The organism is Vibrio phycocola, from assembly GCF_053850235.1.
In genome coordinates this window covers 115,344-173,014 of the sequence record NZ_JBSQDJ010000005.1, presented here as the reverse complement: position 1 = coordinate 173,014, position 57,671 = coordinate 115,344, and the positions used below count along the sequence as shown (strand labels likewise).

The window sequence follows — 57,671 nt, the reverse complement described above, 5'->3', positions numbered from 1 at the left end:
CCATCGCGGTCGATTATGGATTGGAATACAACGCCACCTCAGTGCAGATGATTCAAAAGGTGTACAACAAAGCGAACGTTTGGCTGAGGTATTAAACTTGCCTATTTGCGCATGTGGTGGTGTCTTAATGCACAATGCGGCTCGTTTGCCATTGCAGCATGTATTAACCGCAATCGACCGTCACAGCTCTGTTGAACAGATTCAAGCACACTTGTTGACCAATACTGAACGCGTGTTGCGTAGCAAAGAGAAATTAGCCAAGTTATTTCAGCCCGAATGGTTAGCGCAAAGTATCGACATTGCCAACCAATGTCAGTTTAATCTCGACAGCTTGCGCTATGAATACCCTAACGAACTGGTGCCGAAAAATTGCTCCCCAATCGCTTACCTACGACAGTTGGTTGAACAAGGGAAGCACCGTCGCTTCCCCAAAGGGGTTCCTCCAACGATAGAACACATTATCGAAAAAGAGTTAGTTCTGATTGAAGAGCTCAATTACCCGTTTTATTTTTTGACCATTCACGACATCGTTATGTTTGCTAAACGGCAAGGCATTTTATACCAAGGCCGAGGTTCTGCCGCCAATTCCGTCGTTTGTTACTGTTTGGAAATTACCTCAGTCGATCCTCGCCAAATTTCGGTATTGTTTGAGCGATTCATCAGTAAAGAACGCAATGAACCCCCTGATATTGATGTCGACTTTGAACACGAACGTCGAGAAGAAGTGATTCAATATCTCTACCAAAAATACGGCCGGGAGCGTGCAGCCCTGGCCGCTACCGTAATTTCGTATCGCTTTAAAAGTGCGGTGCGCGATGTAGGGAAAGCGCTCGGAATCCATGAGACTCAACTCGACTATTTTATCCACAATGTTAACCGACGTGACCGGGCGCTCGGCTGGCAGGCGCAAATTGTTGAACTTGGGTTAGAACCGGACTCATTAAAAGGCCAGCAGTTTATCGATCTAGTGAATGAACTGATCGGCTTTCCACGCCATTTATCGCAACATGTCGGAGGCTTTGTGATTTCAGCAGGGCCATTATATGAGTTGGTCGCGGTAGAAAATGCCGCCATGAATGAGCGAACAGTAATCCAATGGGACAAGGACGACTTAGAAACTTTAGGACTATTGAAAGTCGATGTGCTCGCACTGGGTATGCTATCGGCCATTCGAAAATGCTTCGGTTTAGTTCAGCACTTCCACCAACGATCCCTCTCAATCGCTCAGATCACTGCGTTACCCGATGATCCCAAGGTTTACCAAATGATAAGCCAAGCTGATACTGTGGGCGTCTTTCAGATCGAATCACGTGCACAAATGAATATGCTACCAAGGCTCCGGCCACGTTGTTATTACGACCTTGTGATTCAAATTGCCATCGTCCGCCCCGGCCCAATTCAAGGTGATATGGTTCATCCCTTTCTCAAAAGACGAAATGGTATCGAAGCAATCGACTACCCTTCAGAAGAAGTTAAAACGGTACTCGAACGCACAATGGGAGTACCTATTTTCCAAGAACAAGTTATTAAATTAGCGATGGTGGCAGCAGGGTTCAGCGGCGGTGAAGCTGACCAGTTACGTCGGGCAATGGCTTCGTGGAAAAAGAGTGGCGAATTAATGAAGTTCCGCAATAAATTAATCAGTGGAATGGAAAAACGGGGTTATCACCTAGAGTTTGCCGAGAAATTATTTGATCAAATTTGTGGTTTTGGCGAATACGGTTTTCCAGAAAGTCACTCCGCTTCTTTTGCGGTGCTTGCCTATTGTTCTGCTTGGTTGAAACATTACTATCCGGAGTGCTTTTACACTGCACTACTGAACAGTCTGCCGATGGGGTTTTATAGCTCTTCTCAATTGGTACAAGACGCCCAACGTCATGGGATTACCGTTCTTCCAGTTAGCATTAATCACTCTGACTATGATCATCAAGTGGTGCCGTTAGGCGAGCAACTCGCAATGCGTTTAGGGTTTCGACAAATAAAAGGATTAGGACATTACACTGCCCTCACCATTGTCGAACATCGTCCCAATTCCGGCTTTCATTCCACTGTTGAGCTCAAGCAACTTGGACTGAATCGGCGTGAAATGGAATTGCTTGCCTCTGCCAATGCACTTGCAACCCTAAAGGCCTCATCAAGAAATATGACGTCCAGCAACAGACAAGATGAGCAGCATCGTTATCAAACTCGTTGGAATATGATGGACTCGATTCAAGAACTGCCATTATTTGCCGCATTAGACGATACGTCTCCAACCCAACTCTCCCCACCGAGTGATATGGCAACATTATTAGAAGATTACGCCGCCCTTGGATTATCACTCGATCACCACCCTATTCTGCTGTTAGACCATGCTCAGTTACTGGGACGTTTTAGCCGAATGACAGACTTAGCCCATAAATCGGATAAATCGCTGGTCACCGTTGCAGGAGTCGTCACAGGAAGGCAATCTCCCGGCAGTGCCGCAGGTATTACGTTCTTTACTCTTGAAGACGACACCGGAAACATTAATGTGATCGTATGGCAAGCAACTGCTCGAGCACAGAAACGGGCGTATTTGAACTCAAAGATTCTTAAGGTCAAAGGAATATTGGAAAAAGAAGGCGATGTCATGCATGTCATTGCCGGTAAGCTTATCGATTTAACCGATAAACTCGCGTCACTTTCTAGCCGTTCGCGGGATTTTCATTAAGCTTAATCTGCTCATAAAAATAAAAACGACCAGATAGAATCTGACCGTTTATTTGTTTAGACAACATCAGGGATGATATTGGAAGTGCGCCTAATGTTGTGCTTCCAATACTTGACGTAATCGCTCTTGAGCCACATCGACTAATACATCAGGTTGGAACTTGGAAATAAAACGATTACAACCTACTTTTTCCGCCATGGCATTATTGAAACTACCACTCAGAGAGGTATTCAACGTAATATATAGATCCTTCATTCGAGCATCACTACGTACTTCATGAGTGAGTTTATAACCATCCATCTCAGGCATTTCTGCATCGGTTATCATCAGAAGTAACTCTTTCGTAACATCAATTCCTTCATCCGCCCATGACTGCAATAAATTCAACGCTTCTAAACCATCACAGCATTCGATAATCTCAATACCTAGCTGAGACAACGTACCTTTAACTTGATTACGTGCGGTACTTGAATCGTCCACAACAAGCACTTTGCGACCCTGCATATTATTGGTCACCAATTCGTGGTCAAGCACTTCCTCTGAGATTGATATATCGTAATCTATAATTTCAGCGAGCACTTTTTCAACATCAATAATTTCGACGATATGGCTTCGTTCGTCATCTTCAACTCGAGTGATTGCCGTGAGGTAATTTGCTCTACCTGCGGTTTTAGGAGGTGGCTGAATCTCTGTCCAAGCGGTATTGATAATATTACGAACCTGCCCAACCAAGAACCCTTGAGTCGAACGATTATATTCGGTAATAATTAAATTCTGTTCAGTAAAATCATGATTAGAGTTATCAGGAAACCCGATCGCTCGACGTAAATCAATCACCGGCACTGGCTCACCACGAATGGAAGCAACACCAGTAATATTGTGATGGGCGCCTGGCATTTTGGTTAACGTGGGCAATTTAATCACTTCTTTAACTTTAAACACGTTGATCGCAAATACTTGCATGCTATTTAAACTAAAAAGTAATAGCTCAAGACGGTTCTCGCCTACAAGATTTGTGCGCTGATCAACCGTATTCAATACTCCTGACATACGAATCCCGCCTAGCACTTTAATCGATAATATAAACTCTGGACCATAGATAGGAATAAATCTAGTTAGAAAGGAAAAAAAGAGTCAGTGTCATTCAAAGAGTGAGAAGACAGTACGTACCAATTACTCGTCGAGAATTCGTATTAACAATAAACCATCATATAAAGCTTGTTTTATCAATGCCGCTCCTGGCATCGTCGATTCATGATAAAACCGAGACTCTACCACCTTTAGAGAATCTTGATAGGCGGGATAACACTGCGCTGAAAGTGATTCCATCATTTTAGGGTATAGCACGTCTTTAGTTTGGTTAATAACACCGCCAATTAAGACTTTATCGGGGTTAAACAGATTCACAAGAATTGACACGGCTTGCCCCAAATGACTACCAAGTTTTTCGATCAAGTCAACCGCGAGAGCATCTCCTTCGACAGCGGCAAAACATATATCTTCAATTCGAATATCTTGAATTTCCGCCAGAGATGATGACTCCCCATGAGAGATCCTTACGTAAGCTTGTTCCAACAAGGCAGTAGAACTTGCTACAGTGTCTAAACATCCTCGGTTACCGCAACTGCACAATTCACCCTGAGGGTTAATTTGAATATGCCCTAAGTCACCGATATTCCCTAATTTACCTTGAAGTACTCGCTCATCAACAATAATCCCAGCATTTAAGCCATTATGAATCGACACCAAAATAGCATTATCACTTTCTTGAGCATGACCAAATAACTTCTCAGCCAATACCCAAGCATGAGTGTCATTCGCCATAAAAACAGGCAATCCAGTGGTCTTATATATTTCAGCTCCAAGATTAAGGTTAACCACATTGTAATACGGCATGTTCACAACCACGCCTTTTTGCGAATTAACTAAACCAGGAATCGTGACTGCAATGCTAGTTACTCGTTGAATTTCCGAGTGATACGTTTGGAAGAATTCTTCAATTTCATGCAATAAACGATCAAGTAAATCCTGCTGGTCACGTTCGTGAATATCAATTTTACAATCAATCAGAACATCACCGCCGAGCTCATGTAAAGCCAACGCTAAATAGCCTCGGCCTAATCGCACCGACAAAAACTGCCAACCCAAATTTTTGGTTTGCAAACCGACAGCCGGACGCCCACGGCTCAAGGATTCTTGAACAGTGGTTTCATGAATAAGTTGTGCACCAATCAGCTCACGAGTAATTTTTGTAATACTCGCAGGTGCTAACTCACTCAATTTCGATAAATCGATTCGAGAGATAGGCCCCAGTTGATCGATAAGTTTATATACTCGCCCCGCATTGATCTGCTTAATATGATCAATGTGGCCAGGTTGGGCCATGAACATGATGTGCTCCGACAAAAAGACAGCGGTGTAATTTTTTTACTTTGTAAAGTAATTGGGAAGAGCTTTGATACCCGAGCGTGACAGGCATCACGCATAATAAGTCAAGTTTGTGCTGTGACTCAAACCAAGGCAACAAATTAACATCCATTAATGCTCAATTCACCGTACAAATCACGAACAGTATCGTGAATTTGCGAACGAAAAAAGAATTCTTGCATATACTTATAAAACTTAACACAAACAATTTAAACAAATGAGATCTTATGAGCATGATGCAGAGAAAAACTAAAATCGTTACGACTCTAGGACCATCAACTGATAAAGGTGATAATTTAGAGCAGGTTATTAAAGCTGGTGCCAACGTTGTTCGCTTTAACTTTTCCCACGGCACAGCGGATGATCATCGAGAGCGTGCAGTTAAAGTCAGAACAATCGCTGAAAAACTCGGCGTACACATCGCTATTCTCGGTGATTTACAAGGCCCTAAGATTCGCGTCGCAAAATTCAAAGACGACAGTATTAAACTGAATGTGGGTGACCATTTTATTTTAGACTCTGAATGCCCGACACAAGAAGGGGATCAAACTCGAGTCGGCTTAGATTATAAAGAGCTGCCAGAAGATGTATCGAGTGGAGACATTTTGCTACTCGATGATGGTCGAGTCCAATTAAAAGTATTCAAAGTAGAAGGCAGTCAAATTCATACCCATGTCACGATTGGTGGAAAGCTCTCGAACAATAAAGGAATCAACAAGAAAGGGGGTGGATTATCAGCTCAAGCCTTAACAGAAAAAGATAAGGAAGATATAAAACTCGCCGCAGAACTCAATGTAGAATATCTTGCTGTCTCTTTTCCTCGTAATGGAGCAGACATGGAATACGCCCGAGAACTTGCTCGCGAAGCGGGTTTAGATGCCTCAATGGTCGCCAAAGTTGAACGTGCCGAAACAGTCGCAAATGATGAACATATCGACGATATTATTATGGCATCCGATGTCATCATGGTTGCTCGTGGTGATCTCGGCGTCGAAATTGGCGATCCAGAATTAGTCGGAGTACAGAAAAAACTCATACGCCGCTCTAAAGAGCTAAATCGTGTTGTTATTACCGCCACTCAAATGATGGAATCAATGATAGATGCACCGATGCCGACACGGGCGGAAGTTATGGATGTCGCAAACGCGGTCATCGATGGCACTGACGCGGTCATGTTATCTGGCGAAACAGCTGCGGGTAAATACCCTGTTGAAACAGTAAATTCGATGGCCGAAGTTTGTGTTGGTGCAGAAAAAGTGATGCACGTTGAAGACCAAACCTACCGACTGAAAAGCTCATTTGTCACCGCAGAAGAGACTGTTGCTATTTCAAGTATTTATGCGGCAAACCACATGGAAGGTATTAAAGCGCTCGTCACCATGACTGAATCAGGTCGCACTGTTTTAATGACCTCAAGAATGAATACTGAACTGCCAATTTACGCCTTATCTGATAATGAGAAAACACTTCGCCGCTGTGCTCTATACCGGGGAGTGACACCCTATAAATTTACCAGTGTCCAAACAACGAGCTTTGAAACATCACTTGAGGCGATAAACCACTTAAAAGAGAAAGGAACCGTTGAGTTCGGTGACATCATCGTTCTGACTCAAGGAGATATGGTTGGAGTTGTAGGGTCCACCAACTGCATGAGGGTATTACCGGTTTTCTAAACTTAGATTGCAGTATAAGCGTTATCAAGATAGGGGAAACAAAGCCCCTATCTTGATAACGCTTGATTGCTTTTGAGTTGCGAGGATTTCAGCTTAACTGACTTGCTTTTGTACCGCTTGGCATATTCGAGCAATACCTTCCATTACAGTGTGTTTGGAATGCGCTAAATTCACTCGAATAAACCCATTATTCTCCGAGACAAACATCTCCCCGCCTTCAACAATCATCCCCGCTTCCTCAATAAAGAACTGAGTCAGATTCTGATCACTATCAAAATAGTTCGACAAGTCGATCCAAGCTAAGTAGGTCGCCTCTGGAATAGAAAACTGAGCAAGAGGCAACTGTTTCTCTAACTCAGTTTTAACGTAATCGAAGTTAGCGTCTAGATAGTGAGTAAGTTGCTCTAACCAAGCGCCACCAGAAGTATAAGCAGCCTCAGCGCCACTTAAACTCAGTGGATTCAACATATCGATATGATCGTCGAGCCATACCGTTCGCATCGCTTCATTTGGAATAATGATATTCGACATCATTAGTCCCGCGAGGTTGAACGTCTTACTTGGTGCCATACAAGTGATGATCTGATCCGAGTTTGGGTAAAGCCTAGCGAGCGGAGTATAACAGGTATAATTTCGTGTAAGATCACAGTGGATATCATCAGATAAAATTAATACATTATATTCAAAGCAGATCTCAGCAAACTGTTTTAATTCATCCTCTGACCAAGCTCTACCTGTCGGGTTGTGAGGATTGCAGAGAATACAAAGAGTCACCTTACTGTCAGCACATTTCTCTCTAAGATCATCGAAATCAAATGTATAATACCCATCAGTATTAATAAGATCAGACGTGACATATTCACGATTATGGTGTTGTGCAGCGTGTTGGAAAAAACCATAAGACGGCGTGGTAAAGAGAACTTTCTCATCCGGCTTAGTAAATAACCTCACCAAATCAAAAAGTGCAGGTACCACACCATGCAATGTAACAATATGCTGTTGATTAATTTCCCAGTTATAACGACCTTTTACCCATTGAATAAACGCTTGAAAATAAGCGTCATCAAATAATTTGGTATACCCGAGAATGCCATGTTCAAGTCGTTGTTTAATCGCATCCAGAATCTCTGGAGCCACAGAGAAATTCATATCTGCCACCCACATCGGGATTAAATTATCGATGTCAATTTCAGCAGAAAGCTCTGTGGAATCACCAAACAAATATTTACGATATCCATCATTATTTAGAGCATTGGTGCCCTTTCTATCAATCACTTTATCAAAGTTATATTTCATCCTGCTCACTCAATGATTATTTAAGGTTTATCACCTAATTATGAACTTAGGCGACTATAGCATATGGAAAATTCCAAAAGAATAAATATGACCTACCCCTAAGTTTTTAATTTTTTTCCATGGTAAGAACTTCTCTATATCACGCTATCAGACTTGTCTTTTATGGGCATAACGGCGTTAAATTGTGCAAGGTACCAACATTTATCCCTTATCACTCTCAATCGCCAAGTACGACTCAAATTCATACATAACTTCTCTACTACCGTTTTTAAGTTAAAAATGCCAACCAAACTTTTTAAGCTAGAGTATTTCACTAAATCATGCTCATCTCATTAATCACACACTCAAGGTACTAGATCGCTAGTATATTTAACCATCGCAACAAGAACACACAATCACTTTAACCTTAATGTACAAATTGTATAACATTTAACACTATTAAATTGACAATGAGTCGATTTACTCTCTATTGCCTTTATATCGATAAAACTATAATCTCACGCCCAAGTATCGCAGCACGGACTTCAAACCAGTGCATATAAAAAGATACAAACACACACCTGCGGTTGAAAAAATCAAATAACTCATCATCTCTTCTGAAGAAAAATCGATGTTTCATCATCGAAATTTCCTAGTTGAGTTTCAATCGAAATAAAGGTGTAACGAACGAATTTTATAGGAGTACAAGATGAAACGAGAACAATGGGGATCGCGTGCCGGCTTTATTTTAGCTGCCGTAGGTTCCGCAGTAGGATTGGGAAACATATGGCGCTTCCCATATATGGCATATGAAAATGGCGGCGGCGCGTTTTTTATTCCTTATCTTTTTGCCATGATCACCGCTGGTATTCCATTTATGATCCTCGAATTCAGCATGGGTCAAAAATATCGCGGGTCTGCCCCTAAAACATTAGCGAAAATTCACGCTAAGTTTGAATGGCTTGGTTGGTTCCAAGTTGGTGTCGCAGCCACAATCGCCGTGTATTACGTCGCAGTTATTGGCTGGGCAATTTCTTATCTTGGGATGTCATTTGACCAAGGTTGGGGAGAAGACACCAATGGCTTCTTCTTTGGTGACTATTTAGGTCTTGGTGACAATTCACCAACGAATCTAGGTGGCATTCAGTGGAAAATCGCCCTTGCTATGACCATTGCGTGGGCAATTACCTATGCTGCCATCGCGCGTGGTGTGAAAGCGGGAATTGAACTTGCCTCAAAAATATTAATGCCAGTTCTCTTTCTCATGGTGCTCTTTTTAATCGCACGAATGATTATGCTTCCTGGTGCTCTTGACGGTGTGAACTATATGTTCAAACCTGATTTCAGCAAAATCTGGGACGTAAAAGTATGGGCTGCAGCTTATGGACAAATCTTCTTTACGTTAAGTATTGGCTTCTCCATCATGCTCGCGTATTCAAGCTACCTTCCTGAAAAATCCGATATTACCAATAATGCCTTTATGACGGTATTGATTAACTGTGGATTCTCAATTCTTGCCGGTATCATGATTTTCTCTGTATTGGGTTACATGGCCATGGAGCAAGCGAAACCTATCACTGAGGTGGTTTCGGCTGGTGTTGGTTTAGCATTTGTTACCCTACCTGCAGCGATCAACTTACTTCCTGCACCTTACATCTTGGGCCCATTACTGTTTTTGGCTCTTGTTGTTGCTGGTCTTAGCTCGCAAATTTCTATCCTAGAAGCCGTGACCTCTGCAGTCATGGACAAAATGGAATGGAGCCGTACTAAAGCTGCGAACATTGTATTGGGAACGGGCTTTGTTATATCGATGGCATTTGCAACCAATGGCGGCTTATTGCTACTCGACTTAGTCGATCATTTCGCAAACAACGTTGGCATTATGGCAGGTTGTTTCATTGAAATTGTAATGATGACGTGGTTGTTTAAGATTTCTAACGTACGCGAATACGTCAACAAGATTTCCGATTTCTCGATCGGTGTGTGGTTTGATCTATGTCTGCGTTTTATCACTCCTGCAATTTTGGCCATTATTTTGGTCACAAAACTCAATCACATACTCACCGAGGGCTATGGTGGCTACGACTTAACATTAGGTTGGGTATTAATGGCTGGTATTTTAGTGTTCTCTATCGCAATCAATGTTATGAGTAAAAAGGAAAAATAATCATGGAAGCAAGTGCAATTTTTATGATGGTACTCGGTCTAGGCATCACTTGGGGTGGCGCTGCCATCTGTATGAAGCGAGCAATGGACAAGCAGTAATTGATATTTAAACTGTGAAATAGAAAAGCCGGACTTTAAACTGCCCTTCAATAGTTGGATCTAATTATTGAGGGGCATTTCATTTCAGGCTGATTATTGAGGTAAATATAATAAAGTATGATCATTTCATGATTATTAGAGAATAGTATCTATGCACGAGAAAATCGTAAATATCACTTTTACTCCTCGACACAAATGGATGGCCCAGTTACATTTATTCTCGATATTATTATCGCCTAGCTTAAGCAGATCAAACATTCTTGGCGAGTATTTATTTTAAGCTTCAATCTCACAAAAATTATCATTCTATTTTGATTATATTTTTCTTTTGCAAGAGATTAAATATAGGCCACCCAACAATACCAAGTATTATAAAATCCAAGATAGAAACCATATTGAGAAATGAAATAAATACAGCACTTAAAGGGGCATCATTTATGACATAGAAACTATATAAGTCTAAAATTGTAGTCCAAATTCCAGTTAATGTTCCTAATACTATACATATAGACATGTAAATCTTAAATCTAACCATTATCTATTTCCTAAATAACGCCAACTGTTTTCGGCAAGCCTACCATTTTCTATACGTGAGTATTCAACTAACTGATGTTGATCATTGTATGAAAAACACTCTTCAATGATACCGGCAATTGCAGTGCAATATAACTATCCTTTTCCAGACCATACTATAAAGGGTGGCATTATTTTCCCTCTACTGAACCCAATCTTCATAAGTTAAGCCATTAACACGGCTAAACTCTCTCACGTTGTTTGTTACCAGAGTACAGCCTGTTGCAATAGCGTGTCCTGCAATCGCAGCATCGTTATTGCCTATGCTCGATTTCCTATGGATAAATATCAAACGAAAGAGTGATATTTAACTTAGCAAGTTGTTGTATAAGAGTGGAATCAAATACATCACCAGAATTTCCATTTATAAACCATCCAATAAAGTATTCTACGTCCCCACCCGTTGAAACAATCTCATCAAAAAATTCGGCATTACTTTTCAAATGCTTGTTCGCTTTAAGTAAAAACTCGGGAAGTCGCTCATCATCTTCATGTGGTAATCTGAAAGTGCAATAAGTTTCATCATAGATCCCATCAAGTTTTGCTCCCGTTGGAGTTCGTCTTTCCTTTCCTGCACACCACATTCGACTTGGAGTTAGACCTAGCTCTTCACAAATCCGTTCTGGTTCTATATACGGATGCCTAACCCTAAGTGAAACTTTATATCGATACGAATTCATTATTATCCTCATCTGCCTTACGGTAAATATATTTCAAGTGGACCATGGTTTATATTATCTATTGGCTTTGTTCCAGCAGGGCAATTCTTTGGTCTTGATTCTTTCGATTTCTTACCTTTTCTCGGAGAGCGTTTATTAAATTGACAAGCTCCTGTGTTTGCACAAAATCCAGCTTGATTTTTAAAGCTATTGTTACTACTTCTACCACTATTAGAGTGTGAAGGTAAAGCAGGTGGGATTATTCGCAGTAGTGTACCAAATCGCCCATCCGGATCCACATACCCCATTGGATCGCCATTTACATAAGCATAGAGGTTAATTCCGCCCTCTTCTTGAAGTGGGTCACGGTTGAGCCAACGGCCTAGATGAGGAACGTAGAAACGATAACCAAAGTAAACCAACCCGGAGGCAAAGTTACTGCGCTTGGTGGAAAAACCAAACGGTTGCAGTGAGAATTCATCACCACTGGCCGTGCCGTAAAGTGAAAATTGATGGCTTTCTACTTTTTGACCACTTTGATTATAGACCGCATTCACATGACCAAGGTGGTTGGTCACGTAGGTGTATTTATCGCTCCCTGAGCTGCGCAGCAGTAAACCACCCACACCGCCGGGCATGTCTAAACGCCAACTGTTTTCGGCAACCACCGCCTCAGAGCCATCGAGCTCTTGCAGCGACAACCCTAAACGGACAAACTTCTTCTCAGCGGCAAGCTCTCCATTTTCTAAACGTGAGTATTCAACTAACTGATGTTGATAATTGTAATAAAAACTCCGACCAAACTTAGCACGAGATTAAAGAGCAATCAGACTTTATTGTAACTGATAAAACGTTATTCTCTTCCAACAAATTGTGAGCGGATAATATAGTTTGATCATTTTTGATGTGTATAGACCAAAGAAGTGAAAATAAATACTGATCTATTGTTTTATCTCTGTTAACGGTGAAATAGGCTGAGTTATAATTTCACTCAAAACAGCTAAGCCGCATAATTCATGTGATGGTTTTGTAAAAACCCTAGCTCTCAATATACTGAATAGACACTGACTTGATAGAAAATGGACTGCTATAGTCATTACATTTTTCTTCAAGTGTTTCTAACTCCGAATAAAGAAATTGCACACACCAGATCTTGCATAATTCAATAACAATTCTATTTATAACAAGCCCTAACCGCCGGTGAAGCCAAAATAAAAAGTGTTACTAAGAAAATAATCACCATAAATATGTAGCCTAATACTCCCATTTCATTTTCAAAATAAACATCAACAAAATAATATAGTATAAAAAATGTACTCTGATACACTCCCAGATATATACCAATTAAGAAGGCTGTCATGAAAAGCACATTAACGATACCATATAGTTCCCCAAAGTTAGATTGACATATCGATACTACAGATAAAAACACAAACAAAGGCAATATATCGCACTTCCTAACTCGTCCAAATACATCTCTAAAGCTATTAAAGGAAAACATTTATGGTCACCAATGAAGCAATAAAACTAATGACTGATAAATAAAATACATATCGTAAATGTCTCAAATAAACTAAATATTTATTTAGATATTTTAACTCTATGTCATTTGAGAAAATTATTCTATGGATGTGTCCTTCTTTTCCATTCCAATCAATAACCCAATAGGACAAAATCTTCGGTATAATAATACCGATTAATAGCATACAAAAAGCAGATACTACGAATATTAAATCTATATACTTTATCATTACTATAACTTCCCAACTTGACGAAAACCAATCCCCATTCCTATACCAACCCCGCGACCAAAGAGGTTTCTCCCCAAAGTTACGTCTGGTGGATTTAGCTTTTTTCCAACCGAATCGAAAGCTAGAGTAGGTCCATAACCATCAATGTCATAACCACCATGTCCATATGTCCCAAAGCCAGTATTTGAACATGGGGTAGGCGCTGGTCCTTGACCATCAGGATCCCAACCCAACCCGCCTCCGAATCCAACCCCTAAGCCGATATCGTAGGACCATTGGCCTTTATCATTATATCCAATTTTTACATACCCTCCTATACCAGTTATAGGATGATAACCTTCAACACTAAAGGTATCACGTCCATCCGGATCCATATACCCCATTGGGTCGCCATTCACATAAGCATAGAGGTTAATTCCGCCTTCTTCCTGATTGTGGATCACGATTAAGCCAACGGCCTAAATGGGGAACGTAGAAACGATAACCAAAGTAAACCAACCCAGAGGCAAAGTCACTGCGCTTGGTGGAAAAACCGAACGGTTTCAGTGAAAATTCATCACTACTGGCCGTGCCGTAAAGTGAAAATTGATGGCTTTCTACTTTTTGACCACTTTGATTATAGACCGCATTCACATGGCCAAGGTGGTTGGTGACGTAGGTGTATTTTTCGTTCCCTGAGCTGCGCAGCAATAAACCACCCACTCCGCCGGGCATGTCTAAACGCCAACTATTTTCAGACACAACCACCTCAGAGCCATCGAGCTCTTGCAGCTCTAATAACCCTAAACGGACAAATTTCTTCTCAGCGGCAAGCTCACCATTTTCTAAACGTGAGTATTCGACTAACTGATGTTGATAATTGTATGAAAAAACCTCCCACTAAACTTAGCAAGAGGTTAAAAACAATCAGACTTTATTATAACTGATCAAACTTTCACTACTAGAAACCTGTTTTCCATGAAGGCTTATTATAATCTGTAATACTCTCGCACCGTAGATTTAAAAAATAGATACCATATCAAACCCAACACAAAAGTTATATCAAAAATTATTAATGAAATATTCAATGGAAAAGAATACTTAACTACCGTAGTACTTGTTGAAAGTAATATATACAGGTGACGAGAATAGCGATACTTAAGTAAAATGAGAATCCCACAAATAGGTAACATAACTCCACTTAACAAGTACCATAATAATTTTCCATTCTCTACAGTCGTCTGCATTATTTCGTTGGCATTAGCATTTATAGAATGTTCAGGGAATAAAGCAGGGTATACAAACACAATACAAGCTAAAGAATGTAATACTATTAATTTTAATACTAAAGGCATACAGATAAATGGCCTAACAATTACGTTGAGTACACTTTTCAACCAGACTCCTGCTACTATCCATTTTTCTAATATAAATTCACTTAATATCATCATATAGTTTTCTGCGTTTTCAATTACGTTTAAAATATTACCACTCGTTTAAATTTTTATTTTTTTAAAGATAATCCACAGAAAAACAACTTAGGTTTTCTACAAAAAATCTTATTCTCTGTAAAAGTTTCTTCTTTCCTAGAGCTCTAAATATCATATTCTAACCCTATTGAAACTACCGTAATAAAAATAAAAAATGATGTGAATAATGTGTACCTAACCAGTCTTTGTACTTTAACTCCTGTTTCTGTTAACAGTTCTTTTCCACCAAATACAATTAGAAAGCTGTTCCAATGATAAGAAGCCTGCGTATTTTTCTTCTTGAAGGAGCAAATTATAATTACGCCTAATGTGAGGCATAGACCAAAAATTGTAAAAGAACTAAGTACTATAATCACGTACAAATCGCGTAATGTCATATTAAAAAACCCACCTAAAAAACAATCCCAATAGTGACTCTACCATGCCCCAGTTCTTTAGAAATTAATTCTCTGAGTATCCACATTTTCCATTATCAGCAAAATCAGATCCAAAACCAAATCGAGTGCCTATCCCCCCACAAATATGCATCCAACGATAAACCTGTAAAAGGATTATAACCAACCGTTACCCCGGATCCATATACCCCATTGGATCGCCATTCACATAAGCATAGAGGTTAATCCCACTCTCTTCCTGAAGTGGGTCGCGGTTGAGCCAAGGGCCAAAATGGGGGAACGTAGAAATAATAACCAAGGTATCTTCTATGAGAATTGGGAACTATTCACGAATATCGATAGTGTTTGTAACGTTTTAAGATCGGTGGGATAAATCGGCTTGCTTGTGTCTGACATAAAAATACCTCCTGATGTATTTTGCATACATTAGGAGGTCATATTTTTTATAAGATTAGAAAGACTGAATTAAGCCAGTTTTTCCATCTGTCCTTTGATAATTTCGGAGTGAGTACCGAATACCGCTTGGAAGTTATCCCCTTTAGCAAAGACACCCGCAGCACCTAACGCTTTAAGTTTATCTGTATCAACTTTTTCACCGTCGTTAACAGTAACGCGTAGACGGGTAATACATGCATCCAAATCTTTGATGTTTGCTTTACCGCCAAATGCCGTTGTAATGTTTAGAGCCAGTTCATCGCTGCTTGAATCTACTTCTACTTTAGACTCAGATTCATCTTCACGACCTGGCGTTTTCAAGTCGAACATTTTGATCAAAGCAGTGAATACGAAGAAATAGATAACCGCGTATATCAAGCCAATAACCGGTAGCATCCAACCGTTTGTAGAGTTACCAAATAGTAATGTGAAATCGAACAAACCATGGCTGAATGTCGTGCCATGTTTAATACCCAGCATAATCATTACTACAAATGCAGAACCTGCTAGCAGCGCATGCACAACATAAAGTAACGGTGCCACAAACAAGAACGCAAATTCGATTGGTTCGGTAATTCCTGTTAAGAATGAAGTCAACGCCGCAGAACCCAAGATAGAAGCGACAACTTTTTGCTTATCACTCTTCGCAGTGACATACATAGCAAGACATGCTGCAGGAAGGCCAAACATCTTGAACATATAACCACCAGCTAAGTTACCCGCGGTTGGGTCACCTGCAAGATAACGAGGGATTTCACCGGTAACAACTTCACCAGCTGCAGTCGTGAATGAACCCACTTCATAGAAGAATGGTGCATTCCAAATATGGTGTAAACCAAACGGAATTAATGAACGCTCAACAATACCGTAAATACCGAATGCCACTTCTGGAGACTGGTAAGCCGCCCAATGTGAGAATGCCGCAATTCCAGCACCAATCGGTTGCCAAACGATAGCAAGAATCGCAGCAACCACACACGCAGCCAGCGATGTAATGATAGGAACAAAACGTTTACCACCAAAGAATCCTAGATAGGTAGGAAGCTTAATGGTGTGATAGCGGTTAAACAGCTCAGCTGCAACCAAGCCCATGATAACCCCACCAAACACCCCAGTGTCCGTACCTTCGGCAACAACGCCCAATACGCGGCTCATAGTTAAGTAACCAAGAGCAGCGGCTAAGGCAGCAACACCATCATTTTTTGTGAAGCCTAAAGCAACACCAATGGCAAACAATAAGGCCATGTTAGCAAATACACCCAGACCAGCCTCAGTCATAATTTGCGCAACAATTTCCGGTAGGAATTTGGCGACTTCAGAGTTACCACCGATACCCAGAAGGATACCAGCTGCGGGCATACATGCGACAGGAAGCATTAAACTGCGCCCCATTTTCTGCATCGTACTAAAAATGTTCATAATTATCTCCGTTAATTCTTAACTCTATTGATATATTAATCAATAGAAAATTAAATACAGAACTCTTCGCTCATGTTGAAATAAACACAATTGAGAATATCTTTTTTACTTAGTTATTATTTAAAAGTGTGTCTTTAAAATTTACTTGGTTATTAGCATTGAGGGCTATCAATTTGGCTCTCGTTTACTGCTGCAGGTATCATACTGTGGTGAGAAAAGGCTTTTAGAGTACTCCATCACGCCGAACGTAACATAACGTAACATAGCGCAATAGACGTGCAATACCATGGTAAACTAGCGTTAGAACTCAGGAAATTTACAAAATGAGTTAAATGGTGAGTACGATTAATGTGGGGTAACCATGATTGTGAATAAACGCATTCTTGTCGTAGACGATGATCAAGAGATTCGTGAACTACTGGATGAGTATCTGACCAAAGCAGGTTATACCGTATCGCTCGCATCTGAAGGTGAAGAGATGAAAAAAAGGCTTATCGAAGACGGTGAGCCAGATTTAATATTACTCGATATCATGATGCCCGGTGACGACGGCTTTACACTTTGCCAGTACATTCGTCGTGAATCCAATGTGCCGATTATGATGCTCACGGCTGTGTCCGATGAAACTGACCAAATTGTAGGGTTAGAAATTGGTGCCGATGATTACGTCGCAAAACCCTTTAGCCCCAGACAGCTTACAGCGCGAATCAAAGCGTTACTCAGACGAACTCAAGTAGTTGAAACACCAACCCAAAAACCACAAGTCTATTTCTTTTCCCATTTTAAACTTAATGCGAAAATTCACGCCTTGATCGATCTCGATACAGGAGACGAGTCAGAATTATCAGGAAAAGATCTGACGCTTTTAATGCTGTTTCTAGATAACCCAAATCAGATATTAGACCGAGATACGATTTCCCAAAGCATGAAAGGCCGAGATGCGCTCCCAACAGAACGGGGGATTGATGTGCAATTAAGCCGACTTCGCCATCGACTCGGCGACAATGGGAAAAATCCGAAACTGATTAAAACCATGCGTGGAGATGGCTATATTCTTGCGACGGATGTCACCTATGCAAACTGATATTCATCAACAAAAGAAAACGATACGCTCTCGGTTAGAACCACTTGTTCCACGCTCTCTCGTATCTAGAATGCTCTGGCTTACATTACTCTCTGTCTTTATTGCTCAATTAATCGCGACAACGATCTGGTATACCCAATCTAAGCAAAAAGAGATGGAAGGTTTAAGGTCGACCGCGACCAGTATTGCCAACAACTTCGCCTCCACTGCCAACTTTTTTCAGTCACTACCACATGAATATCGCCATATTATTCTCGATCAATTAAGAACCATGGGTGGGACTCGATTTTTTGTCTCTTTCAATACCGAAGAAATTTTAATTAATTCTATTGAAACCAATGAGATGCGAGAAAGTGTAATACAGGTTTTTCGGGAAGTATTAACGGATAAATCTCCTGGATATGACAATATAATGATCCATTTTTCTGATCCAGATAACCTTCACGTACTAAGTAACGATCTGTTACTTTCTGATCTGCCTAAATCATGGGCACATTACACTTTGAGTCTTAAGCCACTTAAACCACCGATTTTAGTGGTTCAAATTGAACTCGCCCCAGAACAATGGCTTTACATTGCCGCACTCCTGCCATCTCCCTACTCGATGTTAGACGATACGATCATTTCAACCGAACAGCTGTTTTTTATCGGTTTTATCACTGCTCTTTTGCTGATATTTACCTATCTTATGGTGCGCATGCAAATTCGGCCACTGAGGAAACTGGCGAGCGCAGCAGACTCGCTAAGTATGGATATCGATCAAGATATTCTCCCAGAAGAAGGCGCTTCCGAGTTGGTTACCGCCACAAGAGCGTTTAATCGAATGCAACTAAGGCTTCAGTGTTACATCACTGATAGAGAGAAGCTTTTTAGTGCTATCTCTCATGATCTTAAAACGCCGATTACTAGACTACGTATCCGATCAGAACTAATTGAAGATGAGCAACGTGGCGTCAAATTCAGTAAAGATTTAGACGAATTAGAGATAATGGTTAAAGGTGCTCTCCAAGCGGTTAGAGATACCGACATTCATGAAAATATTGAATTCGTCAATATAATGAAAGTACTGCAAGGTATCGCTGAACAATACAATGAAAATAGCCAGCGTGTTTATATTCACCCTGCAGTACTGTTTCCCGTATCTTGCAAACCACTCGCGATAAAGCGATGCCTATCTAACCTGATTAACAACGGAGTAAAATATGGCAATCAGGTTACGATTTCCTTCAAAGACTCCCCAGATACACTGGAAATCGTAATTTGCGATGAAGGCCCTGGAATACCAGAAGATATGATGGCGGAAGTCTTTAAACCCTATGTTCGTATTGCCACTGACAAAGAGGGGCATGGCCTTGGAATGGGTATATCAAAAAGCATCGTTCGTGCTCATGGTGGTGAGTTAACAATCAGAAATCGAGATAAAGTCGGCTTACAAGTTAGAGTTAGTTTGCCAAGAACCTCGGCCAATTAAAATGAATCCGATCCAAATAACAGGTCACACTATGATCCAAAAGATAGTCCCGCTACTCAGCGTTATTGTATTTAGCCATTCAGCTCATGCTTCTGAGTTGGAAGTATTGCATTGGTGGACATCGAGCGGTGAAGCGCAATCAGCACAATTGCTTAAAGAAAGTGTAGAAACTAAAGGACATCATTGGAAAGACTTCGCGATAGCCGGCGGTGGTGGTAAGAGTGCAATGTTGGTGCTTAAGGCTCGAGCGGTTTCAGGCAATCCTCCGAGCGCCGCTCAAATAAAAGGCCACGATATTCAAGAGTGGGCTCAGTTGGGGTTTCTCGCCGAATTGGATAGTGTTGCAACAGCAGGCAATTGGAATCAAATTTTACCGCCAGTTGTCGCAGATACCATGAAATATAAAGGCCATTACGTCGCAGCACCAATCAACATCCACCGCTCTAATTGGCTATGGGTTAATTCTAAAATACTGCAAGAAGTTGGCGTCGACGTACCTGTGACATTAGATGAGTTCTTTAGCGTAGCAGATAAGATCAAAGCCGCTGGCTACATTCCTCTCGCACATGGTGGGCAAGCTTGGCAAGACGCAACTCTGTTTGAGACTGTCGCCCTCGCCATTTTAGGAGCCGATGAATACAAACAGGCGTTCGTTGCACTCAACAACGACACTTTATCGAGTGACAATATGGTTGATGTATTGCGCCAATTTAAAAAGATGCGTCAGTACATTGATTCTGGCTCCGCAAGTAGACAATGGAATGAAGCAACAGAAATGGTCATCGAAGGTACTGCAGCAATGCAGATCATGGGAGACTGGGCCAAAGGCGAATTTACCGCGGCTGGAAAGCGACCAAACGTAGACTACCGTTGCGTCCCTTCTCCTGGAACAGCAGGTATGTTTAGCTACAATATTGATAGTTTCGTTTTCTTTAAATCAGCCTCAGCAGAGTCTAAGCCGGCGCAGTTTGATCTGGCGAGCAGTATGCTATCTAAAGACTTCCAGAAAGCATTTAACCTAGCCAAGGGATCACTTCCAACTCGGAACGACCTACCAGTGGATGATTTCGACCAATGTGCCCAGTTATCCCACGCAGCGTTTGTTAATGCTTCACAACACCAAGGCTTGCTTCCAAGTTTATCTCAAGGAATGTCGAGTACGAGTTATGTTCAGGATGCCATTAACGAAGTGGTTTCGGATTACTTCAATGATGATGACGAATCGGCTGAATCGGCTGCACAGCGACTTGCTAGAGTAATTAAAGCGGCGAAATAAATTCTCCGCTCTTTATATATCCATTGAATTGTTATCACTAGAAGGAGGAGTTAAGCACTACCTTTGAGAAACAATGATTCGAAATTATGTGTGGTCGTCTGTGCAATTTCAGAGAGAGACATCTCTTTCAGTTGTGCAATATAGCTTGCTACTTCAATCACATAAGCGGGCTGGTTCTCTTTGCCACGATGAGGGACTGGCGCAAGGTAAGGTGAATCAGTCTCGATAAGTAATCGATCTAATGGCAGTTGCTTCACCACCTCTTTCAGCTCTGTTGCCTGACGAAACGTTACAATACCGGAAATTGAAATATAAAAACCGAGCTCCATCGCGGCTTGAGCAAAGGCTAAATCTTCAGTAAAACAGTGAATCACACCACCACACTTTTCAGCACCACCTTCGCGTAATATATGTAACGTATCTTCGCGTGCATTACGCGTGTGGATGATGAGGGGTTTATCGAGCGCATTCGCCACTTCAACATGCTGGGCAAACCTTAATTGCTGCTTTTCTGCTGTCTCCGGTTGATAGTGATAATCTAATCCCGTTTCACCAATCGCAACCACTTTCTCGTGACGTGCATACTGATAAAAAGTATCGAGGTCAAATTCGCTTTCAACATCTAAAGGGTGCACACCACAAGACGCATGAACTTGAGAAAAGGGTTCGATCATTTCCAACATTTTCGGAAATGCCGCTAAAGTCACACCAACAGACAATAATTGACTCACATTCACATCTGCAGCTTTTTTAACAACATCGGCCACATCTAAATGAAGATCTTCATAATTCAATTTATCTAAATGACAATGAGAATCGACGAACATAGTTATCCTTTAAATTCTAGAAGCCAGTTAATCACCAGCAATTCGGTATTGAGTCCAGTAAACTTCTGAGTTTTTTGTAACAGCAAAGTGAGGGATTGAGTTTGTTGGTAGAGTATCGGGTACGTGCATAGCTGACTAACGTTAGCGCTATGCGGTATTGCATCCATCTGCTCGACGGAAAAATGATACTTTTGCGCATCGGTCAGTAAGTACCAAAGCCAAGTTAAATGTACATCACTCTCCTTCGCAATCATCTTGCCTAAATCGAGAACTTCACTATCTGGTTGTGTGAGAAATTGAAGAAATTGAGTCACCAATATTTCAAAGGCCTTATCTTGTTTCTCCACCATAAAGTCAACTACAGACAGCGGTGCATAGCCGTTTAACTTAACAATGTAAGGCGGGATCGGCGACTCAGTTTGCGTTGATGCCCAGAATGCGACCTGCTCTTGATTCGGTTCTGGAATTGCGATTTGCTGACAGCGACTGACGATTGTTGGGAGCAATTGCGATAAACTGTGCGTCAGTAAGATAAAGCAGCAATTATTGGCAGGCTCTTCAAGTGTTTTGAGTAACGCATTCGCTGCAGATTCATTCATTAAATGGGCAGATGTGATAGCAATCACTCGATAACCACCTAATTGTGATGATTCTTGAGCCAGACGATTCACTCGACGAATTTGCTCAACATTAATGGATTTCGCCCCATTTTCAGGCCCAACTTGATGAAAATCCGGATGGTTGTCTGCAGCAAAGAGGTCGCAATCGTGACAATAACCACATGGCCGATGCTCGCTCCGACATAAGACACTAGCAGCCATTTGTTTTACAAACGCTTTCATCCCCATCCCAGGTTTTGCAACAAGCAAAGTGGCAGAAGGAACCTTGCGACTCTCTATAGATTGAGCCCATAATTCATAGCTTGTCTCTAACCAAGGATATAATGACATAAGCTATCCTATAGACTCGTATACCAATTGGTTAAAGCAGCAGCAATATCTCTCTGCACGGCTTCAATATTTTGGTCTGCATTAACAATCACGATGGATTCATCAGCATTTGCCAAAGCTAAGTAGCGATCACGAGTCCGTTGGAAAAAACTCAAATCCATTTTTTCTATACGATCGAGTTCACCACGACCTCGAGCTCGTTCCAATCCTACTTTAGGGTCAATATCGAGATACAAGGTAAAATCGGGTTTGAACTCGCCTAACGTAACTTGTTTCAATTGGGTCAATGTATCTGAACTTATCTCCCGACCACCACCCTGGTATGCCTGTGAAGAAAGGTCATGACGATCGCCAACTACCCATTTCCGATTCTCTAATGCTGGTTTGATAACATTCTCAACCAACTGAACTCGAGCTGCATACATCAACAATAATTCAGTTGTATCTTGCAGTTCTTCGTTGTCGTGATCTTGCTTAACCAACTCTCGGAGCTTTTCAGCAAGCCCGGTACCACCAGGTTCACGAGTCTGGACTAGCTCCTCAACACCAAATTGGTGAAGCGTACTTACAATAGTTTGGATCGCAGTACTCTTCCCTGCCCCTTCTAACCCTTCGATGACGACAAACTTTGCGTTCATTTATTTGCTCTTAATTGTTTTAGGTAAGCCCGAACCGCTTTGTTATGCTGAGAAAGTGATTTTGAAAACACATGTCCCCCTTTCCCACTAGCAACAAAATAGTAATAGCGTGTTGATGAAGGGTTTAAAGCGGCACTAATCGAATCTGCGCCAACCATGGCGATAGGAGTCGGCGGCAATCCTGATATAACATACGTGTTGTAAGGTGTCGGTTTGGTTAAATCGCGTTTACGAATATTTCCGTCATACTCATCACCCATACCGTAAATAACCGTTGGGTCAGTTTGGAGGCGCATGCCACGATTTAAACGATTAATAAAGACCGATGCAATGTCGGGACGCTCTTGAGGAAGTGACGTCTCTTTTTCAATAATAGAGGCCAAAGTCAACGCTTCGTAATCATTCGTTAACGGAAGTTTTTCATCACGACCTTGCCAAGCTGTATCCAAGACCTGACGAAGGTTAGAATGTGCTCGCTTTAACACATCTAAATCACTCATTCCTTTGGTATAGTGATAAGTTTCCGCAAGGAATAACCCTTCGAGTTTACTCTTTTCTATTCCAAGTTGTTGTGCAATTTTTTCTTCTGGTAGCGAGTCGATAGTTTGAACCAAATGAGGAGCATTGTTTAAAATTTCGCGCCATTCATCAAATCGGCTACCTTCAACAAAAGTAATGGCAAATTGATGCTCTTTTCCTTTAATAAAATGATTCAACACCTGCTCTAACGTGCTGTTTTCAACAATCTGAAACGTACCAGCCTTGATAGAGACTAAATCTGGACGCAAACGATGAAGGTAAGGCATAAAGAACGTTGGGGTGATCCAATCTTTCTTCACAAAATCATTGAGTAATCGGTTAAGCGAAGTCCCACTTTCGATAGTAACAAACTCTTGCCCTTCAATTTTTAATGGCTGCTCAACAAACTGCGAAACCTGTTTCAGTGTGTATTGATAGCCAGCAAATACGGCTATTAACGCAATCAAAATAACTATAATTAACTTTTTAAACACTCAATACTCGCTTTTGTAATTCACTGGTAAGTTCATTCGACGCCATAGGTACATCACCGATGGCTTTTATTGGTGCCATACCTAATAAACTATTTGTCATAAAAATTGAATCAGCCGACATCAGATCACTTAGTTTATAACAACTAACTTCAACTGTCGTGCCCATCGCTTTCGCATGTTCAATAACCACTCGTCTCATTACGCCAGCCACGCCAGCTTGATGTAAATCCGGCGTACACAATACATCTTGTTTAAACCAAAATAGATTTGCTATTGTGGTTTCAATGACATGATCATTTAAATCCAGTACGACACCATCGACAAAACCATTAGCTTCCAATTCTTGTTTTAGCAAAATTTGCTCAAGGCGATTATTGTGCTTAAAACCTGCCAATCGCGGATTTAATCCAAGTCGTTGCTCGCACAAACCCAATGTGATGCCTTTTTGTTGCCATTGATCATAGTGCTGCGGATAGGGAAACGTGTTAATGGTTACCGTTGGTGAATCTAGGCCCAACGCACTATATCCTCTTCCTCCAGTACCACGACTAATATGAATTTTGATCCCACTACGAACGCCCACACAGCTTGATAGTACTTCGTCTAGCCATTTTTCAACATTCGACCAATGAGAGAACGGGATACCAAGCGCATCAAGGCTCTGTTCCAAACGCTGGCGATGATATGGCCAATGCTCAATACAGCCAGAACGGACTGCCATAGTCGTAAAACAGCCATCTCCATATTGAAATGAGCGATCAAAAACAGAAATCTGCTCCTGAATTTCACCATCAATCCATACCATTTTCGTCTTCCCTTAAATAACAAAACGGCTCAATGCTATGCATCAAGCCGTTTAAACTCAAGTCAATAAACCTAATGAATTAGATTTTTTTAAAAATCAATGAACCATTAGTGCCGCCGAAGCCAAAAGAATTACAAATTGCATATTCCATACCTTCCACTTTGCGTGAGGTATGCGGTACAAGATCAATATCCAATCCGTCTTCTGGATTATCCAAATTAATGGTTGGGGGAACGACCTGATCTTGCAATGACTTGATTGTAATAATTGCTTCAACCGAACCAGCAGCACCTAAAAGGTGGCCTGTCATCGACTTAGTTGAAGAAACAAGTACCTGCTTCGAGCCAGCTTCTCCCAGTGCTCTCTTAATGCCTTTCACTTCAGCAACATCACCAGCAGGTGTCGAAGTTCCATGGGCATTAACATAACCCACTTGCTCGCCAGAGATGCCGGCATCACGCATTGCCGCTTCCATGGCCAAAGCACCACCAGAACCATCTTCGCTTGGAGACGTCATATGATAGGCATCACCCGACATACCAAAGCCAACTAATTCTGCATAAATTTTTGCACCGCGAGCTTTTGCGTGTTCGTACTCTTCAAGCACAATCACACCAGCTCCATCACCAAGAACAAAGCCATCACGGTCTTTATCCCATGGGCGAGATGCTTTCTGCGGTTCATCATTACGTGTAGACAACGCTTTTGCCGCACCGAAACCAGCCATGCCAAGTGGTGTTGACGCTTTTTCTGAACCACCAGCAACCATTGCATCAGCATCACCGTAAGCGATCATACGCGCCGCGTGACCAATATTATGCAACCCTGTAGTACAAGCGGTTGAAATCGCTATATTAGGACCTCTCAGGCCTCGTATGATTGATACATGACCTGAAACCATATTGACAATGGTAGACGGAACAAAGAATGGGCTCACTTTACGTGGACCTTTTTCTACTAAAGCTTGGTGACCTTTTTCGATTAACTCGATACCACCAATGCCAGATCCTACTGCAACGCCCACTCGAGGAGCATTGTCAGCATTTACTTCAAGACCTGAGTCATCTAGAGCTTGAATGCTTGCTGCTACGCCATATTGGATAAAAAGATCCATTTTGCGAGCATCTTTTTTTGACATGTACTCTTCGCAGTTAAAGTCTTTAACCATACCTGCAAAACGAGTTGAAAAATTTGTCGCATCAAAGTGTTCGATATTCTCGATACCACTTTGACCTGCTATAAGGGCTTTCCAAGAGGATTCTACGGTATTGCCAACTGGTGTTAACATACCCATGCCTGTGACAACTACACGACGCTTGGACACAATAATATTCTCCGGAGCTGAAAATATAAGAAGAGGTTATTAGATGAAGAGATAAAACTCAGGCGGCCAAGAGGCCGCCTGGAGAGATATAGATTACTGAGCGCTGTTTACGTAGTCGATCGCTGCTTGAACAGTCGTGATCTTCTCAGCTTCTTCATCTGGAATTTCAGTGTCAAATTCTTCTTCAAGAGCCATAACTAGCTCAACAGTGTCTAGAGAATCAGCACCTAGATCTTCAACAAAAGAAGATTCATTTTTAACTTCTGCTTCGTCAACACCTAGTTGTTCAACAATGATTTTCTTTACGCGTTCTTCTATGTTGCTCATTTTTTCTTTTCCTTTACAGATTTCGCTCATATGCGATGATTCCGTAGTTTATTAGAACTAGGGAAAGTTGCAAGAGGGTCATCGCTGGTCAAACCACAAATTTTAACGAATTTAACCGAAATTCAGACCGTTTTTGACATATATCATGCACAAATACTGCGCACTCAGTAGATAGTCAATAAATCAAGCTAAATTAAACTAACTTAGCCTCTTTATTCAGGACTACTACTATACCATATACATACCACCATTCACGTGAAGAGTTTCACCTGTGATGTAACCTGCTTCTGAAGACGCCAAAAATGCGACAGCAGAAGCAATTTCACGAGGATCGCCCAAGCGAGCTGCTGGTACTTGAGCCAACGTAACAGCACGTTGGTCATCAGTCAGTGCTTTAGTCATATCGGTTTCGATAAAACCTGGAGCCACTGTATTCACTGTCACGCCACGAGAAGCCACTTCACGCGCCATTGACTTGGTGAAACCTATTACGCCTGCTTTTGCAGCGGCGTAGTTTGCTTGTCCTGCATTACCCATTGTACCCACAACTGAGCCAACATTAATAACACGACCAGCACGTTTTTTCATCATGCCACGTAAAACGGCTTTTGATAAACGGAAAATTGACGTTAAGTTGGTGTCCATAATGTCCAACCACTCTTCTTCTTTCATCCGCATAATCAAATTATCACGCGTAATCCCAGCATTATTAACAAGAATATCGATTGCGCCAAACTCGGCGGTAATCGCTTTTAATGTCGTTTCTACCGATTCAGCCTCAGTAACATTAAGCGCAAACCCTTTACCGTTTTGGCCTAAGTACTCACTGATCGCTGCAGCACCATTTTCACTAGTTGCTGTACCGATAACCGTCGCGCCACGTTCTACAAGCGTTTCAGCAATAGCACGGCCGATACCACGACTTGCACCAGTAACCAGTGCAATTTTACCTTCTAGACTCATGAATTGACTCATGTCTGATTTCCTTTAATTACTTAGCGGCTTAAAGTTTAGCTGCGTCGAGCGATTTAATATCATTAACCGCTGCAGCACTAAGTGTCTTCACGATTCGCTTAGTCAGCCCTGTTAATACTTTCCCTGGACCAACTTCTAATAATTTTTCTACACCAAGTTCGTTGATTTTAACAACAGATTCTGTCCAACGTACTGGGCTATATAACTGTCTAACTAAAGCAGATTTAATTTTTTCTGGATCCGTTTCCATTGCAACATCAACATTATTAACGACCGGATATTGTGGTGCACTAAATTCCAACGCTTTTAACGCTTCAGCAAGTTTGTCTGCCGCTGGCTTCATTAATGCGCAATGCGACGGTACAGAGACAGGAAGAGGTAGAGCTCGCTTCGCCCCAGCTTCTTTACAAAGAACACCCGCACGTTCAACTGCCGCTTTTTCACCCGCAATAACAACTTGGCCTGGTGAATTGAAGTTGACTGGAGACACCACATCACCTTGGGCAGCATCTTCACATGCTTTTGCAACCGACGCATCATCTAAACCTATGATTGCAAACATGGAACCAACGCCCGCTGGCACAGCTTCTTGCATTAACTGTCCACGTAATTCAACCAATTTAATCGCTGCTTGAAAATCAATAACGCCTGCGCATACCAAGGCAGAATATTCTCCCAAACTATGACCAGCCAGCACTTCAGGCTGAGTTAATTCGAGTGATTGCCAAACACGCCAAATAGCAACAGAAGAAGCTAAAAGAGCAGGTTGAGTACGGAATGTTTCGTTTAAATTTTCCGCCGGCCCATCTTGAACCAATGCCCATAAATCGTACCCAAGGGCTTGAGATGCTTCGTTGAACGTCTCTTTGACAACATCGTATTGTTCACCGAGTTCCGCAAGCATACCAACAGTTTGAGAACCTTGACCGGGAAATACAATAGCAAACTTGCTCATGTAATTGTTTCCTTTTGCAAACTAACAAGATTTGAAATGCATCAGCACTCCAAAAGCTAAATAATATTTATCAATTAAAATTTGACGAGCGCGGAGCCCCATGTGAAGCCACCGCCAAAAGCCTCTAGCAACAAAGTATGACCTCGTTGAATACGACCATCTCTCACTGCAACGTCCAACGCTGTAGGTACTGATGCAGCGGATGTATTACCATGCTGGTCGAGAGTAATAACAACCTGCTCTATTGGTAACGATAGCTTTTTCGCTGTAGCGGTAATAATGCGATAATTTGCTTGATGAGGAACCAACCAATCCAACTCGGATTTATCCATTTTATTCGCCGCTAAAGTATCTTTAACTAAACGGGATAGCTGGGTTACTGCAACTTTAAAGACTTCATTACCCGCCATGTATAACCATTTGTCATCACTCTCAGTACCATTTTCAGGAATACCTAAACTTAACAAAGGCCCAAATTCACCATCAGAATAAATATGTGTTGAAAGGATACCAGGCTCACTGCTTGCACCAACGACAGCAGCGCCCGCTCCATCACCAAAAATAATAATGGTGGAACGGTCTGTTGGATCACATGTCCGTGAAAGTACATCAGAACCAATAACTAGCACATTTTTACACATCCCCGATTTAATATGTTGGTCGGCAATCGACAAAGCAAACATAAACCCGGAGCATGCAGCAGCCACATCAAATGCGGGACACCCTTTAATGCCTAAAAGACCTTGAACCTGGCATGCGGACGAAGGAAATGCCTTGTCGCTGCTCGTGGTTGCAACAATAATCATATCGATATCATTATTGTCGATACCCGCCATCTCAATTGCCTTTTCAGCAGCACGATGAGCCATTGTTGCAACGGTTTCATCTTCGCCAGCAATTCGTCGTTCTTTAATACCAGTACGAGTAACAATCCACTCATCATTGGTATCGACCATTTTCTCTAAATCGGCGTTAGTACGCACGTGAGAGGGCAGATAACTGCCTGTACCTAAAATTCTACTAAACATGAAGACTAATAACGCCTCTCGAGTAATACCGCTTCTAAGCGATCACTAATACGACTGGGAACCTGTCTGTTGACCTCGTGTACGGCCTCGCTAATTGCGTTCAGTAAGGCTGTAGTATCTGCACTGCCATGACTCTTTACCACAATGCCACGCAATCCTAGCAAACTTGCACCGTTATACTGGTCGGGGTTCAACGTTTTCAGCTCACTAAATAGGTCTGAAAACAACCACCTAGCAAACCAACCTTTTATCGATGAACTAAACATAGCCTGCTTTAGCTTATCGATAAAAAGTTGAGCTGTTCCTTCACATGTCTTCAAACAGACATTACCAACGAATCCATCGCAAACAACAACATCGGCTTCATCGCTCAATATTTGATTACCTTCTATGTTACCAATGAAGTTAATCGAGTCAGTTGTTTTCAACATTTCAGCACAACGCTTGACGACATCATTACCCTTAATTTCTTCTTCACCAATATTAAGTATAGCGACTCGTGGTGGCCTGTCTAAATGCTGTTCCGCCAACGCACTTCCCATTACAGCAAACTGAAATAGAGAATCAGCATCACTAGAAATATTCGCACCGAGATCAAGTAACCAAGTTTTGTTTCCGGCCATCGTAGGTAAAGCTGAAACTAATGCTGGTCGGTCAATTCCCGGTAACAATTTCAAACGAAAACGAGACAATGCCATCAACGCGCCAGTATTACCAGAACTAACACATGCTTGTGCTTCACCTTTAGCCACAAGATCAATGGCTAATGCCATAGACGTTCCTGAAGAATGTCGGAGTGCATATGAGGGCTTAGCTGAATTGGAAATGACGTGCTCACTGGGTTGAATTTGTAACCGTTCGGCTAAAGAAGCACGGGCTGAAGATCCTTCCGCGTAGCCTAACGCCGAAAGTTGTGTGGTAACGTCGGTCTTATCACCAACTAAAATCACTTTTAGTTCTGGGAAATACGACAATGCCTGCACGGCGGCAGGCACTGTTACGCGAGGACCAAAATCCCCGCCCATTACATCAAGTGCAACGGTTAAATGTTGCAAAGGTTAACCTTACTTTTCGATAACCTTTTTACCACGGTAGTAACCTTCCGCAGTCATGTTGTGACGTAGGTGAGTTTCACCTGAAGTCGCGTCTACAGAAAGAGCTGCTGTAGTTAACGCATCGTGTGAACGACGCATGCCACGCTTAGAACGTGTTTTACGGTTTTTTTGTACGGCCATTGACCCTACTCCTATAAGTATTAATGCTTAACGATGTAACTAACGCTTTAAGCTTTTTAAAACATCAAATGGATTTGGCTTGTCTTCCTCGACATCGTCTGGAAGTTCCCCGAAAACCATATTGTCTGAATTAACGCTACAATCCGCTTCATCATGCATTGCTATTTGGGGTAATCCCAAGATGAACTCGTCTTCAACTAATTGTATAAGGTCTAATTCACCGTACTCGTTCAGATCTACCAAATCGTACTCTTCCGGTGTTTCCTCTTCACTATTATCCTTATCAGGAGTATAGATGAAGCTGACTTCACAACTATGTGCGAAAACCTCATTACAACGTTGACACTCCAAGTCGACATCGATGTTAGCTTTACCAGAGATAACAACAAGTCGCTGCTCATCCATCCCAAATTTCAAAGAGACTTCTGCGTCGCGTTTTACGTCTTCGACAGATTCCAATAAACGTTTCAAAAGACTGGCTTGAATTATACCTTCATAATCAAGGCGCTTTTGAGCAGCTTTCGCTGGATCTACCGTTCGCGGTATTTTTACCTTTTGCATAGGGCGCGAATATTATCTTCCAAATCAAATTTAGTCAAAGAAAAAGGGAAAAAAGTTAGTTTTTTTTCCTTTTCCACCAAGCTGTGTTTTACTGGTGACGATTATATTTAACTTCGACTAATTAGACGACCTTTTTCTACTATTATGAAATCATTCCAACTCGTTCTTGCTTCAACTTCTCCGTATCGGAAATCGATCTTAGAAAAACTTGATATTCCGTTTGTATGCACCAACCCCATTTGCGATGAAACACCTTACTCAGGTGAAGATGCTTCTGATCTCGTTGCACGACTCGCGGCAAAAAAGGCACAGAGTTGTGTCGTCGAAACACCCAGCCTAATTATTGGTTCAGACCAAGTGTGTGTCGTTGATGGACAAATTATTGGAAAGCCTCACACCACAGAAAACGCAATTGCGCAGCTAAAGTCACAGCAAGGCAAAATCGTGAGTTTTTATACTGGCCTTGCACTGTTCAATTCGCTTACTGGAACAACGGACATTGAAGTTGAACGTTTCGATGTGCATTTTCGTTCACTCTCACATCAAGCCATCGTTAACTATGTTGAAAAAGAACAGCCTCTAAATTGCGCTGGTAGTTTTAAAAGTGAAGGGTTAGGCATAGCATTGTTCGAACGTTTAGAGGGCAAAGACCCGAATAGCTTAATTGGATTGCCGTTAATTACATTAATAGACATGCTACAAAAACAAGGATGGCAAGTTCTCTAACTTCACCACCCTTAATTTATAGTAACGATACGTCAATCGATATCAAGAACCCGCTACTTTTCTCGACGTAACCCCGAGAGGACTTTTTCAAGCTTATTATCGAGAGGCGCGTTAATCTCCATTTTTTCATCACTACCAGGATGAATAAAGCGAATATTCGCCGCATGTAAAAATAGTCGGTGTAAACCGAATTGTGAGGTGTAAGCGTCAAAGCGTTGATCACCATAACGGTCGTCCCACGCAATAGGATGACCATTATACTGACAATGAACTCGAATTTGATGAGTTCGTCCAGTAATTGGACTGGCTTGAACGAGAGTTGCTTGAGAAAACCCTTCTATTACTTTGTAGCGGGTTTCAGAAAGCTTACCCTTCGGGTTTACACGTACAATACTATTTACGTCATTCTTCAATAAAGGAGCATTTACAACTTTATTGCTAGGTGACCAGTTACCCATAACCAAAGCAAAGTAGTATTTCTGGACTGTCTTCTCTCGAAATTGCGCTTGAAGGTGGCGTAACGCTGAGCGTTTTTTCGCGATCAATAGAATTCCTGAGGTATCTCTATCAATACGATGAACTAATTCTAAAAATCGGGCTTGTGGGCGTAATGCTCGTAACGCTTCAATCGCACCAAATTTTAAACCACTGCCACCATGAACTGCGATACCTGACGGTTTATTCAATACCAGAATATGCTCATCTTCATGCAGAATACAGGATTCCAATTGGGCTACTTTTTGCAATTTTGGATTCAAAGCAGCAGTAGATACATCATTAGATTGTTCAATTGTTACGGGTGGAATGCGAACCATATCCCCTGCTTGAAGTTTATATTCAGGCTTGATTCGCTTTTTATTAACTCTCACTTCACCTTTACGTACTATCCGATAAACGACACTTTTTGGGATCGTCTTTAACTGATTGAGTAAGAAGTTATCAATACGTTGACCAGCCATATCATCATCGATATCGACAAACCGAACTTCTGTTTTTATTTGAGTCATAATGTGCTACTAAATTAGAGTGTGGTCGAATATTCAGGGAAAGTGAAAATCCTTAACCACTGATGCTGAAGTGAACGCAATAATACCCAGATTTGCTCAAGGAATCATCTCATCATTTCTTAGAAAAACACCCATTAGGCGTAGAATTCTGGCCAAGAGCTTTATTATTCGTTATATAACCCGTTAAAACAAGGCTAATTCCATAAAGCTGATTGCCCAATCCCCTGTCCACTGCTATAGTTCATAATTGTAATAAAGGGTGTGATGTTATTTGTTCGTCCACTTCGTTTTTTACAAAAATATTGAGTAGGCAGGCGCGTTCTATATGCAGCAAACGGCATAAGACATATTAGAAAGCGAGTTTTCTTGTTGCTCTACTCAACATCTCTTCATGCCGAGTAATCTCCGTTACATTACGGGTCACAGAGAAATCCTTTGTGGTAACTGGTGTGTCCAAATAGTGCATCCCTCCAGCCGAGAGGCTGTAAATAATAGCCATGGGATCTGACACCATGAAGAGAATAAAAAGCAACGAGAATAATAATCAAAACAAAGAAATATAACGAGATTTTAAATGAAAAGAATGCTAATAAACGCAACTCAAAAAGAAGAGATGCGTGTCGCGCTGGTCGATGGCCAGCGCCTTTTCGATTTGGACATCGAAAGCCCAGGACATGAGTCCAAAAAAGCCAATATTTATAAAGGCCGAATTACTCGTGTTGAACCTAGTTTAGAAGCCGCATTTATTGATTATGGTGCTGAACGTCACGGATTCCTTCCTCTAAAAGAAGTTGCCAAAGAATATTTTCCTGCAGGATATACCTACCAAGGTCGACCAAGTATTAAAGAAGTACTTCGTGAAGGCCAAGAAGTTATTGTTCAAGTAGAAAAAGAAGAACGCGGCAGCAAAGGCGCGGCTTTAACAACGTTTATCTCCCTTGCAGGCAGTTATTTGGTTCTAATGCCAAATAATCCCCGCGCAGGTGGAATCTCTCGTCGTATCGAAGGTGATGAGCGTACTGAACTAAAAGAGGCTCTTAGCTCTCTCAAACTTCCACAAGGAATGGGCTTAATTGTTCGTACTGCCGGTGTTGGTAAGTCAGCTGAAGAACTCGAATGGGATTTAAGTGTTTTATTAAATCACTGGGGCGCAATTAAAGGTGCTTCTGATTCCAACTCTGCCCCATTTTTAATACACCAGGAAAGCAATGTAATTGTACGTGCAATTCGTGATTACCTACGTCGCGACATTGGTGAAATCCTTATTGATAGCACAACGATTTATGAACGCGCTCTTGAGCATATTCGTTTGGTTCGACCTGACTTTGTTAGTCGTGTTAAAAAATACGATGGTGAAGTTCCGCTATTCAGCCATTACCAAATTGAAAGCCAAATAGAATCGGCTTTCCAACGTGAAGTGCGTTTACCTTCTGGTGGCTCGATCGTTATTGATCCAACAGAAGCCCTAACCTCCATCGATATCAACTCTGCTCGTGCTACAAAGGGCGGCGATATTGAAGAAACCGCTTATAACACTAACTTGGAAGCTGCCGATGAAATTGCTCGTCAACTTCGTCTACGTGACTTAGGTGGCTTAGTAGTAATCGACTTTATCGACATGACTCCAGTTCGTCACCAACGTGCTGTTGAAAGTCGCTTACGTGAAGCGGTTCGCCTTGACCGAGCTCGAATTCAAATAGGCCGAATTTCACGTTTCGGATTATTAGAAATGTCTCGCCAGCGTCTGAGCCCATCGCTCGCCGAAGCGAGTCACCACATCTGCCCACGCTGTACAGGTACTGGTGTAGTTCGAGATAATGAATCACTGGCACTTTCTGTCCTTAGACTCATTGAAGAAGAAGCCTTAAAAGACAATACGACTCAAGTCTTAGCAGTTGTTCCGGTTCCAATTTCATCTTACTTATTGAATGAAAAACGCCGCTCTATAAATCACATTGAACGGGCTCAAGAAGTCAATATCATTGTTGTACCTAACGCTGATATGGAAACGCCTCATTTTGAAGTTATTCGCATTCGAGAAGGCGAAGAGCAAGAAATGTTGTCGTATCTAGTACCTAAGAAACTCGACAGTTTACGTGAAGCTGAGAGCAAAGATGTGGTTGAGGTTGATATTAAGCCGCGTCGTATTGAAGAGCCGGTATTAAAAGGGTTTGCATCATCAAACGCAGCACCTTCACCTGCTGAAAAACCAGCCGCGGCTCCATCAAGCTCAAGTACCGAAGATAAGCCTTCGATATTTAGTATGATATCGGGCGCATTTGCAGCGCTAGGTGCTCTCATTGCTGGTTCGACAGGCAACAAAGAGCCTGCTAAGCAAGAAGAAAACAAATCTCAGGAATCCAAAAATTCCTATCAGAAAAATAACAAGTCACGAGACCGTCGTCGCAATAAACCTCAAAAAGACAATCGCAGTGCTAGCTCTGTGAATGACTCGTCGACACCAAAGAATGACTCTGAAGAAAATCAACGTCAAGATAATGGTAATACTCGCAGACGTACTCGCAAACCACGCCAAGAACGTAATACCAAGACAAGCGTAGATAAGAATCAGAAAGTTGCTCAAGAGGGACAAAAAGTCGCTCAAGAAGCTCAGCAAGAAACGACGTCTAAGCCGAAGCAACAGAATCGTGACAAGACCAATACGGTAAAAGAGCGTCGTCAACGCCGTAAATTAACCAAGCAAATTCGAACCAAAGATACTTCTGAAGTAGATGAAAGCTTAGCTCCAATCACCGCACCAGGAAGCATCGCAGCTGAAGCTGTATCACAAATTGTAGCTCAAGAAATGAGTGAAAATAGTGATGCAATTGAACAAACTGCAGATAATGGAAATACAGACGGTAACGCAAATAAGCAGCGTCGTAATCGTCGTTCTCCTCGCCACCTTCGTGCCAATGGTCAACGTCGTCGTCGTGGACGCGAGCGTGCTCCAAACCCATTTAGACTTCGAAAAGGCGGTGTTGCCTCGCCAGAAATGGCAATGGGTAAAGTGATGCCAAGTTATGGATTAACGGTTAAGACTTCTAAACCAAAAGTTGAAGACTCAACAGCTGTTGCTCTGTCTGAGACGCCAGTATTAGATATCGCTTCTAATATTGGTGGCGTTGCATGCCCTGAAATGGCAATGGGTAAAGTGATTATCTCATCAAGGAAAGAAGCAGTAGCTCCAATTGTTGAAGAAACGGTCGTTGTCGAAGCTAAAACTGAACCAACGGTCGAAACTAAAGCCGAACCAGCGATCGAAACTGTTGTCACTAACGTTGATTCTGAAATTACGTCAGAACATGCTGAACCAGTACAAGTAACGCCTGCGGATGAAACTTTATTATCTGGGCTAACAAATACTGTGAAAGGCAAAGCAAGTGCAGCAATGACAAAAGCTCCGGCTTCTTCAACTGAATTAGCAGAAATAACCATTGTGGCCGCTCCAATTAAGGAAGAACGCTACACACCACTTGGAGCTGGTAGCCAGACGGCCACCAACAAAGCAAGTGCAGGAATGACTAAACCTCAAGCGTTCTAAGCTAAAGGGGTTTAAGTTATATTAATAAGAGCAACCTTAGGGTTGCTCTTATTTTGTACTAAAATAATATAAGAACTGAGTGATTATTGAACTACATCACACTTTTCTGTAGCATTTCTATCTTACGCCCACTTACCTAATTACACATTCACCTATTCTTTATTTTACAAAGGTGTCTCAAATTAAGTTTGCGTCGGCAATTACACTCACTTAACTATTTGAAATAATCATGGCAGATAACTCTATAACTTCACAACAATCAATTAAAAACGATGTCCTCTCGGGCCTCACGGTAGCACTTGCGCTAGTGCCTGAAGCAGTTGCATTTGCATTCGTTGCTGGTGTTGACCCGATGGTAGGGTTATATGCCGCATTTATCGTTGGGCTAATTACCTCCGTTTTCGGCGGTCGCCCAGGCATGATATCTGGCGCGACAGGTGCCATGGCTGTTGTCATGGTTGCTCTTGTTGCCGAACATGGCGTTCAATACCTATTTGCCGCTATTTTATTCGCTGGATTACTCCAAATTTCAGCGGGTATTTTTCGCCTAGGTAAGTTTATTCGCATGGTACCTCATCCTGTAATGATTGGATTTGTAAATGGATTAGCCATTGTTATTTTCCTTGCGCAACTTGGTCAGTTCAAAGTCCCTGACGCATCGGGTACATCGTTTGAATGGCTTGCGACTGGCGATATGGTATTAATGTTGGGCTTAGTATTGCTCACAATGGCGATCATTCATTTTCTTCCAAGGTTTACTTCTGCTATCCCTTCTTCACTCGCTGCGATAGCGACAGTGACACTAATAGTTCATTTATTTGGGTTGGAAACTCGTACTGTGGTTGACTTCTTACGTACGATGTCAGGGGATGCATCTGCAACTCTTGCTGGCGATCTTCCAAGCTTTTCTATTCCAATGGTGCCATTCAATTTAGAAACCTTAATCATCATCCTACCTTATGCTGTTATTTTGGCGGCAATTGGTCTTATCGAATCACTGCTTACTTTAACGGTACTTGATGAAATGACCAATACACGAGGGCGTGCTAACAAAGAGTGTGTCGGTCAAGGACTTGCTAACGTGACTTGTTCATTCTTTGGCGCAATGGGTGGTTGTGCAATGATTGGTCAATCGATGATCAACATTAACTCCGGTGGACGCGGACGACTCTCAGGAATCGTTGCTGCCTTGATGTTACTGTTCTTTATCCTATTTGCCTCATCTCTTATCGAAATGATTCCATTAGCGGCACTTGTCGGTGTTATGTTTATGGTTGTAATTGGTACGTTTGAATGGGCAACCTTTAAGCTTGCTCGCCGCGTTCCAAAGAAAGACTTCTTTGTCATCGTTTTAGTTACCGTTGTAACAGTATTTACCGACCTCGCCATTGCCGTTGCGGTAGGTGTTATTACTTCTGCTCTTATGTTTGCATGGGATCATGCCAAACACATCTATGCGACCAGCAAAAATAATGAAGATGGTTCAAAAGAATATGTCATCCATGGTCCAATTTTCTTTGGTTCAACCGCAAACTTTCTTGAATTGTTTAACGCCAAAGATGACCCGAAAGAAGTCATTGTCGATTTTGGGCAATCACGCGTTGCCGATCACTCTGCAATCGAGGCAATCGAAACCCTAGCAGAGCGTTATTCCGTGTTAGGTAAAACGCTTCATCTACGTCATTTAAGCCCAGATTGCCGCAAGCTACTCAATAAAGCGGGCAGCCTTGTGGAAATCAATGTTAAAGAAGATCCATCTTATAAAGTGGCAACAGATGTTCTTGCCTAAATAAGTGATTTTCTTTGAGCTACATTAGAGCCAATTCTAAAAGCCTAGAGTATTATGCTCTGGGCTTTTTCTTACCTTGATTCTTCCGCCCTAGTACCTTAGAGTCACGCTTTTTTGTTACGCTCAAAAAGAACCAATATTCAAATACTATCCTCTTTTATATATTGGTACCTGACGCATTACAAACACCACTCAATTCAACTCAACTCAACTCAAACCATTCGTTAAAACCAACCATGACATCACAACCTTTTGGCTCATGTTTCCTATTAGATAACTAAGTAGCAAAGACATAAAAAAACCCCAACCAATGGCTGGGGTTTTTAACTAAGAATTACTTATAAAGCTATTAATTATTAAGCGTTCGCTTTATCTTTTTTAGTAGCTGGTTTTGCCACTTGGTCTGCTTTTTTCTTAATAACAGTTGTACCTTCGTAAGTTTCACCTTCAACGTATGGTGCGCCATGGTAAGAATCAATCAGAACTTCTCTAAGTTCAGAGATTAATGGGTAACGTGGGTTAGCACCAGTACATTGGTCATCAAATGCATCAACAGAGATTGCGTCAACTTGAGCCATAAAGTCAGCTTCAGATACGCCAGCTTCTTTGATAGACATTGGAATATCTAGGTCTTTCTTCAACTCATCCAACCATGCAAGTAAACGTTCAATTTTCTGTGCAGTATTGTCACCAGCTTGTGACAAACCTAAATGGTCAGCTACTTCAGCATAACGACGACGCGCTTGTGGGCGATCGTACTGAGAAAATGCAGTTTGCTTAGTTGGATTGTCATTCGCGTTATAACGAACAGTGTTAGAGATAAGTAATGCGTTAGCAAGACCGTGTGGTAAGTGGAATGCGTTACCAATTTTATGTGCCATTGAGTGACACACTCCTAGGAATGCGTTCGCAAATGCAATACCGGCGATCGTTGCAGCATTGTGTACTTTCTCACGTGCGATTGGGTCATTTGCACCATTCGCATAGCTTGAAGGTAAGTATTCTTTAAGCATCTTAAGTGCTTGCAGAGCTTGACCATCAGAGTATTCGTTCGCAAGAACTGAAACGTAAGCTTCTAGAGCGTGAGTTACGGCATCATAACCACCAAACGCGGTTAGAGACTTAGGCATATTCATTACTAAGTTCGCGTCAACGATAGCCATCTGTGGAGTTAGTTCGTAGTCCGCAAGTGGGTACTTAGCACCTGTTTTATCGTCAGTAACAACAGCGAAAGGCGTTACTTCTGAACCAGTACCAGATGTTGTAGTGATACATACAAGTTCTGCTTTCTCACCCATTTTAGGGAATTTGAAGATACGTTTACGGATATCCATAAAGCGCATTGCTAATTCTTCAAATGCTGTTTCTGGGTGCTCGTACATTACCCACATGATCTTAGCAGCATCCATTGGTGAACCACCACCTAGAGCAAGAATTACGTCAGGTTGGAAGCTCTGCATTTGAGCAGCACCTTTCTCAACAACTGACAACGTTGGATCCGCTTCTACGTCGAAGAATGTTTGAACTTCGATACCTTGTGCTTTTAGTAAATCAACGATTTCATCTGCGTAACCATTATTAAATAGGAAACGGTCAGTAACTAGGAATGCACGTTTCTTACCTTCTAGGTCGCTAAGTGCGATTGGAAGGCTACCACGGCGGAAGTAAATTGATTTAGGGAGTTTGTGCCACAACATATTTTCAGCTCGCTTCGCTACAGTTTTCTTGTTGATTAGGTGTTTAGGACCTACGTTCTCTGAGATAGAGTTACCACCCCATGAACCACAACCAAGAGTAAGTGAAGGTGCAACGTTAAAGTTATAAAGGTCACCGATACCACCGTGAGTGGTTGGGATGTTTACAAGAATACGAGCTGTTTTTAGTTTATCGCCGAAGTACTTGATACGGTCAGCATTAACATCTTGGTTAGTATAAAGGCCAGATGTATGTCCAATACCACCGATTTCGACCATTGTTACCGCTTGAGCCACAGCGTCTTCAAAACTGTCAGCACGGAACATACCAAGACATGGTGATAGTTTCTCATGAGCAAATTCGTCATCATAAGAAACTTTACCAAGGCCTTCACCAACAAGAATCTTAGTATCTTCAGGAACGGTAACACCCGCCATTTCAGCGATAGCGCAAGCTGGCTGACCAACGATCTTCGCATTTAGTGCACCGTCGATAAGAATCGTTTTACGAACTTTGTTAGCTTCAGCTTTGCTTAATACATACGCTTTATGAGAAGCAAAACGCTCTTTAACTTCGTCATACACTTCATCCATTACGATGACAGCCTGCTCAGAAGCACAAACTACGCCGTTATCGAATGTTTTAGACATAAGAACAGAAGCAACTGCACGTTTAACGTCAGCAGTGTCATCGATAACAACAGGAACGTTACCCGCACCAACACCGATAGCTGGCTTACCAGAAGAGTATGCGGCTTTAACCATGCCTGGGCCACCAGTTGCAAGGATAAGTGCGATACCATCGTGCTTCATAAGAGCATTTGAAAGCTCAACTGAAGGCTGATCAATCCAGCCGATAATATCTTTAGGTGCACCTGCCGCAACTGCTGCATCTAAAACAAGTTTAGCAGCGTCATTGGTTGAGTTTTTCGCACGTGGGTGTGGAGAAAAGATAATACCGTTACGAGTTTTAAGAGAAATAAGAGACTTAAAGATCGCAGTTGAAGTTGGGTTAGTCGTTGGAACGATACCACAGATGATACCAACAGGCTCAGCAATGGTCATTGTGCCCATGCTTTCATCTTCTTCTAAAACACCACAAGTCTTTTCATCTTTGTATTTGTTGTAGATAAATTCTGAAGCAAAGTGGTTTTTGATTACTTTATCTTCAATGATACCCATGCCAGATTCCGCTACCGCTTGTTGTGCTAGAGGAATACGAGCTTGGTTAGCAGCTAAAGAAGCTGCACGAAAGATTTTATCAACTTGTTCTTGTGAAAAAGTTGAAAACTCTTTTTGTGCCGCTTGTACGCGAGCTACGAGTGCATCAAGTTCAGCCAAATTTGTTACAGGCATATTGAATCTCCTAAATTAAAAAACATTAAAAACTTTTTATTAAGTAGTCAGTTTTCGGTCTTGGGAGAAAACGTAGAGTTAAGCCCAAATTTAAAAAATCTAACTTAGTAAATAGCTTTCACGGATGAGTATAGTCGTTCGATTTATGAAAACATTGATTCAGATCACTTCTGCAAAACTAATTAATCACAGCGAAAATTGATCTAAAAACAGGATTAATAATTATAATATTTTCAATAACTTGGAAATAATCATACAAAATTATAAATAAAATTAATTTTGACCTGTAAAATAAATAACGTAAAAGCACTCAATATACGCAGCAACCTACTGTTATTTATATAGAATAGAGTAAAAATAAAACCCAGACACAAGAAAAATCAGGCTGTCCATCCTATAATCAGCAGATCAACAGCCTAAAAAAAGAATCAAAAAGTGACCAGTTAATTTATCTCAAAAAAAAAGTGTATATTAGAGCTTTCAGTTATACAACTAGCGCCCATGCAGCATAAGTCAGACAGTGGTGCTCATATTTCCTATTTATACAGTATAAAAATTAGGATTTGATAATTTATAAACAGAATAATTAAATTGTTTTGATGATAAACTGAAGGCGAGAAAGGAAGTTATGTCGCTCATAGAGAGCGAGAAAAGTAGAGGCGTGCTTTGGACAATTCAAATAAGAAACATAATTTACGTGAACAACTCTATATCATCATTTTTGGCACTCATACTCGTGCTGGTAAGATGTTCGATCTATGTTTAATCGCTACAATTATCGCATCTCTCATTGTCCTAGTGTTGGAATCGATACCTGATATTAACCAAGATTGGCATGACACACTTCGCTACTTTGAATACCTTTTTACTGGATTGTTTACAATAGAATATATTGCTCGTCTCTACTGTTCTCCGAGGCCGGCATCCTATGCGAAAAGCTTTTATGGGATTATCGATTTCATTGCAATCTTGCCAACTTATCTCTCTCTCATCTTTCCGTCGGCCTATTTTATTAGCGTGATTCGCTTACTCCGAGTTCTTAGAATTTTTCGCATATTAAAACTGGTTCGCTATTTACAAGACTCCAATATCCTTCTCCGCTCACTATTGGCGTCACGACGAAAAATTTTTGTATTTTTTACCGCCGTGCTCGTTTTAGTCACTATTTTTGGTGCGCTTATTTATGTGGTCGAAGGGCCTGAGCATGGTTTTACCAGTATTCCGAAAAGTATTTATTGGGCTATTGTTACCATCACCACTGTTGGGTATGGCGACTTGGTTCCGCAAACAGCATTAGGACAAATATTAGCTTCCTTAACGATGCTTTTGGGGTATTCAATTATTGCTGTACCGACGGGAATTATAACTGCAGAGTTAAGCGGAGAAATGAATGCTCATAAACAGTTAGTCAAATGCCCTAACTGCTCGTTGAGTGGTCATGATACTGATGCTATGCACTGCAAACATTGTGGAAGTGAATTAGCCGATCCCGATAAACGAGTGGTCCCGGTAATGAGAGATCACTGATATCAAATTGGCATCGGAGAATTCGCTTTAGTTCTCAGCCAACTAAAAGGTATCGCAAACCTTTAGTTGGCCACTTTCAAAACCTTTTTTAAACCAAGCCATTCGCTGTGCAGAGGTTCCGTGAGTAAAGGCATCAGGAACAACATAGCCTTGTATTTTTTTCTGCAGCGTATCATCGCCAATAGCACTGGCCGCATTTAGTGCTTCGTCAATATCACCCTCTTCCAATGAGTTAAAATCGTTTTTGCTGTAATAAGCCCAAAGCCCTGCATAGCAATCGGCCTGTAATTCGACTTTGACTTGAAGTGCATTATCTTGAGTTTCTGAAAGGCTTTGCTTAGCATTTTGTACGTCTGATAGTGTACCGACCAAGTTTTGGACATGATGACCGATTTCATGTGCAATTACGTAGGCCTGAGCAAAATCTCCAGGAGCATCATGGCGGTTTGCTAACTCATCAAAAAATGACAAATCCAAATAGACTTTTTGATCTGCCGGACAATAAAACGGACCGGTTTGCGAAGACGCATAGCCACAACCACTATTTACCGCATTGCGGAACAATACTAACTTTGGCTCGGTGTAAACTGCTTCATGTTGAGCAAATATCTTCGTCCAGATATCTTCTGTTTGAGCCAATACTGCACTAACGAACTGGGCATTGGTATCATCTTGCTGTGAATGACTCACACTCGCTTGAGTATTGGTTGAAGTTGTAACTCCCAATAGAGACATTGGATTAAACCCGAGAAAATAGGCAATGCCGCCAATCACTAAAATAATACGACCAATTTTAGTGCCAATGAGTATTCGAATAACCGGAAGTAGCATTCCCATACTTCCACGACGGGCTCCACTGATACCAACAGCAGAACTGTTTCGTCTATCCTCGATATTCGAACTTCTTCTATTCCCTTTCCATCTCATACTATTACCTTATCGCGATTCTTATCGTATTGAGTTTTATTATGTCCAATAAAAAAGAGCACCCTAGAGTGCTCTTGTCAATCTGATGAACCACTAATACTTACTTAGAATCAAGAATAATACGAAGTGTACGACGTAACGGCTCTGCGGCACCCCATAACAGTTGATCACCAACGGTAAAGGCATTTAAGAAATCATCACCCATAGACATCTTACGTAGACGACCAACCGGGATAGACAGTGTACCTGTCACTTTCGCAGGACTAAGCTCTTGAGCCGTAATGTCACGATCGTTTGGAATCACCTTAACCCATTGGTTATGAGAAGCTATCATTTCTTCAATTTCATCCATTGGGATAGATTGCTTTAGCTTAATGGTTAATGCTTGAGAGTGACAACGCATCGCGCCAATACGCACACACGTACCATCGATAGCAATCGGTGAAGCTGATGATCCTAGAATCTTATTGGCTTCGACTTCCGCTTTCCACTCTTCTTTACTTTGGCCGTTTTCACGTTTCACATCGATCCAAGGAATCAATGAACCCGCAAGAGGTGAACCAAATTGTGATGTAGGAAATTCACTTGAACGAATCGTTTCAGCCACTTTACGGTCGAGGTCTAATATGGAGCTTGATGGGGTTGCCAATTCACCTTTAACGCTATCGTGAATCACACCCATTTGAGAAATAAGCTCTCGCATATTTTGAGCACCAGCGCCTGAAGCAGCTTGGTACGTCATAGCACTCATCCACTCAACATGGCCTTTTTCGAATAACCCACCTAATCCCATGAGCATCAAACTAACCGTACAGTTGCCACCAACAAATGTATTGGTACCAGACTGAATTCCTTCTTGGATTTGAGTTAGGTTAACAGGATCAAGAGTGATAATAGAGTCGCTCGCCATACGCAATGTAGAAGCAGCATCAATCCAATACCCTTTCCAACCAGCCTGACGCAATTGAGGGTAGACTTTTTCAGTGTAGCCACCGCCTTGACACGTGATGACCGCATCGAGCTGTTTCAAGCTTTCAATATCAAATGCGTCTTGTAGCATTCCAGCGTCTTTCCCTAGGTTTGGCGCTGGGATACCTATCTGTGATGTGCTGTAAAACACAGGTTCAATATGGTCAAAATCACGCTCCTCGACCATGCGCTGCATCAATACAGAACCAACCATTCCGCGCCACCCAACTAAACCAACTCTCATCACTCTCGTTCTCCAATGGTTATTTTAATTCATGAGTACCTTTCCATGAGTTGTTTAAGGTAAATCTCAAGATTAAAATTATAATATCTAGTTTGACTCTTGTTCAGCACTGACTCTTATCAATACCAAGTCGAATTATTCTACACTAAACTTTGTTGCAAGCTAAGTGCTATGCGGCGACTTTGTCACATAATTACGCGCAAATATAATCGCGTTACGTAAACGTAATTCCAGTACCTCGATTTGCGTGTCAGTGGGCTTGATTCCTCGCTTTAGCATAGCTTCCATTTGCATTGCATTTTCTTTTAATAATTTAGCCCCAATACTCGCCGCAACTCCCTTTAAACTGTGAGCGACAATAATAGCGTCTTCATTTGAACGCTCTAAAGCGCCCTTGAATTTAATGGCATCATTTTGATGATCATGAATAAAGACATTAAGCAATTGTTCTACCGCTGCATCGTCGTTAAGTAGGTTGGACATATAACTAATATCGATCGCATCAGCCGTACTATCTTCGACGAGCTTTTCGGGCTCATTCAATTGAATCGAATCTTCAGAGCGAGATTGTTTCCGAGCAATAATGACAAGCCAGATTAGCAAAATGAAACTCAAAGTCGCATAGGCATAATTGTAGAATAACGACATCGTATGAAAATAATTTCCAACTCTCTCGTTCTCTTTAAATGTGTCGTTAGCAAGAAGTTGATCTAAGAGTGTTTCGGCTCTCACGTAACTGGCTATGACATCATTAGCCGATGCCAAACTTTGATTAAGATCGGTTGCTTCCTCGGTATCTAGTAACGTGCCCAGCTGATAAAGGTGATCAAATTTTCGATAGTTCAGATCGCTCTCTTCATGATTAGCGTATAAAGAATCTAAAACTGTCGCACCGACCATGTCAAAATATCCTTGTAATCCAGGATTTTGATTATATTTCTTACGCTTAATATGAAGCTGTTCTACAAAAGTCTGTAAATCGATATTAATCTTTGAGAGCCGTTCAAGATCGTCCGTATACGCACCAATTGAATAAATAAAATATTCAAAATCTAGGCTAATAAAACTCTCATCTTGAGTCATTTTAAGAGCACTTAACAGAGACCGAATATCTTCGATCTCCTCTTCCAAACGCGCGGATGAATAGGAAAGTGACCGTGTATGAAAGATAAGTTGCGTACGAGTTGACTCAAGCTTATTTATCAGTTGGTTTGCTAAAGAATAGCTTTGGTGAGTTGAACGGTTTAACTGATAAGTAATCCCCACCGCTAAAAACCAAAACAAAAAGACCACAAGTATTGTTCTAAGTAGTGTTTTACGTTTCAATTTCATGTCCTTTACTCAACAGATAATTAAATTGCATAACTCAAAAGACACTACCCTTTGCGGTTAAGTTGCTCTCTCAAGTTTGGTGGTGTCCCTTTAATCGTTAACGTATCCGTTTCTGGGTCATAAACAATACGGTCTCCTAAAAGGCTACTGTCAAAACTAACATTAATGCCCCCTCCAGCGCCAACATATTTGGTTAGCTTTCGAACCATAGCGCGGTCCGCCGGGAAGCTCTCCTCGAGTTCATAACCATTCACAGTGGTGTATTCATGTAAATTAGAGCCTTCCTTTGAAGGCGGTAACTCTAACGATAACTCTTTAATTTGAACTTCATCGCCAGATTTAAGTTGCTCATTACAATATGAATGGACTTGTTTTTTAAAGTCTTGAACTTCTTCTTTTTCAAAGCTGGCATCGCTACAAAAATCGTCAACCGCTTGCATTAAAACCTGGTTTTGCTGCTTTGAATCCAATCCCACATCTGCTTGTAGAAAATCTAAGAAAAAATCAGACACTTTTCGCCCTACTCGACCTTTAATAAACGAAAGGTAACGTGTTGAATCTCTATTTGTTTCATAGGTCGTTAAATCGATACGAGCGACGATATCCATTTTATTGATATCAAGATAGTCTGTCGCACTGATGTCTAGCCCTTCTGTGACTTTTAAGCTTTGGTTTGTTGGTAATAAAGCAATTAACAAATAGTCTGTTGCAAGTGATTGATATTGTGCCATCACCAAGATACCCGCATCAGCAAATGGATATTTGCTCAGCTCCTGTTTTAAACTGTTCACGCTTGATTCGGAAAAAGCATGAAACGATAGTTCCCCAATTTGAAGTTCTTCAAGCCAGTCTTTAAATTTGCTTTCTGACTTAAACACTCCAAACCCTTTAGCCGCTTTGGCGTTAAACACTCGATGCAGTTCAGAAACAAGATTTTCGGCAAACGCATCGTGCTTTAATGAATGCTCGCGAAGCTTCACCACTAGTTCATCAGATTCGTTTTTGTATAACTGGTGTAAAATAACGTTAGATAGGATCATGCTCATAGTGAATTTGTTGTCGTTGAGGTTTCAGTTAGACGCTATACTAGGGTATCATTAGGTGTTTTTCTATCATCTTCAGAGTTTACAATGCCAATTACATCGAAATATAGCGATCAACAAATTGAAACCATGCTCGCTGAAGTTGCTTCTGTGTTTGATAAACACGATGCATCGTCAGAACTCGTACTTATGATTGCAGGTAATATCGCAACAAATGTACTTAACCAAAACGTTGCCGCGTCTCAACGTAAGGCTATTGCGGAAAAATTCGCTGAAGCACTCATTTCTTCAATCGATAGTTCTGTCCACTAAATCACAGGTAATTTGTTAAGACATGGTTGAAAGTGATAACACTTACGGAGAGCGCGTTTCACGATTAGTGGGATGGGGACATTGGTTCGCCTTCTTTAACATCATTGCTGCGATGTTAATTGGTACTCGTTATATCGCTCAATCAGGGTGGCCCGAAAGCGTATTAGGACAAATTTATTCAGCGGTATCATGGGTTGGCCATTTTGGGTTTCTCGTCTTTGCTATTTACCTTTTAATTGTCTTTCCACTCACCTTTTTAATTCCATCAAGAAAATTATTGCGTATAGCCGCAATTTTCTTAGCGACTGCTGGATTAACCTTACTCCTCATAGACACTCAAACCTATCAAGCACTCAATCTCCATATCACTCCTGTCGTATGGGAAGTCCTTTTTAGTGATGCTGATTCTTCATTTTCAAATGATCTTCACAGCTTGTTTATCCTAATACCGGCAATTTTCATATTGGAAGTTGGTTTATCAGAATGGGTATGGAAAAAGCAAAGAAGACTATCTCACAAACATATTGGCCGTCCGCTAGCAGCAATATTCTTCCTCTGCTTTATCGCGAGTCATATTATCTATTCGTGGTCCGATGCCTCGCTTTATTCACCAGTAACAAGTCAACGCTCAAATTTCCCACTCTCCTACCCGATGACAGCTAAAGGGTTCATGGAAAAACATGGTTTATTTGACCGTGGTGAATATGAACAACGTCTTAAAGAGAATCCGGAACTGGTCAATCTTGTAAATTATCCATTAGAGCCCATTGAGTTTAGTCGTCGTCCAAATAAGCTAAACATTATGGTCGTAAGTATGAATAACCTCCGAGCAGATAAGATAACCAAAGAATTGATGCCCGAGACATACAACTATGCATCTAAAAATCAATGGTTTTCTAATCACTACAGCTCTAGCAACGACATGTTTGGCCTATTTGGCTTATTTTATGGGCTGCCCAGCAGCTATGCGAGTAGTATCGAAGTTCAAGGTAGCTTGCCAATTCTCTTTGATGTACTCGAACAAAATGATTACCAATTTGGCTTATTCAGTGGTGACAATTTCTCAGACCCCATTTATAGCGAAACTATCTTCCGTGGGATGACATTAAATCGACTACCTGAGAATGGTCAAAAAAGCCAAGATCAAACCTCAATCGAGGCTTGGGCGGCTTGGGAAAAACAACAGACAACACCTTGGTTTAGTTATCTTGAACTAGTCACTTTAAAAAATTATGCCGCTATCAACGATTCGTCAGACGTTCAAACAACCGTCGAGAAGCTACAATCCAGCTACGACGATTCCATTAAGATGGCAGATCAAGAGTTAGCCAATTTATTAGCTCAATTAAATGAGTTACAAAATACGGTCGTCGTTATTACCTCCAATCATGGAATGGAGTTCAACGAAACCAATACTAACTCTTGGGGATCAAATACCAATTACAGCCAGTATCAACTGCAAGTACCAATGATCATACATTGGCCAGGAAAAGTAGCTGCAAATTATACGCATCGCTCTAGCCATCTCGATCTTTCAGTATCGTTATTGCAAGAGTTGTTTGGAGTTTCATCTAACCCTAGCGACTACAGTAGTGGCCGAAATTTATTTAATGAGACATCCCGTCGTTGGATTTTAGCGGGAGATGCACGAGAAATGGCATTAGTCACTGGAGATCACACCACGGTTGTCGACAAGTTTGGTAATTTTAAAGTCTATGATGAAGATTACCGTCGCCTGAAGGATGAAAACCCCACGCTCCCAGTGCTTATGCATGGGCTAACCGAGTTACAACGATTCTATAGCAAAGATAATTAAATCAGCCTGTTAGAAGTTGACTCCATGATTTAAAAGGGTTAGATTACGAAAATCGGACTGTAGCGCAGCTTGGTAGCGCACCGTCATGGGGTGTCGGGGGTCGGAGGTTCAAATCCTCTCAGTCCGACCATATAAAAAAGAGCAGCTTTGAATTCAAAGCTGCTCTTTTTACGTTTCCATGATTAATTTTACTACTTCGAAGCACGCGCCCTTTTCATATGCACGCTAGCAAACTATGTCACTTCACTGCACGTTTCTTAGCTGGCTTTCTTTTAGCGCCGGCCTTATTCCTATAACTAGACCGCTTGGTAGTAGTTGGTAAGTATCTTAATGATTCAGGTATTGGTGAGTTTTTCACTTGCTCAACTAGTGTGCCAACGTTAACCACAAGGTTATCTATAAACGGCTGATATTGTTGTGTTCTTTCAGCCATACCCTGCAACTGATGTTCCCATATTGCGGTCATATCAGGATAGGTCGATTGATCTGGCAGAGCATTAATCAAACCTCTGGCGGCAACACTACTTCGGATCGATTTTCCTTCACGAACAAGAAGCTCACGTTTCACTAAAGTATCGATAATTCCAGCTCGAGTCGCTTCTGTGCCAATACCATCAGTTTCTCGCAGAATCTTCTTCAAACTTTTATCTTCAACAAATCGAGCAATACCTGTCATTGCGCGTAATAAGGTTGCTTCACTAAATGGACGTGGTGGCTCAGTTTTACTCGCTTTAATCTTACCTTCACGACAAAGTAAACTGTTTCCTTTTGCCAAAGGAGGAACAGTGTCGACACCCTCTTCATCTTCGGCTTTCTTTCCTGCTAACGCTTTCCAACCAGCACTCACTAGTGAACGGCCTGATGCAACAAATTCTCCTCCAACAATATCAAAGCACAACTTAGATTCCGCATAGACAGCTGCTGGATAAAATTGCATTAAATATTGCGTCGCAATCAAACGATAGACTTTATACTCATCACTGTTAAGCGACTGACTGCTGAGTGCTTTTGGTGTGGGAATAATCGCATGGTGAGCATCAACTTTACTGTCATTCCATGCCTTCGATTTCAATGTTAAATCTGCACTTTTGACACCAGACACCAATTCGCTAACGTTCTTCGAAATTGCTTTCACAATGACAGGCGCTTCTTGCCAGTGTTCTTTAGGTAAATGACGCGAATCAGAACGAGGATATGTGATCAGTTTATGTCGCTCATATAGAGACTGACAGGTATCCAGTACTTGCTGAGCACTCATGGTGTAACGCCTTGCAGCATCAATTTGCAATGCGGATAGTGAATACGGTAATGGTGGCGCGACTTTTGATTGCTTTTGCTCCGACTCTTTAACAACAGCAGGTTGACCAGCTATACGACTCGCCACGTTTTCAACTAATTTCAGATTCAGAACTCGCCCGTCTTCATCCTGCCACGGTTGACATGCCTCACTCGGTTTCCACTTTGCTCGAATATCAAAAGAGGTGTCCTCAGACTTGTATGGTATCAAGGCATGTAACGTGAAATAGTCACGAGGGACAAAGTTCTCGATTTCCTCATCTCGGCGTACGACTAACCCTAAAACGGGAGTTTGAACTCTACCAACCGATAGAACGCCTTTATAGCCGGCTCGTTGACCCAATAGCGTATAGGCGCGCGACATATTGATACCGTACAGCCAATCAGCTCGCGAACGCGCCAATGCCGAGACAGAGAGAGGAATAAACTCTGAGTTGGCTCTGAGTTGACTTAATGCACGCTTGACTGCACTGACATTGAGATCGCTAATCAGAAGTCTCTGCATAGCCGCTCGCTTAGATTGACTAACCTTACAATAATCAATCACCTCATCAACTAACAACTGCCCTTCTCGGTCTGGGTCACCTGCATGGACAAGATCAAACGGCTCTTTCAATAATGCTTTGACCACTTTCAATTGTGCGGTGGCTGATTTTCTCGGCTTCAGTTGCCATTTCTGTGGAATAATCGGCAAATCATCCAGTCGCCAACTTTTATAACGACTGTCATAAGCATCGGGCTGGACTTGTTCGAGTAGGTGACCGATGCACCAGGTGATCACATCACCATTTGCGCAATGAATCGCACCTTGCTGCTTACGGTGAGGTTTAGGCAAGGCATCTGCAATTGCCCTTGCTAGGCTGGGTTTTTCTGCAATAAAAAGTCTTGGCATCACACAATTAAAAAGGCCACAATATTTGTGGCCTTAACATAGCAATAAGTCTTGTAAATTTATACCGTTTATTCTTCGGTTGCGTTACGAGCCGCCGCTTCTTTTACAAGTGGTTGTAACTCACCTTTTTGGAACATTTCCAAAATAATGTCACATCCGCCGACTAACTCACCTTCAACCCAAAGCTGGGGAAATGTTGGCCATTGCGCGTAAGCCGGCAATTCAGCACGAATGTCTGGATTTTGAAGGATGTCTACATATGCGAACTTTTCATTACATGCCATCAGAGCTTGAGAAGCTTGAGATGAAAACCCACAACTAGGAAGTTTTGGAGAGCCTTTCATATAAAGTAGAATCGAGTTCTCTTCAATTTGCTGTTTAATTTTATCGATTGTTTCCATGATTTCCTCTATTACACGGTGAGGTTAAATAATTATTGAGTCATTCTAAGTCATCTAAATAGAATAAAAAGCCCAAAAAAATTGTGGTTAATACCCATATATTTTCATTCAAAGCGGTTAAACTAAGATATTACGGGTCTGCTCTCAAGTAGTATCACCTACAATGAAAGGAATTCGCAAAGGTAAATTTGCAAATTTGTGCTTTAAATAAAGTAAAAACTTGCTAAACTACTCTCAAGTCAGCTGTATCGACGAAAATAAAAGAAAAATATCTAATATTGGAAGCAAAATGAAAGACACTGTTCTTTCTATACACAACGGAGAATCGAGCAATGGCAATTGAACTACCAGCACTTCCTTATGCAAAAGATGCACTAGAACCACACATTTCTGCGGAAACATTGGATTTTCACCACGGTAAACACCACAACACATACGTGGTTAAGCTTAACGGTTTAATTCCTGGTACTGAATTTGAAAATAAAACGTTAGAAGAAATCATCAAAACGTCAACTGGCGGTGTATTTAACAATGCAGCTCAAATTTGGAACCACACTTTCTACTGGAACTGTTTGTCTCCAAACGGTGGCGGTGAGCCAACGGGTGCTGTTGCGGATGCAATCAATGCAGCATTCGGTTCATTCGAAGAATTCAAAGCAAAATTCACAGATTCTGCAGTGAATAACTTCGGTTCATCATGGACTTGGCTTGTTAAAAATGCAGACGGTTCTCTAGCAATCACAAATACTTCAAACGCTGGCACGCCAATCACTGAAGCAGGTGTGACTCCTTTGCTAACAGTAGACTTGTGGGAACACGCTTACTACATCGATTACCGTAATGTTCGTCCTGACTACATGGCAGGCTTTTGGGCATTAGTAAACTGGGATTTCGTTGCTGAAAACCTAGCTTAATATTCAGTAACTCCCAAGTAGTGAAATGATAGCCTGCATATTCTGCAGGCTTTTTTATTATACAAAACAACTTAAGATTTTCCCTACCCTGCCGCTACCATTCTTGTAAGCGGAGGATATATGTCAATTCAAGCGTTAGAATCATCACATTCAATCGATATACTACGATTTGGTCAGGATGTTGGACAAGCAGTCCACAGCCAGCGCAGGGCTGACTTTTCATTGCTCCTTGCGATGATTTGTGATGATGCCCAATATCATACTCCTATTGATTCTATTCCTTCGGCTGATGACTTATCATTGGATGAGCGCTTTGCCGTTCCCGCAGGCCAAAAGATGACAAGTGACGAAGCAAGTTATCAACGAGGGGCGCAGATCGCGGAACAATTTAATCAAGGAGGACTCAGCGCAGCACGTTTACAGGCTTACCTTGCACCCGATGCCCTTACTTATATGCCAGAGCACACCGGAAATTTACCAGAAGATGTTTACTATAACTTGTCTGAACACCAGAGACAGAAAGTGAAACAGACACAGCCTAAAACATCTCAATATGATTTTCAGCTCTACCATGATTTAATCGCGAACCAACGACAAAGTGAGTTATCAGTCCAACTTTAGCGATATTTAATGTAAATTCACTAACATCCCGCTGAACAGTTTGTGAATCACTCCAAGAAACCTGCCTTTATTTACAAAGCTATTAAAAGAATATGATGGGATTCACAACCTATATTCCTACAATGAATCATCCTTAAGTTTATTCACGATGAAAAATATCAATATAAATTATGTGAGGAAGGTTAGGCGATGCACGTACAAAATTCTGTTGTAGTTGTAACATCAGCCGGTTCTGCACTAGGAAGTGCACTTGCCGAACACTTTGCTTCATTCGGAGCAAAGGTCGTCTTAATTGATCACCAATATCATCAACTTGTTGAAACCTATCATCGCTGTAAAGCTGTGTCAGAAGATATTCACTACTATTTTGTCGATGGATATAACCACAGTACTATCGCTGAAATTTTTGACTTTGTTCAACTAAAGTTCGAACAAGCTCCAGATGTTCTTATTAATAACTGGCCCACACATCGCCTCCCCTCCGTTGTTGATGAAAACCCTATTGATCGTTTTACTCACAATATTACAAGCATGGCATCAACTCTGTTTTCTTTTGTGCATTTATGTTCTGAAAGAATGAGAAATGAAATGAAAGAAGGGGTCATTGTGAATGTCGTTTGCAACTTACAAGAAGAAAAAGAGTGCGATTACACTTCGTATATGGTCTCAGGTTTCACTCAAACATGGGCTAAAGAGCTAGATGCTCATAACATTCGTGTGGGAGCCGTTCTGTCGACAAGTAAATTGATTCAAAGACAAAAACATCCGAGCCAGATGATCGATGAATTTGTTCGTAATACCGAATATATTATTGAAAACGAATATTTTAGTGGCCGAGCAATGTCGGCCTAATGTCATCAGAGCTAGTCGCCAAATTCGTCTAGATAGTTGTCAAATTCATCTTCTTCTGCGGCATCAAAGTCGTCAATAACAATTTCTGCGTTGTACGCCTCGCGCTGCAAGTAAACATCTCGAGTGAATGCATAAGGATCAGGAGAACTCTCTAAAAGTGACTCTTGACTAACTAGAGCGGCCCGACTTTCTAAGCCTTCAATCAAAAATTTACCCGCTGCGCCCCAAACATTGAGATAACTAAGAGGTAAATAAGTATTGTCAATAAAACTCGCGGCATTTCGAACTGTATAAGGCCCAGCCCAAGGAACCATGAGGTATGCTCCATCACCGACACCATAATGCCCTAAAGCATCGTCAAATCCCTTCGACCCTTCACTAGACAATCCTGCATGCGATGCAATATCAAAAACACCAAGTAGCCCAAAAGTAGAATTGAGCCAAAAACGGTTAAAATGGTTCAGAGCTTTCTTCCCATTCCCCATTAGTAGGTTATTAACAATGGTTGACGGTTCACCAAGATTGGAAAAGAAATTTGATAAACCGTAGCGCAATGGTGTTGGTGTATACGTAACATAAGCAATTGCCGTTGGCCTAAATATATAAGGGTCAAGGTAATCATAATTCAATGTCCATACGACTCGGTTTGCGCTTTCCAAAGGATCGTAGGCTCCGTTTGCTTGACTGTCCGGGCGAGAACTGCACCCTACCGTAGCAATGGAAACTAAAATTAATAGTACTGTGCGATAAATTTTTAAAGTCATAGTTTACGTAATTGAACAAAGTTCGATTGCCATAAGAATTATCTATTAATACTTCTTATTGACTTCAACTTCAACTGTTTGCTCAAAACCTCCTAGTTCGCTTTCACCAAAATAGTCACCCTCTTTTGTTGCTACATTCCCGTCTTGGTCTAGTCTGACCTTAACTCTGAACTGCTCCAGTGAGCTTAATAATCGCTCTTCAATCAGGCTACTATTATCGTTTAATTCAACAGTAAGTGGAAAAGAAAGCGCATTTAGGCGTACTGCGGCAACAGGCATCGGTGAGCCAAATTCATCATGAATAGATACGATGACAGCCATGTCTTGCGTAACAGGAATATTAGGTGCAACGTTTACTGTAACCTTAATCGACTTGCTGCTAATTGGCGACTGCTTCTGTAATAGGCCATCAGCTTCTTTTATTTTTTTATCTAACCAAGCATGCCGTTCATCATTGCTTCCTAAAATAGTCTGCATCTTTCGCCAATAATCAATCGCTAAGGAATACTGTTTATTATCGTAGGCATTCAAAGCGAGTAATGAATAGACTCTAATATCGGTTGAGCCAGATTGGATTAATTCGTTCAATAATTGAACGGACTGACGACGATTATGTTCGTCACCGGTTGCCATCAACGACTGAGCATAGCCATAACGAATACTGCTATTATCTGGACTTTCTGAATACGCCTTAGCCATTGCAGCGACAGCATTACCTGCATCAAAGTTAGCCATTGCTATTTTACCTAATAACAACCACCCCATTGCATCCGATGGTGAATGATGTAAATGAGTCCGTAACGCTAAAGACAGGTCATCCATTTCTTGATCACTTAGAGGCACATTCCCACTGTCGACAAGGCGTTTCGATAATTCGGGTAATTGCGCACTTACCTGCTGCCAATGAGTCACCTTCTGATAACTCCCTAACCAGTAATACATCCCACCACTTAACGCGACCATAAGCACCAAAGATAAAGGTATCAGTACTGAGTTTAAGCGTTGTCGTTTATCTGATGTAACGTCAGACGACGATGGCACCTGATCGGGAACATCTTGTAGCAAACTTTGTTGAAGTTCTGTTACCAATTCAGCTTTATCGGCAATCAAACCTTCACTATCTTCACTTTCTAGTTCAAACAAGCGCTGTTTAAAGAAAGCTTTATTGAGTGTGTCACGACGCTCTTGGTCGTTTGCATCCGCTTTTTGAGTCAGTGGAATGATGATTAAACATGCTGCGAGCAAAAACATCAGTACGGCGACAATCCAAAACACAATCATGAATCTCGCTCCCTAGTCTCAATTGGGGTTTCATCCTCTTTCAGTAACTCGGCAATCCGAGCTTGCTGATCGGCATCGAGCGGTGTCGCTGTGCGTACCGTTTGACGACGCGATTTAGCCATAATAAATCCAACCCCAAATACAATGACAATGAACGGCGCAAACCACAGTATCGCCGTTGAAGGACTTAGCTGAGGATTGTAATTAATAAATTGCCCGTATCGAGCGACCATATAATCGACAATTTCGTCTGAGCTCTTACCTTCTTTTACCATTTGGTAGACTTTAGTTCGAAGGTCTTGAGCCAATGCCGAATTTGAATCAGCAATGGTATTATTCTGGCATTTAGGACAACGCAGCGTATTGCTCAATTCTTTGAATAAAGCTTCCTGCTCCGTAGTCTCAAACTCATAAACATCAATCGCCGCACTAGGTGCCTTAGCGAAGATCAGAACCACTACCAACAATGAGAGAAAAATTGATAATTGCTTCATTTGGCTTCCTCATTCAATTGAAGATAGATAGGTTGAAGAGTATCGCGCCAATTCTGAGCATTCACGTCCCCAACATGGCGATACTGAATTATCCCTTTAGCATCAATAATGAAGGTTTCTGGAGCTCCATATACACCTAAATCAAGCCCCAACATCCCGTCACCATCATACAAAGTAATCAAATACGGATTTCCCAGGCGTGTTAACCATTCAAATGCCTTAGCACGGTCGTCTTTATAGTTAAGACCGATAATCTTTACGCCTTGCTTCGCCAATTCATTTAAGTATTGATGTTCGGCATAACATGTTGGACACCAAGTTGCCCAAACATTTAACAGCATTGGCTGACCTGTAAATATTGATTGCTC

General features: G+C 41.5%; 51 protein-coding genes and 1 tRNA gene (2 of these 52 cut by a window edge). 17 read left to right on the top strand and 35 right to left on the bottom strand.

What is annotated here, in order from left to right; all coding sequences use genetic code 11:
• Positions 1-2,692 carry the 3' portion of an error-prone DNA polymerase gene (locus ACWU4D_RS08375; protein ID WP_456050951.1) on the top strand. Its footprint begins 425 nt before the window's first position, so only the last 2,692 of its 3,117 coding nucleotides appear in the window; the start codon falls outside the window, past its left edge; the stop codon is at positions 2,690-2,692.
• Between the two features lie 90 nt (positions 2,693-2,782).
• Here the strand turns inward: ACWU4D_RS08375 and ACWU4D_RS08370 are convergent, their stop codons facing one another.
• Both ACWU4D_RS08370 and mlc read right to left on the bottom strand, forming a co-directional pair.
• Complete coding sequence (locus ACWU4D_RS08370) at positions 2,783-3,742, bottom strand: chemotaxis protein CheV (RefSeq protein WP_456050950.1); 960 nt, start codon at positions 3,740-3,742, stop codon at positions 2,783-2,785.
• Between the two features lie 123 nt (positions 3,743-3,865).
• Positions 3,866-5,083, bottom strand: coding sequence for a sugar metabolism global transcriptional regulator Mlc (gene mlc / locus ACWU4D_RS08365; protein WP_456050949.1), 1,218 nt, complete (start codon positions 5,081-5,083; stop codon positions 3,866-3,868).
• Positions 5,084-5,346: 263 nt separating this feature from the next.
• On the opposite strand from mlc, the gene pyk reads away from it, so the two are divergent.
• On the top strand, positions 5,347-6,792 hold the full coding sequence (pyk, locus tag ACWU4D_RS08360) for a pyruvate kinase (RefSeq protein WP_456050948.1): 1,446 nt from the start codon (positions 5,347-5,349) through the stop codon (positions 6,790-6,792).
• Positions 6,793-6,885: 93 nt separating this feature from the next.
• Here pyk and ACWU4D_RS08355 read toward each other — a convergent pair whose 3' ends face one another.
• Complete coding sequence (locus ACWU4D_RS08355; RefSeq protein WP_456050947.1) at positions 6,886-8,088, bottom strand: MalY/PatB family protein; 1,203 nt, start codon at positions 8,086-8,088, stop codon at positions 6,886-6,888.
• Between the two features lie 688 nt (positions 8,089-8,776).
• Here ACWU4D_RS08355 and ACWU4D_RS08350 point away from each other — a divergent pair.
• Together ACWU4D_RS08350 and ACWU4D_RS08345 are read left to right on the top strand one after the other, a co-directional pair.
• Entirely contained in the window at positions 8,777-10,234 is a 1,458-nt protein-coding gene (locus tag ACWU4D_RS08350) for a sodium-dependent transporter (protein WP_456050946.1), read from the top strand.
• Between the two features lie 2 nt (positions 10,235-10,236).
• The gene (locus tag ACWU4D_RS08345; RefSeq protein ID WP_456050945.1) at positions 10,237-10,332 is read left to right on the top strand and encodes a MetS family NSS transporter small subunit; all 96 of its coding nucleotides are present in this window, start codon (positions 10,237-10,239) and stop codon (positions 10,330-10,332) included.
• A gap of 715 nt (positions 10,333-11,047) precedes the next feature.
• Here ACWU4D_RS08345 and ACWU4D_RS08340 read toward each other — a convergent pair.
• From ACWU4D_RS08340 to ptsG, 7 genes are all read right to left on the bottom strand, one after another.
• Positions 11,048-11,197 (bottom strand): PIN domain-containing protein, encoded by a 150-nt coding sequence (locus ACWU4D_RS08340; protein ID WP_456050944.1) that lies wholly within the window; start codon positions 11,195-11,197, stop codon positions 11,048-11,050.
• A complete protein-coding gene (locus ACWU4D_RS08335; protein WP_456050943.1) occupies positions 11,181-11,585 on the bottom strand; it encodes a DUF4279 domain-containing protein in 405 nt (134 codons plus the stop codon). The genes ACWU4D_RS08340 and ACWU4D_RS08335 overlap by 17 nt, the downstream gene beginning before the upstream one ends.
• Positions 11,586-11,602: 17 nt before the next feature.
• A complete protein-coding gene (locus tag ACWU4D_RS08330; RefSeq protein ID WP_456050942.1) occupies positions 11,603-12,265 on the bottom strand; it encodes an RHS repeat domain-containing protein in 663 nt (220 codons plus the stop codon).
• A gap of 1,052 nt (positions 12,266-13,317) precedes the next feature.
• Positions 13,318-13,758, bottom strand: a complete 441-nt coding sequence (locus ACWU4D_RS08325) for a hypothetical protein (RefSeq protein WP_456050941.1) — start codon at positions 13,756-13,758, stop codon at positions 13,318-13,320.
• Positions 13,727-14,056: an RHS repeat domain-containing protein gene (locus tag ACWU4D_RS08320; RefSeq protein ID WP_456050940.1), complete on the bottom strand. Its 330-nt coding sequence runs from the start codon at positions 14,054-14,056 to the stop codon at positions 13,727-13,729. The genes ACWU4D_RS08325 and ACWU4D_RS08320 overlap by 32 nt, the downstream gene beginning before the upstream one ends.
• A gap of 1,292 nt (positions 14,057-15,348) precedes the next feature.
• A complete protein-coding gene (locus ACWU4D_RS08315; RefSeq protein ID WP_456050939.1) occupies positions 15,349-15,477 on the bottom strand; it encodes an RHS repeat-associated core domain-containing protein in 129 nt (42 codons plus the stop codon).
• 167 nt (positions 15,478-15,644) lie between these two features.
• Positions 15,645-17,039, bottom strand: coding sequence for a PTS glucose transporter subunit IIBC (gene ptsG / locus ACWU4D_RS08310; protein ID WP_456051067.1), 1,395 nt, complete (start codon positions 17,037-17,039; stop codon positions 15,645-15,647).
• 355 nt (positions 17,040-17,394) lie between these two features.
• Here ptsG and ACWU4D_RS08305 point away from each other — a divergent pair, with 355 nt between their 5' ends.
• The 3 genes from ACWU4D_RS08305 to ACWU4D_RS08295 are packed head-to-tail and all read left to right on the top strand — an operon-like array spanning position 17,395 to position 20,864.
• A complete protein-coding gene (locus ACWU4D_RS08305) occupies positions 17,395-18,117 on the top strand; it encodes a response regulator (protein ID WP_456050938.1) in 723 nt (240 codons plus the stop codon).
• On the top strand, positions 18,107-19,588 hold the full coding sequence (locus tag ACWU4D_RS08300; RefSeq protein WP_456050937.1) for an ATP-binding protein: 1,482 nt from the start codon (positions 18,107-18,109) through the stop codon (positions 19,586-19,588). Before ACWU4D_RS08305 ends, ACWU4D_RS08300 begins: the two co-directional genes overlap by 11 nt.
• Positions 19,589-19,619: 31 nt before the next feature.
• Positions 19,620-20,864: an ABC transporter substrate-binding protein gene (locus ACWU4D_RS08295; protein WP_456050936.1), complete on the top strand. Its 1,245-nt coding sequence runs from the start codon at positions 19,620-19,622 to the stop codon at positions 20,862-20,864.
• A 50-nt stretch (positions 20,865-20,914) separates the two neighbouring features.
• Here ACWU4D_RS08295 and ACWU4D_RS08290 read toward each other — a convergent pair whose 3' ends face one another.
• The 13 genes from ACWU4D_RS08290 to yceD all read right to left on the bottom strand — a co-directional run bounded on the left by ACWU4D_RS08290 (position 20,915) and on the right by yceD (position 31,502).
• Positions 20,915-21,691, bottom strand: coding sequence for a TatD family hydrolase (locus ACWU4D_RS08290; RefSeq protein WP_456050935.1), 777 nt, complete (start codon positions 21,689-21,691; stop codon positions 20,915-20,917).
• Positions 21,692-21,693: 2 nt separating this feature from the next.
• Positions 21,694-22,641, bottom strand: coding sequence for a DNA polymerase III subunit delta' (gene holB, locus ACWU4D_RS08285; RefSeq protein WP_456050934.1), 948 nt, complete (start codon positions 22,639-22,641; stop codon positions 21,694-21,696).
• An 8-nt stretch (positions 22,642-22,649) separates the two neighbouring features.
• Positions 22,650-23,279 carry a dTMP kinase gene (gene tmk / locus ACWU4D_RS08280; protein ID WP_456050933.1) on the bottom strand — a complete coding sequence of 210 codons (630 nt, stop codon included), beginning with the start codon at positions 23,277-23,279 and terminating at the stop codon, positions 22,650-22,652.
• The gene (mltG, locus tag ACWU4D_RS08275; RefSeq protein WP_456050932.1) at positions 23,276-24,292 is read right to left on the bottom strand and encodes an endolytic transglycosylase MltG; all 1,017 of its coding nucleotides are present in this window, start codon (positions 24,290-24,292) and stop codon (positions 23,276-23,278) included. The genes tmk and mltG overlap by 4 nt, the downstream gene beginning before the upstream one ends.
• Positions 24,285-25,097, bottom strand: coding sequence for an aminodeoxychorismate lyase (gene pabC, locus ACWU4D_RS08270; RefSeq protein WP_456050931.1), 813 nt, complete (start codon positions 25,095-25,097; stop codon positions 24,285-24,287). The genes mltG and pabC overlap by 8 nt, the downstream gene beginning before the upstream one ends.
• Positions 25,098-25,176: 79 nt before the next feature.
• Positions 25,177-26,421 carry a beta-ketoacyl-ACP synthase II gene (gene fabF, locus ACWU4D_RS08265; RefSeq protein ID WP_456050930.1) on the bottom strand — a complete coding sequence of 415 codons (1,245 nt, stop codon included), beginning with the start codon at positions 26,419-26,421 and terminating at the stop codon, positions 25,177-25,179.
• 93 nt (positions 26,422-26,514) lie between these two features.
• Complete coding sequence (gene acpP, locus ACWU4D_RS08260) at positions 26,515-26,748, bottom strand: acyl carrier protein (protein WP_456050929.1); 234 nt, start codon at positions 26,746-26,748, stop codon at positions 26,515-26,517.
• Positions 26,749-26,976: 228 nt separating this feature from the next.
• Positions 26,977-27,711 (bottom strand): 3-oxoacyl-ACP reductase FabG, encoded by a 735-nt coding sequence (fabG, locus tag ACWU4D_RS08255; protein ID WP_456051066.1) that lies wholly within the window; start codon positions 27,709-27,711, stop codon positions 26,977-26,979.
• A gap of 40 nt (positions 27,712-27,751) precedes the next feature.
• Positions 27,752-28,678, bottom strand: a complete 927-nt coding sequence (fabD, locus tag ACWU4D_RS08250) for an ACP S-malonyltransferase (RefSeq protein ID WP_456050928.1) — start codon at positions 28,676-28,678, stop codon at positions 27,752-27,754.
• Between the two features lie 74 nt (positions 28,679-28,752).
• Positions 28,753-29,706 carry a beta-ketoacyl-ACP synthase III gene (locus tag ACWU4D_RS08245; RefSeq protein WP_456050927.1) on the bottom strand — a complete coding sequence of 318 codons (954 nt, stop codon included), beginning with the start codon at positions 29,704-29,706 and terminating at the stop codon, positions 28,753-28,755.
• Positions 29,707-29,711: 5 nt separating this feature from the next.
• Positions 29,712-30,761 carry a phosphate acyltransferase PlsX gene (plsX, locus tag ACWU4D_RS08240; RefSeq protein ID WP_456050926.1) on the bottom strand — a complete coding sequence of 350 codons (1,050 nt, stop codon included), beginning with the start codon at positions 30,759-30,761 and terminating at the stop codon, positions 29,712-29,714.
• Positions 30,762-30,770: 9 nt separating this feature from the next.
• On the bottom strand, positions 30,771-30,941 hold the full coding sequence (gene rpmF / locus ACWU4D_RS08235) for a 50S ribosomal protein L32 (protein WP_456050925.1): 171 nt from the start codon (positions 30,939-30,941) through the stop codon (positions 30,771-30,773).
• Between the two features lie 39 nt (positions 30,942-30,980).
• Positions 30,981-31,502, bottom strand: a complete 522-nt coding sequence (gene yceD / locus ACWU4D_RS08230; protein WP_456050924.1) for a 23S rRNA accumulation protein YceD — start codon at positions 31,500-31,502, stop codon at positions 30,981-30,983.
• 144 nt (positions 31,503-31,646) lie between these two features.
• Here yceD and ACWU4D_RS08225 point away from each other — a divergent pair, with 144 nt between their 5' ends.
• Positions 31,647-32,228: a Maf family protein gene (locus ACWU4D_RS08225; RefSeq protein ID WP_456050923.1), complete on the top strand. Its 582-nt coding sequence runs from the start codon at positions 31,647-31,649 to the stop codon at positions 32,226-32,228.
• Positions 32,229-32,281: 53 nt separating this feature from the next.
• On the opposite strand, the gene rluC is transcribed toward ACWU4D_RS08225, so the two are convergent.
• On the bottom strand, positions 32,282-33,235 hold the full coding sequence (rluC, locus tag ACWU4D_RS08220) for a 23S rRNA pseudouridine(955/2504/2580) synthase RluC (RefSeq protein ID WP_456050922.1): 954 nt from the start codon (positions 33,233-33,235) through the stop codon (positions 32,282-32,284).
• Between the two features lie 574 nt (positions 33,236-33,809).
• On the opposite strand from rluC, the gene rne reads away from it, so the two are divergent.
• Both rne and ACWU4D_RS08210 read left to right on the top strand, forming a co-directional pair.
• Positions 33,810-36,779, top strand: coding sequence for a ribonuclease E (rne, locus tag ACWU4D_RS08215; RefSeq protein ID WP_456050921.1), 2,970 nt, complete (start codon positions 33,810-33,812; stop codon positions 36,777-36,779).
• A gap of 229 nt (positions 36,780-37,008) precedes the next feature.
• Positions 37,009-38,568, top strand: coding sequence for a SulP family inorganic anion transporter (locus ACWU4D_RS08210; protein WP_456050920.1), 1,560 nt, complete (start codon positions 37,009-37,011; stop codon positions 38,566-38,568).
• A 356-nt stretch (positions 38,569-38,924) separates the two neighbouring features.
• Here the strand turns inward: ACWU4D_RS08210 and adhE are convergent, their stop codons facing one another.
• A complete protein-coding gene (gene adhE / locus ACWU4D_RS08205; protein ID WP_456050919.1) occupies positions 38,925-41,618 on the bottom strand; it encodes a bifunctional acetaldehyde-CoA/alcohol dehydrogenase in 2,694 nt (897 codons plus the stop codon).
• Positions 41,619-42,284: 666 nt separating this feature from the next.
• Here adhE and ACWU4D_RS08200 point away from each other — a divergent pair.
• Positions 42,285-43,145 carry an ion transporter gene (locus tag ACWU4D_RS08200; RefSeq protein WP_456050918.1) on the top strand — a complete coding sequence of 287 codons (861 nt, stop codon included), beginning with the start codon at positions 42,285-42,287 and terminating at the stop codon, positions 43,143-43,145.
• 42 nt (positions 43,146-43,187) lie between these two features.
• Here ACWU4D_RS08200 and ypfJ read toward each other — a convergent pair whose 3' ends face one another.
• The 4 genes from ypfJ to yejK form a co-directional block, all read right to left on the bottom strand.
• The gene (gene ypfJ, locus ACWU4D_RS08195; RefSeq protein WP_456050917.1) at positions 43,188-44,072 is read right to left on the bottom strand and encodes a KPN_02809 family neutral zinc metallopeptidase; all 885 of its coding nucleotides are present in this window, start codon (positions 44,070-44,072) and stop codon (positions 43,188-43,190) included.
• Between the two features lie 100 nt (positions 44,073-44,172).
• On the bottom strand, positions 44,173-45,285 hold the full coding sequence (asd, locus tag ACWU4D_RS08190; protein ID WP_456051065.1) for an aspartate-semialdehyde dehydrogenase: 1,113 nt from the start codon (positions 45,283-45,285) through the stop codon (positions 44,173-44,175).
• A 162-nt stretch (positions 45,286-45,447) separates the two neighbouring features.
• Positions 45,448-46,617: an Hpt domain-containing protein gene (locus ACWU4D_RS08185; protein WP_456050916.1), complete on the bottom strand. Its 1,170-nt coding sequence runs from the start codon at positions 46,615-46,617 to the stop codon at positions 45,448-45,450.
• A gap of 44 nt (positions 46,618-46,661) precedes the next feature.
• Positions 46,662-47,663 (bottom strand): nucleoid-associated protein YejK, encoded by a 1,002-nt coding sequence (gene yejK, locus ACWU4D_RS08180; RefSeq protein ID WP_456050915.1) that lies wholly within the window; start codon positions 47,661-47,663, stop codon positions 46,662-46,664.
• 84 nt (positions 47,664-47,747) lie between these two features.
• Here yejK and ACWU4D_RS08175 point away from each other — a divergent pair, with 84 nt between their 5' ends.
• The 3 genes from ACWU4D_RS08175 (at position 47,748) to ACWU4D_RS08165 (ending at position 49,918) form a co-directional block, all read left to right on the top strand.
• Entirely contained in the window at positions 47,748-47,972 is a 225-nt protein-coding gene (locus ACWU4D_RS08175; protein ID WP_456050914.1) for a DUF1414 domain-containing protein, read from the top strand.
• 22 nt (positions 47,973-47,994) lie between these two features.
• Positions 47,995-49,788, top strand: a complete 1,794-nt coding sequence (locus ACWU4D_RS08170) for a DUF3413 domain-containing protein (protein ID WP_456050913.1) — start codon at positions 47,995-47,997, stop codon at positions 49,786-49,788.
• 53 nt (positions 49,789-49,841) lie between these two features.
• Positions 49,842-49,918 (top strand) — tRNA-Pro (locus ACWU4D_RS08165).
• A 108-nt stretch (positions 49,919-50,026) separates the two neighbouring features.
• On the opposite strand, the gene ACWU4D_RS08160 is transcribed toward ACWU4D_RS08165, so the two are convergent.
• Both ACWU4D_RS08160 and ACWU4D_RS08155 read right to left on the bottom strand, forming a co-directional pair.
• On the bottom strand, positions 50,027-51,976 hold the full coding sequence (locus ACWU4D_RS08160; RefSeq protein ID WP_456051064.1) for a DNA topoisomerase III: 1,950 nt from the start codon (positions 51,974-51,976) through the stop codon (positions 50,027-50,029).
• A 68-nt stretch (positions 51,977-52,044) separates the two neighbouring features.
• Positions 52,045-52,377 carry a Grx4 family monothiol glutaredoxin gene (locus ACWU4D_RS08155; protein WP_456050912.1) on the bottom strand — a complete coding sequence of 111 codons (333 nt, stop codon included), beginning with the start codon at positions 52,375-52,377 and terminating at the stop codon, positions 52,045-52,047.
• 332 nt (positions 52,378-52,709) lie between these two features.
• Here ACWU4D_RS08155 and sodB point away from each other — a divergent pair, with 332 nt between their 5' ends.
• The 3 genes from sodB (at position 52,710) to ACWU4D_RS08140 (ending at position 54,764) form a co-directional block, all read left to right on the top strand.
• Positions 52,710-53,291 carry a superoxide dismutase [Fe] gene (gene sodB / locus ACWU4D_RS08150; protein ID WP_456050911.1) on the top strand — a complete coding sequence of 194 codons (582 nt, stop codon included), beginning with the start codon at positions 52,710-52,712 and terminating at the stop codon, positions 53,289-53,291.
• A gap of 120 nt (positions 53,292-53,411) precedes the next feature.
• Complete coding sequence (locus ACWU4D_RS08145) at positions 53,412-53,912, top strand: VC2046/SO_2500 family protein (RefSeq protein WP_456050910.1); 501 nt, start codon at positions 53,412-53,414, stop codon at positions 53,910-53,912.
• A gap of 189 nt (positions 53,913-54,101) precedes the next feature.
• Entirely contained in the window at positions 54,102-54,764 is a 663-nt protein-coding gene (locus ACWU4D_RS08140) for an SDR family oxidoreductase (RefSeq protein ID WP_456050909.1), read from the top strand.
• A gap of 11 nt (positions 54,765-54,775) precedes the next feature.
• On the opposite strand, the gene ACWU4D_RS08135 is transcribed toward ACWU4D_RS08140, so the two are convergent.
• The 4 genes in view from ACWU4D_RS08135 to ACWU4D_RS08120 are tightly spaced (at most 45 nt apart) and all read right to left on the bottom strand, a layout consistent with a single transcriptional unit that may run on beyond the window.
• Positions 54,776-55,528 carry an MlaA family lipoprotein gene (locus ACWU4D_RS08135; RefSeq protein WP_456050908.1) on the bottom strand — a complete coding sequence of 251 codons (753 nt, stop codon included), beginning with the start codon at positions 55,526-55,528 and terminating at the stop codon, positions 54,776-54,778.
• Positions 55,529-55,573: 45 nt separating this feature from the next.
• Positions 55,574-56,809 carry a c-type cytochrome biogenesis protein CcmI gene (ccmI, locus tag ACWU4D_RS08130; protein ID WP_456050907.1) on the bottom strand — a complete coding sequence of 412 codons (1,236 nt, stop codon included), beginning with the start codon at positions 56,807-56,809 and terminating at the stop codon, positions 55,574-55,576.
• Positions 56,806-57,303 carry a cytochrome c-type biogenesis protein gene (locus ACWU4D_RS08125; RefSeq protein ID WP_456050906.1) on the bottom strand — a complete coding sequence of 166 codons (498 nt, stop codon included), beginning with the start codon at positions 57,301-57,303 and terminating at the stop codon, positions 56,806-56,808. Before ACWU4D_RS08125 ends, ccmI begins: the two co-directional genes overlap by 4 nt.
• On the bottom strand, positions 57,300-57,671 hold the 3' portion of the coding sequence (locus ACWU4D_RS08120; RefSeq protein WP_456050905.1) for a DsbE family thiol:disulfide interchange protein. It continues 177 nt past the right edge of the window; only the last 372 of its 549 coding nucleotides appear in the window; its start codon lies beyond the right edge, outside the window; it ends in the stop codon at positions 57,300-57,302. Before ACWU4D_RS08120 ends, ACWU4D_RS08125 begins: the two co-directional genes overlap by 4 nt.

Coding starts and splice junctions, on each gene's coding strand:
- ACWU4D_RS08160 (WP_456051064.1), bottom strand. CDS start 51,976: ATGCCAAGACTTTTTATTGCAGAAAAACCCAGCCTAGCAAGGGCAATT.
- ACWU4D_RS08155 (WP_456050912.1), bottom strand. CDS start 52,377: ATGGAAACAATCGATAAAATTAAACAGCAAATTGAAGAGAACTCGATT.
- pyk (WP_456050948.1), top strand. CDS start 5,347: ATGAGCATGATGCAGAGAAAAACTAAAATCGTTACGACTCTAGGACCA.
- ACWU4D_RS08300 (WP_456050937.1), top strand. CDS start 18,107: ATGCAAACTGATATTCATCAACAAAAGAAAACGATACGCTCTCGGTTA.
- yejK (WP_456050915.1), bottom strand. CDS start 47,663: ATGAGCATGATCCTATCTAACGTTATTTTACACCAGTTATACAAAAAC.
- acpP (WP_456050929.1), bottom strand. CDS start 26,748: ATGAGCAACATAGAAGAACGCGTAAAGAAAATCATTGTTGAACAACTA.
- ACWU4D_RS08295 (WP_456050936.1), top strand. CDS start 19,620: ATGATCCAAAAGATAGTCCCGCTACTCAGCGTTATTGTATTTAGCCAT.
- rne (WP_456050921.1), top strand. CDS start 33,810: ATGAAAAGAATGCTAATAAACGCAACTCAAAAAGAAGAGATGCGTGTC.
- sodB (WP_456050911.1), top strand. CDS start 52,710: ATGGCAATTGAACTACCAGCACTTCCTTATGCAAAAGATGCACTAGAA.
- ACWU4D_RS08135 (WP_456050908.1), bottom strand. CDS start 55,528: ATGACTTTAAAAATTTATCGCACAGTACTATTAATTTTAGTTTCCATT.
- pabC (WP_456050931.1), bottom strand. CDS start 25,097: ATGGTATGGATTGATGGTGAAATTCAGGAGCAGATTTCTGTTTTTGAT.
- ACWU4D_RS08245 (WP_456050927.1), bottom strand. CDS start 29,706: ATGTTTAGTAGAATTTTAGGTACAGGCAGTTATCTGCCCTCTCACGTG.
- ACWU4D_RS08335 (WP_456050943.1), bottom strand. CDS start 11,585: ATGAATTCGTATCGATATAAAGTTTCACTTAGGGTTAGGCATCCGTAT.
- ACWU4D_RS08145 (WP_456050910.1), top strand. CDS start 53,412: ATGTCAATTCAAGCGTTAGAATCATCACATTCAATCGATATACTACGA.
- ccmI (WP_456050907.1), bottom strand. CDS start 56,809: ATGATTGTGTTTTGGATTGTCGCCGTACTGATGTTTTTGCTCGCAGCA.
- asd (WP_456051065.1), bottom strand. CDS start 45,285: ATGAGAGTTGGTTTAGTTGGGTGGCGCGGAATGGTTGGTTCTGTATTG.
- ACWU4D_RS08370 (WP_456050950.1), bottom strand. CDS start 3,742: ATGTCAGGAGTATTGAATACGGTTGATCAGCGCACAAATCTTGTAGGC.
- mlc (WP_456050949.1), bottom strand. CDS start 5,083: ATGTTCATGGCCCAACCTGGCCACATTGATCATATTAAGCAGATCAAT.
- rluC (WP_456050922.1), bottom strand. CDS start 33,235: ATGACTCAAATAAAAACAGAAGTTCGGTTTGTCGATATCGATGATGAT.
- holB (WP_456050934.1), bottom strand. CDS start 22,641: ATGTCATTATATCCTTGGTTAGAGACAAGCTATGAATTATGGGCTCAA.
- rpmF (WP_456050925.1), bottom strand. CDS start 30,941: ATGGCCGTACAAAAAAACCGTAAAACACGTTCTAAGCGTGGCATGCGT.
- ACWU4D_RS08355 (WP_456050947.1), bottom strand. CDS start 8,088: ATGAAATATAACTTTGATAAAGTGATTGATAGAAAGGGCACCAATGCT.
- ypfJ (WP_456050917.1), bottom strand. CDS start 44,072: ATGAGATGGAAAGGGAATAGAAGAAGTTCGAATATCGAGGATAGACGA.
- fabD (WP_456050928.1), bottom strand. CDS start 28,678: ATGAGCAAGTTTGCTATTGTATTTCCCGGTCAAGGTTCTCAAACTGTT.
- tmk (WP_456050933.1), bottom strand. CDS start 23,279: ATGAACGCAAAGTTTGTCGTCATCGAAGGGTTAGAAGGGGCAGGGAAG.
- ACWU4D_RS08125 (WP_456050906.1), bottom strand. CDS start 57,303: ATGAAGCAATTATCAATTTTTCTCTCATTGTTGGTAGTGGTTCTGATC.
- ACWU4D_RS08290 (WP_456050935.1), bottom strand. CDS start 21,691: ATGTTCGTCGATTCTCATTGTCATTTAGATAAATTGAATTATGAAGAT.
- ACWU4D_RS08210 (WP_456050920.1), top strand. CDS start 37,009: ATGGCAGATAACTCTATAACTTCACAACAATCAATTAAAAACGATGTC.
- ACWU4D_RS08350 (WP_456050946.1), top strand. CDS start 8,777: ATGAAACGAGAACAATGGGGATCGCGTGCCGGCTTTATTTTAGCTGCC.
- ACWU4D_RS08305 (WP_456050938.1), top strand. CDS start 17,395: ATGATTGTGAATAAACGCATTCTTGTCGTAGACGATGATCAAGAGATT.
- ACWU4D_RS08225 (WP_456050923.1), top strand. CDS start 31,647: ATGAAATCATTCCAACTCGTTCTTGCTTCAACTTCTCCGTATCGGAAA.
- ACWU4D_RS08140 (WP_456050909.1), top strand. CDS start 54,102: ATGCACGTACAAAATTCTGTTGTAGTTGTAACATCAGCCGGTTCTGCA.
- ACWU4D_RS08185 (WP_456050916.1), bottom strand. CDS start 46,617: ATGAAATTGAAACGTAAAACACTACTTAGAACAATACTTGTGGTCTTT.
- yceD (WP_456050924.1), bottom strand. CDS start 31,502: ATGCAAAAGGTAAAAATACCGCGAACGGTAGATCCAGCGAAAGCTGCT.
- adhE (WP_456050919.1), bottom strand. CDS start 41,618: ATGCCTGTAACAAATTTGGCTGAACTTGATGCACTCGTAGCTCGCGTA.
- fabG (WP_456051066.1), bottom strand. CDS start 27,711: ATGAGTCTAGAAGGTAAAATTGCACTGGTTACTGGTGCAAGTCGTGGT.
- ACWU4D_RS08345 (WP_456050945.1), top strand. CDS start 10,237: ATGGAAGCAAGTGCAATTTTTATGATGGTACTCGGTCTAGGCATCACT.
- ACWU4D_RS08170 (WP_456050913.1), top strand. CDS start 47,995: ATGGTTGAAAGTGATAACACTTACGGAGAGCGCGTTTCACGATTAGTG.
- ACWU4D_RS08175 (WP_456050914.1), top strand. CDS start 47,748: ATGCCAATTACATCGAAATATAGCGATCAACAAATTGAAACCATGCTC.